The 57,113-nt window shown below is 68.8% G+C and carries 54 protein-coding genes and 1 tRNA gene (2 of these 55 only partly in view); 22 read left to right on the top strand and 33 right to left on the bottom strand.

Annotated elements, in window-relative coordinates:
* The 5 genes from argJ to G6N49_RS07855 form a co-directional block, all read right to left on the bottom strand.
* Window positions 1-892: the 5' portion of a bifunctional glutamate N-acetyltransferase/amino-acid acetyltransferase ArgJ gene (argJ, locus tag G6N49_RS07875; RefSeq protein ID WP_011855890.1), read on the bottom strand. Its footprint begins 314 nt before the window's first position; the window shows 892 of its 1,206 coding nt (coding positions 1-892); it begins with the start codon at window positions 890-892; its stop codon lies beyond the left edge, outside the window.
* The gene (argC, locus tag G6N49_RS07870) at window positions 889-1,923 is read right to left on the bottom strand and encodes an N-acetyl-gamma-glutamyl-phosphate reductase (protein WP_197913481.1); all 1,035 of its coding nucleotides are present in this window, start codon (window positions 1,921-1,923) and stop codon (window positions 889-891) included. Before argC ends, argJ begins: the two co-directional genes overlap by 4 nt.
* A gap of 65 nt (window positions 1,924-1,988) precedes the next feature.
* The gene (gene pheT, locus G6N49_RS07865; RefSeq protein WP_011855892.1) at window positions 1,989-4,487 is read right to left on the bottom strand and encodes a phenylalanine--tRNA ligase subunit beta; all 2,499 of its coding nucleotides are present in this window, start codon (window positions 4,485-4,487) and stop codon (window positions 1,989-1,991) included.
* On the bottom strand, window positions 4,487-5,521 hold the full coding sequence (pheS, locus tag G6N49_RS07860) for a phenylalanine--tRNA ligase subunit alpha (RefSeq protein ID WP_011855893.1): 1,035 nt from the start codon (window positions 5,519-5,521) through the stop codon (window positions 4,487-4,489). Before pheS ends, pheT begins: the two co-directional genes overlap by 1 nt.
* A 66-nt stretch (window positions 5,522-5,587) precedes the next feature.
* Window positions 5,588-6,475, bottom strand: coding sequence for an adenylate/guanylate cyclase domain-containing protein (locus G6N49_RS07855; RefSeq protein ID WP_041925315.1), 888 nt, complete (start codon window positions 6,473-6,475; stop codon window positions 5,588-5,590).
* A 178-nt stretch (window positions 6,476-6,653) separates the two neighbouring features.
* On the opposite strand from G6N49_RS07855, the gene G6N49_RS07850 reads away from it, so the two are divergent.
* On the top strand, window positions 6,654-7,709 hold the full coding sequence (locus tag G6N49_RS07850; protein ID WP_011855895.1) for an oxygenase MpaB family protein: 1,056 nt from the start codon (window positions 6,654-6,656) through the stop codon (window positions 7,707-7,709).
* A 4-nt stretch (window positions 7,710-7,713) separates the two neighbouring features.
* Window positions 7,714-8,961, top strand: coding sequence for an acyl-CoA dehydrogenase family protein (locus tag G6N49_RS07845; RefSeq protein WP_011855896.1), 1,248 nt, complete (start codon window positions 7,714-7,716; stop codon window positions 8,959-8,961).
* Window positions 8,962-9,055: 94 nt separating this feature from the next.
* Here the strand turns inward: G6N49_RS07845 and G6N49_RS07840 are convergent, their stop codons facing one another.
* From G6N49_RS07840 to infC, 4 genes are read right to left on the bottom strand one after another with little or no spacing between them, the layout of a single operon-like run.
* Window positions 9,056-9,802, bottom strand: a complete 747-nt coding sequence (locus tag G6N49_RS07840) for a TrmH family RNA methyltransferase (RefSeq protein WP_011855897.1) — start codon at window positions 9,800-9,802, stop codon at window positions 9,056-9,058.
* 26 nt (window positions 9,803-9,828) lie between these two features.
* Window positions 9,829-10,218 (bottom strand): 50S ribosomal protein L20, encoded by a 390-nt coding sequence (rplT, locus tag G6N49_RS07835; protein WP_011560372.1) that lies wholly within the window; start codon window positions 10,216-10,218, stop codon window positions 9,829-9,831.
* Window positions 10,219-10,263: 45 nt separating this feature from the next.
* Window positions 10,264-10,458 carry a 50S ribosomal protein L35 gene (gene rpmI / locus G6N49_RS07830; protein ID WP_011560373.1) on the bottom strand — a complete coding sequence of 65 codons (195 nt, stop codon included), beginning with the start codon at window positions 10,456-10,458 and terminating at the stop codon, window positions 10,264-10,266.
* A gap of 36 nt (window positions 10,459-10,494) precedes the next feature.
* On the bottom strand, window positions 10,495-11,127 hold the full coding sequence (gene infC, locus G6N49_RS07825) for a translation initiation factor IF-3 (RefSeq protein WP_085976297.1): 633 nt from the start codon (window positions 11,125-11,127) through the stop codon (window positions 10,495-10,497).
* A 206-nt stretch (window positions 11,128-11,333) separates the two neighbouring features.
* On the opposite strand from infC, the gene G6N49_RS07820 reads away from it, so the two are divergent.
* From G6N49_RS07820 to G6N49_RS07795, 6 genes are read left to right on the top strand one after another with little or no spacing between them, the layout of a single operon-like run.
* Entirely contained in the window at window positions 11,334-11,696 is a 363-nt protein-coding gene (locus G6N49_RS07820; RefSeq protein ID WP_011855899.1) for a DUF1844 domain-containing protein, read from the top strand.
* A 45-nt stretch (window positions 11,697-11,741) separates the two neighbouring features.
* Complete coding sequence (gene lysX, locus G6N49_RS07815) at window positions 11,742-15,077, top strand: bifunctional lysylphosphatidylglycerol synthetase/lysine--tRNA ligase LysX (protein WP_011855900.1); 3,336 nt, start codon at window positions 11,742-11,744, stop codon at window positions 15,075-15,077.
* A gap of 41 nt (window positions 15,078-15,118) precedes the next feature.
* Window positions 15,119-16,471, top strand: coding sequence for an alpha/beta hydrolase (locus G6N49_RS07810; protein ID WP_011855901.1), 1,353 nt, complete (start codon window positions 15,119-15,121; stop codon window positions 16,469-16,471).
* A gap of 34 nt (window positions 16,472-16,505) precedes the next feature.
* The gene (locus G6N49_RS07805) at window positions 16,506-16,781 is read left to right on the top strand and encodes a hypothetical protein (protein WP_011855902.1); all 276 of its coding nucleotides are present in this window, start codon (window positions 16,506-16,508) and stop codon (window positions 16,779-16,781) included.
* 3 nt (window positions 16,782-16,784) lie between these two features.
* The gene (locus G6N49_RS07800) at window positions 16,785-17,954 is read left to right on the top strand and encodes a winged helix DNA-binding domain-containing protein (protein WP_041925079.1); all 1,170 of its coding nucleotides are present in this window, start codon (window positions 16,785-16,787) and stop codon (window positions 17,952-17,954) included.
* Window positions 17,955-18,006: 52 nt separating this feature from the next.
* Window positions 18,007-19,488, top strand: coding sequence for a flavin-containing monooxygenase (locus tag G6N49_RS07795; RefSeq protein WP_011855904.1), 1,482 nt, complete (start codon window positions 18,007-18,009; stop codon window positions 19,486-19,488).
* Here the strand turns inward: G6N49_RS07795 and uvrA are convergent.
* Window positions 19,478-22,372, bottom strand: coding sequence for an excinuclease ABC subunit UvrA (uvrA, locus tag G6N49_RS07790; protein WP_041925316.1), 2,895 nt, complete (start codon window positions 22,370-22,372; stop codon window positions 19,478-19,480). The genes G6N49_RS07795 and uvrA overlap by 11 nt on opposite strands.
* Before the next feature lie 88 nt (window positions 22,373-22,460).
* Between uvrA and G6N49_RS07785 the strand changes: the two genes are divergently transcribed.
* Together G6N49_RS07785 and G6N49_RS07780 are read left to right on the top strand one after the other, a co-directional pair.
* On the top strand, window positions 22,461-23,138 hold the full coding sequence (locus G6N49_RS07785) for an MBL fold metallo-hydrolase (RefSeq protein ID WP_011855906.1): 678 nt from the start codon (window positions 22,461-22,463) through the stop codon (window positions 23,136-23,138).
* Entirely contained in the window at window positions 23,128-23,628 is a 501-nt protein-coding gene (locus G6N49_RS07780) for a DUF427 domain-containing protein (protein ID WP_011855907.1), read from the top strand. Before G6N49_RS07785 ends, G6N49_RS07780 begins: the two co-directional genes overlap by 11 nt.
* A gap of 3 nt (window positions 23,629-23,631) precedes the next feature.
* Here the strand turns inward: G6N49_RS07780 and G6N49_RS07775 are convergent, their stop codons facing one another.
* Window positions 23,632-24,933, bottom strand: coding sequence for a cytochrome P450 (locus G6N49_RS07775; RefSeq protein ID WP_083045270.1), 1,302 nt, complete (start codon window positions 24,931-24,933; stop codon window positions 23,632-23,634).
* A gap of 81 nt (window positions 24,934-25,014) precedes the next feature.
* Complete coding sequence (locus G6N49_RS07770) at window positions 25,015-25,461, bottom strand: universal stress protein (RefSeq protein ID WP_011560385.1); 447 nt, start codon at window positions 25,459-25,461, stop codon at window positions 25,015-25,017.
* Between the two features lie 302 nt (window positions 25,462-25,763).
* On the opposite strand from G6N49_RS07770, the gene G6N49_RS07765 reads away from it, so the two are divergent.
* On the top strand, window positions 25,764-26,453 hold the full coding sequence (locus G6N49_RS07765; protein WP_083045269.1) for a UdgX family uracil-DNA binding protein: 690 nt from the start codon (window positions 25,764-25,766) through the stop codon (window positions 26,451-26,453).
* On the opposite strand, the gene G6N49_RS07760 is transcribed toward G6N49_RS07765, so the two are convergent.
* Window positions 26,429-27,283 (bottom strand): acyl-CoA thioesterase, encoded by an 855-nt coding sequence (locus G6N49_RS07760; protein WP_011855910.1) that lies wholly within the window; start codon window positions 27,281-27,283, stop codon window positions 26,429-26,431. The genes G6N49_RS07765 and G6N49_RS07760 overlap by 25 nt on opposite strands.
* A gap of 151 nt (window positions 27,284-27,434) precedes the next feature.
* On the opposite strand from G6N49_RS07760, the gene G6N49_RS07755 reads away from it, so the two are divergent.
* Window positions 27,435-28,754, top strand: coding sequence for a sensor histidine kinase (locus G6N49_RS07755; RefSeq protein ID WP_179967739.1), 1,320 nt, complete (start codon window positions 27,435-27,437; stop codon window positions 28,752-28,754).
* Window positions 28,755-28,814: 60 nt separating this feature from the next.
* Here G6N49_RS07755 and G6N49_RS29435 read toward each other — a convergent pair whose 3' ends face one another.
* Both G6N49_RS29435 and G6N49_RS29430 read right to left on the bottom strand, forming a co-directional pair.
* A complete protein-coding gene (locus G6N49_RS29435; RefSeq protein WP_133056659.1) occupies window positions 28,815-29,174 on the bottom strand; it encodes a hypothetical protein in 360 nt (119 codons plus the stop codon).
* 101 nt (window positions 29,175-29,275) lie between these two features.
* Window positions 29,276-29,572, bottom strand: a complete 297-nt coding sequence (locus G6N49_RS29430; protein WP_235679499.1) for a hypothetical protein — start codon at window positions 29,570-29,572, stop codon at window positions 29,276-29,278.
* 15 nt (window positions 29,573-29,587) lie between these two features.
* On the opposite strand from G6N49_RS29430, the gene G6N49_RS29425 reads away from it, so the two are divergent.
* Together G6N49_RS29425 and G6N49_RS29420 are read left to right on the top strand one after the other, a co-directional pair.
* Window positions 29,588-30,247 (top strand): hypothetical protein, encoded by a 660-nt coding sequence (locus tag G6N49_RS29425; RefSeq protein ID WP_235679498.1) that lies wholly within the window; start codon window positions 29,588-29,590, stop codon window positions 30,245-30,247.
* A 965-nt stretch (window positions 30,248-31,212) separates the two neighbouring features.
* Entirely contained in the window at window positions 31,213-31,590 is a 378-nt protein-coding gene (locus tag G6N49_RS29420) for a hypothetical protein (RefSeq protein WP_041925080.1), read from the top strand.
* Window positions 31,591-31,916: 326 nt separating this feature from the next.
* Here the strand turns inward: G6N49_RS29420 and G6N49_RS07745 are convergent, their stop codons facing one another.
* On the bottom strand, window positions 31,917-32,744 hold the full coding sequence (locus G6N49_RS07745) for a bestrophin-like domain (RefSeq protein ID WP_041925081.1): 828 nt from the start codon (window positions 32,742-32,744) through the stop codon (window positions 31,917-31,919).
* A 127-nt stretch (window positions 32,745-32,871) separates the two neighbouring features.
* The gene (locus tag G6N49_RS07740; protein ID WP_011855914.1) at window positions 32,872-33,333 is read right to left on the bottom strand and encodes an ArsI/CadI family heavy metal resistance metalloenzyme; all 462 of its coding nucleotides are present in this window, start codon (window positions 33,331-33,333) and stop codon (window positions 32,872-32,874) included.
* Between the two features lie 99 nt (window positions 33,334-33,432).
* On the opposite strand from G6N49_RS07740, the gene G6N49_RS07735 reads away from it, so the two are divergent.
* The gene (locus G6N49_RS07735; protein WP_011855915.1) at window positions 33,433-33,792 is read left to right on the top strand and encodes an Rv2640c family ArsR-like transcriptional regulator; all 360 of its coding nucleotides are present in this window, start codon (window positions 33,433-33,435) and stop codon (window positions 33,790-33,792) included.
* Between the two features lie 16 nt (window positions 33,793-33,808).
* Here G6N49_RS07735 and G6N49_RS07730 read toward each other — a convergent pair.
* The 3 genes from G6N49_RS07730 to uvrB form a co-directional block, all read right to left on the bottom strand.
* Window positions 33,809-33,879 (bottom strand) — tRNA-Cys (locus G6N49_RS07730).
* A gap of 83 nt (window positions 33,880-33,962) precedes the next feature.
* Entirely contained in the window at window positions 33,963-35,360 is a 1,398-nt protein-coding gene (locus G6N49_RS07725; protein WP_083045266.1) for an MFS transporter, read from the bottom strand.
* A gap of 44 nt (window positions 35,361-35,404) precedes the next feature.
* On the bottom strand, window positions 35,405-37,564 hold the full coding sequence (gene uvrB / locus G6N49_RS07720) for an excinuclease ABC subunit UvrB (RefSeq protein WP_011855917.1): 2,160 nt from the start codon (window positions 37,562-37,564) through the stop codon (window positions 35,405-35,407).
* Window positions 37,565-37,621: 57 nt separating this feature from the next.
* Here uvrB and G6N49_RS07715 point away from each other — a divergent pair, with 57 nt between their 5' ends.
* Window positions 37,622-38,125: a ribonuclease FAU-1 family protein gene (locus tag G6N49_RS07715; RefSeq protein WP_179967827.1), complete on the top strand. Its 504-nt coding sequence runs from the start codon at window positions 37,622-37,624 to the stop codon at window positions 38,123-38,125.
* A 13-nt stretch (window positions 38,126-38,138) separates the two neighbouring features.
* The gene (locus tag G6N49_RS07710; protein WP_011855919.1) at window positions 38,139-38,684 is read left to right on the top strand and encodes a hypothetical protein; all 546 of its coding nucleotides are present in this window, start codon (window positions 38,139-38,141) and stop codon (window positions 38,682-38,684) included.
* A gap of 4 nt (window positions 38,685-38,688) precedes the next feature.
* Here the strand turns inward: G6N49_RS07710 and coaE are convergent, their stop codons facing one another.
* The 5 genes from coaE to G6N49_RS07685 all read right to left on the bottom strand — a co-directional run bounded on the left by coaE (window position 38,689) and on the right by G6N49_RS07685 (window position 43,363).
* Window positions 38,689-39,846: a dephospho-CoA kinase gene (coaE, locus tag G6N49_RS07705; RefSeq protein WP_011855920.1), complete on the bottom strand. Its 1,158-nt coding sequence runs from the start codon at window positions 39,844-39,846 to the stop codon at window positions 38,689-38,691.
* A 77-nt stretch (window positions 39,847-39,923) separates the two neighbouring features.
* On the bottom strand, window positions 39,924-41,363 hold the full coding sequence (gene rpsA, locus G6N49_RS07700) for a 30S ribosomal protein S1 (RefSeq protein WP_011560398.1): 1,440 nt from the start codon (window positions 41,361-41,363) through the stop codon (window positions 39,924-39,926).
* A 124-nt stretch (window positions 41,364-41,487) separates the two neighbouring features.
* Window positions 41,488-42,072, bottom strand: a complete 585-nt coding sequence (locus G6N49_RS07695; RefSeq protein ID WP_011855921.1) for a TetR/AcrR family transcriptional regulator — start codon at window positions 42,070-42,072, stop codon at window positions 41,488-41,490.
* The gene (locus G6N49_RS07690) at window positions 42,069-42,911 is read right to left on the bottom strand and encodes an NmrA family NAD(P)-binding protein (protein WP_011855922.1); all 843 of its coding nucleotides are present in this window, start codon (window positions 42,909-42,911) and stop codon (window positions 42,069-42,071) included. Before G6N49_RS07690 ends, G6N49_RS07695 begins: the two co-directional genes overlap by 4 nt.
* A complete protein-coding gene (locus G6N49_RS07685) occupies window positions 42,908-43,363 on the bottom strand; it encodes a nuclear transport factor 2 family protein (protein WP_011855923.1) in 456 nt (151 codons plus the stop codon). Before G6N49_RS07685 ends, G6N49_RS07690 begins: the two co-directional genes overlap by 4 nt.
* Window positions 43,364-43,451: 88 nt before the next feature.
* Here G6N49_RS07685 and G6N49_RS07680 point away from each other — a divergent pair, with 88 nt between their 5' ends.
* Both G6N49_RS07680 and G6N49_RS07675 read left to right on the top strand, forming a co-directional pair.
* Window positions 43,452-44,630: a PrsW family intramembrane metalloprotease gene (locus G6N49_RS07680; RefSeq protein ID WP_064873863.1), complete on the top strand. Its 1,179-nt coding sequence runs from the start codon at window positions 43,452-43,454 to the stop codon at window positions 44,628-44,630.
* 38 nt (window positions 44,631-44,668) lie between these two features.
* Window positions 44,669-45,304, top strand: coding sequence for a LysE family translocator (locus G6N49_RS07675; RefSeq protein WP_011855925.1), 636 nt, complete (start codon window positions 44,669-44,671; stop codon window positions 45,302-45,304).
* Between the two features lies 1 nt (window position 45,305).
* Here G6N49_RS07675 and polA read toward each other — a convergent pair whose 3' ends face one another.
* Window positions 45,306-47,993, bottom strand: a complete 2,688-nt coding sequence (gene polA, locus G6N49_RS07670; RefSeq protein WP_221222345.1) for a DNA polymerase I — start codon at window positions 47,991-47,993, stop codon at window positions 45,306-45,308.
* An 82-nt stretch (window positions 47,994-48,075) separates the two neighbouring features.
* Complete coding sequence (locus G6N49_RS07665; RefSeq protein WP_011855927.1) at window positions 48,076-48,966, bottom strand: LysR family transcriptional regulator; 891 nt, start codon at window positions 48,964-48,966, stop codon at window positions 48,076-48,078.
* Between the two features lie 70 nt (window positions 48,967-49,036).
* On the opposite strand from G6N49_RS07665, the gene G6N49_RS07660 reads away from it, so the two are divergent.
* The 3 genes from G6N49_RS07660 to G6N49_RS07650 are packed head-to-tail and all read left to right on the top strand — an operon-like array spanning window position 49,037 to window position 51,418.
* On the top strand, window positions 49,037-49,708 hold the full coding sequence (locus G6N49_RS07660; protein WP_011855928.1) for an alpha/beta fold hydrolase: 672 nt from the start codon (window positions 49,037-49,039) through the stop codon (window positions 49,706-49,708).
* A gap of 46 nt (window positions 49,709-49,754) precedes the next feature.
* On the top strand, window positions 49,755-50,222 hold the full coding sequence (locus tag G6N49_RS07655) for a Zn-ribbon domain-containing OB-fold protein (protein WP_083045265.1): 468 nt from the start codon (window positions 49,755-49,757) through the stop codon (window positions 50,220-50,222).
* Window positions 50,219-51,418 carry a lipid-transfer protein gene (locus G6N49_RS07650; RefSeq protein ID WP_011855930.1) on the top strand — a complete coding sequence of 400 codons (1,200 nt, stop codon included), beginning with the start codon at window positions 50,219-50,221 and terminating at the stop codon, window positions 51,416-51,418. Before G6N49_RS07655 ends, G6N49_RS07650 begins: the two co-directional genes overlap by 4 nt.
* 21 nt (window positions 51,419-51,439) lie before the next feature.
* Here the strand turns inward: G6N49_RS07650 and G6N49_RS07645 are convergent, their stop codons facing one another.
* The 6 genes from G6N49_RS07645 to G6N49_RS07620 all read right to left on the bottom strand — a co-directional run.
* Window positions 51,440-52,183: an ABC transporter ATP-binding protein gene (locus G6N49_RS07645; protein WP_011855931.1), complete on the bottom strand. Its 744-nt coding sequence runs from the start codon at window positions 52,181-52,183 to the stop codon at window positions 51,440-51,442.
* Window positions 52,167-52,994 (bottom strand): ABC transporter ATP-binding protein, encoded by an 828-nt coding sequence (locus G6N49_RS07640; RefSeq protein WP_011855932.1) that lies wholly within the window; start codon window positions 52,992-52,994, stop codon window positions 52,167-52,169. The genes G6N49_RS07645 and G6N49_RS07640 overlap by 17 nt, the downstream gene beginning before the upstream one ends.
* Entirely contained in the window at window positions 52,991-54,163 is a 1,173-nt protein-coding gene (locus tag G6N49_RS07635) for a branched-chain amino acid ABC transporter permease (RefSeq protein ID WP_011855933.1), read from the bottom strand. Before G6N49_RS07635 ends, G6N49_RS07640 begins: the two co-directional genes overlap by 4 nt.
* Window positions 54,164-54,267: 104 nt before the next feature.
* A complete protein-coding gene (locus G6N49_RS07630) occupies window positions 54,268-55,305 on the bottom strand; it encodes a branched-chain amino acid ABC transporter permease (protein WP_011855934.1) in 1,038 nt (345 codons plus the stop codon).
* A gap of 84 nt (window positions 55,306-55,389) precedes the next feature.
* Window positions 55,390-56,601: a branched-chain amino acid ABC transporter substrate-binding protein gene (locus G6N49_RS07625; RefSeq protein WP_011560413.1), complete on the bottom strand. Its 1,212-nt coding sequence runs from the start codon at window positions 56,599-56,601 to the stop codon at window positions 55,390-55,392.
* Window positions 56,602-56,735: 134 nt separating this feature from the next.
* On the bottom strand, window positions 56,736-57,113 hold the 3' portion of the coding sequence (locus tag G6N49_RS07620) for a two-component system response regulator PdtaR (RefSeq protein ID WP_041925083.1). The gene runs 246 nt beyond the window's last position; 378 of the gene's 624 nt are visible here — the last part of the coding sequence; its start codon lies off the right edge, out of view — the gene reads right to left on this strand; its stop codon occupies window positions 56,736-56,738.

Raw genomic sequence — 57,113 nt, 5'->3', positions numbered from 1 at the left:
CGAGCGCGTCGTCCTCGGTCGGCGCACCGGTGACGGTGATGGCGATGCGTTTGGTGACGCCTTCGGCGTCGGCCTGCAGCTGGGCGCACAGGTCGTCACACACCCGCAGAACCGCCTCGTCGAGCTCCTCCTGGCTGGGCGTGATCTCGCTGGCGCCGGAGGCGAGCAGCAGCACGGTGTCGTTCGTCGAGCAGCTGCCGTCGATGTCGAGACGGTCGAAGGTGCGTTTCGCCGCCCGGCGCAGCGCGGTGTCGAGGGCCTCGGAACCGGCGACGGCGTCGGTGGTCAGCACGCACAGCATCGTGGCCAGCGACGGCGCCATCATGCCCGCGCCCTTGGCCATCCCGCCGACGGTCCAGTTGCCGGGGTGGTGCAGCGCAACCTGTTTCGGCACGGTGTCGGTGGTCATGATGGCGCGGGCCGCTTCCTCGCCGCCGGACAGCCCGCCGGCCATCTCGTGGACCACCTCGGTGACCCCGGCGAGGACCTTGTCCATCGGCAGCCGGTCGCCGATCAGACCGGTCGAGCAGACCGCGACCTCGATGGCGCCGGTCTCCGAACCCCAGTCGGACAGCGCCGCGGCGACCGCCTCGGCGGTGGCGTGGGTGTCCTGGAACCCGAGCGGGCCGGTGCAGGCGTTGGCGCCGCCGGAATTGAGGACGACGGCACGCAGCCGTCCGGTGGTGAGCACCTGCCGGCTCCACAACACCGGCGCGGCCTGGACCTGGTTGCGGGTGAACACACCCGCCGCGGTGTGGTCGGGGCCTTCGTTGAGCACGAGGGCGAGGTCGAGCGCACCCGACGCCTTGATGCCGGCCGCGATTCCGGCGGCCCGGAAGCCGGCGGGGGCGGTGACGCCCTGGGTGCGGATCAGTGGTGCGGATCCGGTCACGGCGCGACCCCCACGATCGACAGGCCCTCGGTCTCCGGCCAACCCAGCGCCAGGTTCATCGACTGCACCGCCGCCCCACCGGTCCCCTTGGTCAAGTTGTCGATCGCCGCGATCGCGACGAACGTCTGCGCATCCTCGTCGAGCGCGACCGCGATCTGCGCGGCGTTGCTGCCGATCACCGAACCGGTCTTGGGCAGTTGCCCCTCGGGCAGCAGGTGAATGAAAGGTTCTGCGTCGTAAGCCTTCTCGTAGGCGGCCCGCAGCTGCGACAGCGACGCGGAAGTGCGGGCGGTGCAGGTGGCGAGGATGCCCCGCGAGGTGGGGATCAGCACCGGGGTGAACGACACCGTGACGTCCTTGTCCGTCACGGCCCGCAGGCCCTGCGCGATCTCCGGGGTGTGCCGGTGCTTGCCGCCGACGTTGTAGGCGCGCGCGGATCCGATCACCTCCGCGCCGAGCAGGTCGGGTTTGGCGGCCCGCCCGGCGCCGGAGGTACCGCTGACCGCCACGACGGTGACCGCCGGTTCGACGAGGTCTTCGGCCACGGCGGGCAGCAGCGCCAGCAGCGCCGCGGTGGGATAGCAGCCGGGCACGGCGATCCGCTTGGCTCCGGCGAGGCGCTCGCGGGCACCGGGCAGTTCGGGCAGGCCGTAGGGCCAGCTGCCGGCGTGCGCCGAACCGTAGAACCGTTCCCACGCGGCCGCGTCGGTGAGCCGGAAGTCGGCGCCGCAGTCGATGATCAGCGTGTCGTCGCCGAGTTGTTCGGCCAGCGCGGCGGAGTGGCCGTGCGGGAGGCCGAGGAAGACGACGTCGTGGCCGGACAGCGTCTCGGCGTCGGTGGCCTCGAGCACCCGGCCGGCCAGCGGCAGCAGATGGGGGTGGTGGTCACCGAGCATCGTGCCCGCACTGCCCGCAGCGGTCAGCGCGCCGATGGTGAGCCGGCCGTCGGAGTAGGCGGGATGCCCGAGCAGCAGGCGCAGGATCTCCCCGCCGGCGTATCCGCTGGCCCCGGCGACTGCGACAGAAGTCATGCATAGAGTTTGCATGTTTATGCAGTTAAATGCAAACTCATTTACCCGCTTCCCGGCGAGAGAGTTCAGCGGCGCTGCTGCGCACCGATCTGTTCAGCCGCGGCCTGCACCGCCGCCTCCCGGGCCGTGCTCGCCTCGTCCTCGGTCAGGGTCCGGTCGGCGGCGCGGAACCGCAACGCGAGGGCCAGCGATTTGCGCCCCTCCCCGATCTGCGGGCCGGTGTAGACGTCGAACAACCGCACGTCCTCGAGCAGCTCGCCGGCGCCCGACCGCACCGCCTCGACCACACTCTGCGCGGCGACGTCGTCGTCCACGATGAGGCTGACGTCCTGGAAGACGGCGGGGAACGGCGACACCCGCGGCGCGGGCAGCCGCTCGGTGATCGGCACCGCGTCGAGGTCGAGTTCGACCGCGCACGTGCCCTTGGGCAGGCCGGCCCGTTCCACCACCGCCGGATGCAGCTGTCCGGCATGGCCGACGACGGTGTCGCCGATCAGCACCTCGGCACACCGCCCCGGATGCCACGGCAGGCGCTGAGCGGAGCGCAGCGTGAACTCCACCTCGGCCGCCCGTCCCACGATCCGCACCATCTCGAACGCATCGGCCGCCTCGACCGGACGACCGCGGCCCCAGGGACCGGCGGGTTCACGCAGACCGGTCAGCACCGCACCGACGTGCTGGGGCTGACGCGGCAGGGACGCGTCAAGGGTGGCGATCTCGTCATCGGTCGGACGGCGGTCGTTGGGGATCCGCTCGACCGCGCGGGTGTCCTCGGTGGGCTCGACGACCTGGGCGATGGCGAACAGCGCCGCATCGGCCGCCCCGCGAGACACGTTGCGGGCCAACGCCTCCAGCAGGCCGGGCAGCAGCGTCGTGGCCAGGTGCGGGCGGTCGGCCTCCAACGGGTTGAGCACCTGGGTGGTCGCACGGCGGGGGTCGTCGTCGGCCAGACCCCAGACGTCGAAGACACCGGCGGGCAGGAACGGGGTGGGCAGGATCTCGACGTAACCGCTGAGCGCGAGCGATTTGCCGATGGCCCGGCGCCGCTTCTGCACGGCGGTCAGGCCGCGACCCGCCGGAGCGGCCGGCAGCACCGACGGGATCTGCTCGAGACCCTCGAGCCGCAGCACCTCCTCGACCAGGTCGGCCGGCTGCTTGATGTCGGGGCGCCAACTCGGCGGGACGGCCGTCACCCGGTCGCCGTCGACGCGCACGACGGCGCCGATCTGGGTGAGCCGCCGCTCGGTGGTGCCGGGCGGATAGTCGACGCCGGCGGTGCGGTCGGGGCGGTCGAGGGCCATCGACACCGGTGGCGGCGACCAGTCCTCGCGCGGCGGGTCGCCCCGCCAGTCGGTCAGCCGCGGTTCCACAGCGCCGCCGGCGATGTCGGCGAGCAGGGCGGCGCACCGGTCGAGCGCGGCGACCGAGATGGCCGGGTCGACGGTGCGCTCGTAGCGGCGGCCGGCCTCACTGGCCAGGCGCAGCCTGCGCTGGGTGCGCGAGACCGCGGCCGGATCCCACACCGCCGCCTCCAGCAGCACATCGGTGGTCGTCTCGCGGACCTCGGTCGTTCCCGCCCCCATCACGCCGCCGATCGCGGCGGTGGCCTCGTCGTCGACGATCAGCACGTCGGCCGGATCCAGTCGGCGTTCGATGTCGTCGAGGGTGACCACCGTCTCGCCGGGCTCGGCGAAACGCACCCGGAAGCCTCCGGTGATCAGGCTGCGGTCGTGGGCGTGCATCGGGTGACCGAACTCGAGCATCACGTAGTTGGTCACGTCGACCGCCGGGGATATCGCCCGGATGCCCGACAGCAGCAGGCGGCGCTGCATCCACCACGGCGACACGGCGGCGGGGTCGATCCCGGTGACCGGCCGCAACCCGAACCGCAACACCCCGGTGCCGGGGTCGATCGCCACCGGCAGCGCCTCACCCTCGACGGGCAGGGCGGGCACCCGCTCCGGATCGAACGCCGGGTCGACGTAGTCGAGGTCGTAGGCGCAGGCGATCTCGCGGGCCATCCCGCGCACCGACAGGCAGTAGCCGCGGTCCGGCGTGATCGCCAGGTCGAACACGGTGTCGTCGAGGCCGAGCACCTCGGCGGCCGGCGTACCGGGCGCGGCCGTGCCGGGCGGCAGCACGAGGATGCCGGAGTGGTCGGCGCCGAGGTTGAGTTCGGCGGTCGAGCAGATCATCCCGTCGGAGGTGCGGCCGTAGGTCTTGCGCGTGGCGATTGTGAAGTCCCCGGGCAGCGTGGCGCCCGGCAGCGCCACCACCACCAAATCACCGACGGCGAAATTGGTTGCCCCGCAGACGATGTCACGGTTCTCCGGCTCGCCGACGTCGACCTTGACGGCGCGGATCGGCTTCTTGAACTCCGTGAGCTCCTCGATCTCGGCGACGCGGCCGACGGTCAGGGGTCCCGTCACCGGGCCGACCGGCAGCACGTCCTCGACCTCGTGGCCGATGCGGATCAAGGTCTGCTCGAGCTCCTCGGCGGACACGTTCCAACCCGGCGCGCCGGCAGACACGACCTCGCGCAGCCAGCTGTACGGCAGCCGCATCAGGCGCCCACCCCGAAGGGCAGCGAGAACCGGACGTCACCCTCGACCATGTCGCGCATGTCGGGAATCCCGTTGCGGAACTGCAATGTTCGCTCCAAACCCATACCGAATGCGAAACCGGAGTACTCGTCGGGGTCGATCCCGCAGGCGCGCAGCACGTTCGGGTTGACCATGCCGCATCCGCCCCACTCCACCCAGCCGGGCCCGCCCTTCTTGCCGGGGAACCACACGTCGACCTCCGCCGACGGTTCGGTGAACGGGAAGAAGTGCGGCCGGAACCGGGTGCCGCCCTGCGGGCCGAACTGGGCGCGGGCGAACGCATCCAGGGTGCCGCGCAGGTGCGCCATGGTCAGGCCGCGGTCGACGGCGAGCCCTTCGACCTGGTGGAACACCGGTGTGTGGGTGGCGTCGAGTTCATCGGTGCGGAACGTGCGGCCGATCGAGATGATGTAGACCGGCAGATCGCGTTCGAGCAGAGCGCGGATCTGCACCGGCGAGGTGTGCGTTCGCAGCACCTGACGCGAACCGTCGGGCGCGACGTAGAACGTGTCCTGCTCGCTGCGGGCCGGATGGTCCGGCGGGAAGTTCAGCGCGTCGAAGTTGAACTGTTCGGTCTCGACCTCGGGCCCCTCGGCGAGTTCCCAGCCCATCGCGACGAAGGTGTCGGCGATGTTCTCGGCCAGGATCGTGATCGGGTGGCGCGCACCGACCGGTTGCCGCGTCGAGGGGAGCGTGACGTCGATGCGTTCGGCGACCAGGACCGCCGCGTCGCGCTCGGCACGCAGCTCCGCGAGGCGCTCGTCGTAGCTGCGCTGGGCGTCCGACCGCGCGACGTTGACGCGTTTACCGGCATCGGCGCGCTCCGTCTTGGGCAGGCTGCCCAGCGACTGACGCGCCACGGCGATCGGCGACCGGTCCCCGAGGTGTTCGGTCTTCGCCCGGGCGAGCGCGTCGAGGTCCGCGGCGGAATCGAACGCACGGCGAGCCGCGTCGACCGCTTCGGTCAACGCCTTTTCAGACAGGTTTCCGGCCATTCCGGGCTGCTCAGCCACCCGGCGATCATAGGTGATCGCCCGACCCGCCCTCGCGACCGTTTCCCGCTAGGACTCGTCGTCGGTGGGGTCCTCCCCCGACGGCCTGTTGCGGCGCACCCGGTACATGGCAAGTTCGGGTGGCACACCGTCGGGTTTGAGGCTGAACACCTGCCTGCGCTGACGCTTGACGGTGACGTTCAACGCCGCCAATTCCTCGGCGGGGATGCGGTCGAGGGTCGCCTGCGAGACGATCAGCCCGCCGCGGGTCGCCCGCTCCATCACCCGCGCGGCGATGTTGACGTCCACCCCGAGCCAATCCGAGCCGATCCGCTGCGGTCTGCCGGTGTGCACGCCGACCCGCATCCGGGGGCTGTATCCGTCGATCTCGACCGACCGGACCGCGGCCATCGCGTTGAGCACCGCGCGCACCGCCGTGCCGGGGTCGGTGAACACCGCCATGGACCCGTCGCCCATCCGTTTGACGATGCGGCCGCCTGCCTCGAGCAGCGGCGGTTCATATGCCTGGGCGACGCGGCGGAGCAACCGCAGGGTCGCGTCGTCACCGGCGGTCAGCGCCCACGACGAGAACCCGACCAGATCGCTGAACACCAGCGTGACCTCCGGATTGGCCGGCTTGCCGGACACCCTCTCGGTGACCGCCTGCCAGAGCTGCAGCGCGCCGAGGCTGACCTCGCGCGAGACGGCCTCACGGTCGAGCAGCCGGTCCGCGACACGTGCGGCGGCACGTGGCCCACCCACCCCGTCGGCCGACAAGGGATCCCCGAAATCCGGGTCGCCCGGCAGCGCCCGGCGGGCGCGGCGCAGGAACTCGACCACGCTGGGACTGTGGTTGGCGCTGTAGAACCAGCCGAGCGGTCCCGCCGATCCGCGCACCGGTGCACGCTCCTCGTCTTCGGTACCGCCGGATCGTTCATCGAAGGGCTTCACCTCCACGTCGCCAGCGTATGCGGCGGCCTCGGAGGCGGCCAACGAGCGGCCTCGATCACGGGACGAACGCACCCGCGTCTACGGGGCATAACACCACGGTGACGCGCCGCGCGCGTCATAGACAACGTTTGTTGTCACTACTATGGTGTGGATCACATCGAGCATCGACTCAGCGAGGAGACCGATGACCGCGAGGACGACCCCCAAGACAGCGCGGAGCGCCCTGCATTCGTGTGAGGCGCAACCGGATCCACTCGGACCGGACTCGCTGACCTGGAAGTACTTCGGGGATTTGCGCACCGGCATGCTCGGCGTGTGGATCGGCGCGATCCAGAACATGTATCCCGAGCTCGGCGCCGGCGTGGCGGACCATTCGGTCCTGCTGCGCGAACCGCTGCAGCGCGTCGCCCGTTCGGTGTACCCGATCATGGGCGTCGTCTACGACGGTGACCGCGCCGCGCAGACCGGTGAGCAGATCAAGAGCTATCACACGACGATCAAGGGCACCGACCCTGCGGGACGGCGCTATCACGCTCTCAACCCGGACACGTTCTACTGGGCGCACGCCACGTTCTTCATGTTGATCATCAAGACCGCGGAGTACTTCTGCGGCGGGCTCACCGAGGCCGAGAAGCGCCAGCTGTTCGACGAGCACGTGCAGTGGTACCGGATGTACGGGATGAGCATGCGACCGGTGCCCGAATCGTGGGAGGAGTTCTGCGAGTACTGGGACCGCAAGTGCCGCGAGGAACTCGAGATCAACCAGGCGACGCTGGACATCTTCTCGATCCGCATCCCGAAACCGTGGTTCGTGCTGATGCCGACACCGATGTGGGACCAGATGTTCCGACCGATGGTGGGTGCGCAGCGGTGGATCGCCGCCGGCCTGTTCGACCCGGCGGTGCGGGAACGCGCGGGGATGCGCTGGACTCCGGGTGACGAGGTGCTGTTGCGGCTGTTCGGCAAATTCGTCGAGTTGGCCTTCGTTGCGGTCCCCGACGAGATCCGCCTGCACCCGCGCGCGCTGGCCGCCTACCGTCGCGCCGAGGGCAAACTGCCGTCCGACGCCCCGCTGGTCGAGGCGCCCGCGTTCATGGGCCCGCCCGCCGACCGCCGCGGGCTGCCGATGCACTACGTCCCGCGCCGCAAGACGCTGCTCGACAAGGCGGGGTCGCTGGTGCACACGACGTTCTCTTTGGCGGGGCTGCGTCCGGCCCGCGGACGCCATAAGGCAGCCTGAAGGCATGCTCGAGTGGTCTGATGTCGATCTTGCCGTGCGCGATGCCGTCCGGGAGTTCGTCGACAAAGAAATCCGTCCGCATGTCGACGCTCTGGAGAGCGGCGAGATGGAGCCCTACCCCGTCATCCGAAAGCTGTTCAGCACCTTCGGAATCGACGCGATGGCCAAGGAGTCGCTGGAGAAGCGGTTCGCGCGGCTGCGCGAGGGCGGCTCGCCCTCCGGCGGCCGGAGCTCCGGCGGCATGTTCGGCGGGGACGGCGGAAGCGGGATGGGCTTCGTCGTGGTCAGCGAACTGTGCCGGGTGTGCATGGGTGTGGTCACCGGCATGGGCGTCAGCCTCGGACTCACCGTGCCGACGATCATGGGCCGCGGAACCCTCGCCCAGCAGGAGCGCTGGCTGCCCGGTCTGGTGACCTACGAGAAGGTGGGCGCGTGGGCGATCACCGAACCGGATTCGGGCTCCGATGCGTTCGGTGGCATGAAGTCCTATGTGGTTCGTGCCGCCGATGGATCAGGCGACTACATCCTCAACGGCCAGAAAACGTTCATCACCAACGGCCCCGACGCGGACGTGGTGGTGGTCTACGCCAAGCTCGACGAAGGTGACGGGGTCGACAAGCGGGACCGCAAGGTGCTGACGTTCGTGCTCGACCGCGGCATGGAGGGCTTCGTGCAGTCGAAGCCGTTCCGCAAGATGGGCATCCACTCCTCGCGCACGGGCGAACTGTTCTTCAACAACGTCCGGCTGGGTCGCGATCGGCTGCTCGGCGAGACCGAGGACAACGAGGCCGGCGACGGTCGCGAGAGCGCGCGGTCGAGCTTCTCCGCGGAGCGCATCGGTGTGGCCGCGATGGCGCTCGGGGTGATCGAGGAGTGCCTGAAGCTATCGGTCGACTACGCGAAGTCCCGCACCCTGTGGGGTAAGGAGATCGGCCAGTTCCAGCTCATCCAGCTCAAGCTCGCCTCGATGGAGGTGGCCCGGATGAACGTGCGCAACATGCTGTTCCGTGTCATCGAGGCGTCGCAGACCGGCACCCCGATCTCGCTCGCCGAGGCCTCGGCGATCAAGTGGTACTGCTCCCAGGCCGCCACCGACGTGGCCATGGAGGCGGTTCAGCTGTTCGGCGGCAACGGCTACATGACCGAGTACCGCGTCGAACAGCTGGCCCGCGACGCGAAGTCGCTGATGATCTACGCAGGCAGCAACGAGGTGCAGATCACGCACGTGGCGAAGGGTCTGCTGAGCGGGTAGCGGCTCGCGCGTCAGTTCCGCGAGACTGAGACCACGCAGCAAAAGTGCGGGTGGGCGCCTGCGTGGGTTCAGTCTCGCGGCGCGACCGACGACGTCAGCCCGACCGCAGCGCGCGGGCGCTCTGGTACAGGCAGATCGCGGCGGCGGCGGCGACGTTGAGGCTCTCGGCGCTGCCCGCCATCGGGATGGTCACCCGGGCATCGGCGAGCGCGGCGACCTCCGGGGCGAGTCCGTGGGCCTCGGCGCCGAACAGCCACGCCGTCGGGCCGGACAGCTCCGCATCGTCGAGGCTCACCTCACCGTCGAGCGTGGTGGCCAATACGGTCAGCCCGGCGCCGTGCAGCGCGGCGACCAGACCGGCGGTGTCGGGTGCCTCGACGACGGACACCCCGAAGATGCTGCCCGCCGAGGCACGCAGACACTTCCCGTTGTAGGGGTCCACGCTGTTGCCTGCCAGGATCACCGCGTCGGCGCCCATCGCATCCGCGAGCCGGATCAGCGTGCCGGCATTCCCGGGTTCGGACGTCTCGACCGCGACCGCCACGAGTCGTGGGGACGCACCGAGGATTTCGTCGAGCGACACCTCGGGCATCCGACACACGGCGACGAGGCCGACCGGGGTCACCGTGTCCGACAGTGCTTTCGCCGCACGCTCGGTGACGAGATGGACATCGGCGCCGACGAGCAGCGCCGCGAACCGCGCCGCGGCGTCCTCGGTGGCGAAGACCTCGGAGACGACACCGCGCCGCAACGCGGCCTCGACGAGGTTGGGCCCCTCGGCGAGGAAACGTGCGGCGCGGCGGCGACCGACGTGTCGGTGGAGTTTGACCGCTGCCACCACCCGGGCGGAGCGCTCACTGAGCAGGCTCAGGCGGCCTCTCCGGACGGCGCATTGACGTCCTCGGGCAGCGCGGCCTTGGCGACCTCCACCAGTGCGGTGAACGCGGCGGCATCGCTGACGGCGATCTCGGCGAGGTTCTTGCGGTCGACCTCGACGCCGGCGGCCTTCAGGCCCTGGATCAGCCGGTTGTAGGTGATGTCGTTCGCGCGGGCCGCGGCGTTGATCCGCGAGATCCACAGCTTGCGGAACTCACCCTTGCGCGCCCGCCGGTCACGGTAGGCGTAGGTGAGTGAATGCAGCTGCTGCTCTTTGGCCTTGCGGTACAGGCGGGACCGCTGACCGCGGTAGCCCTTGGAGGCCTTGAGAACTGTGCGGCGCTTCTTCTGAGCGTTGACTGCGCGCTTGACGCGTGCCATGGGTAGTTCCTATCTCGTACGGACTGGAAAGGTCGGGTTCGTCGCTCAGCCGTTGAGCATCTTGTTGATGCGCGGGGCGTCGTTGGCCGACACCTGGGTGCGACCGGCAAGGCGGCGGGTGCGCTTGGTGGGCTTGTGCTCCATCAGGTGGCGCCGATTGGCCTTCTGGCGCACGATCTTTCCGGTGCCGGTGCGCCGGAAGCGCTTGGACGCGCCGCTGTGGGTCTTGGCCTTGGGCATGGGTGTCCTCTTAATTCTGTTCGGTGTCGGGCAGTGCTACGTGGCGTCCGGGCCGGGGGCCGACTCGCGGGGACGTTCTGCTTGCTCCGCCGCTTTGGCGCGAGTCTTCGCGCCGCGATGCGGGGCCAGCACCATCGTCATGTTGCGTCCGTCCTGCTTCGCGGACGTCTCGACGAAGCCGTACTCGGCCACGTCGGCGCCCAGGCGCTGCAGGAGTCGGAAGCCCAGTTCGGGCCGCGACTGCTCACGTCCGCGGAACATGATCGTCACCTTGACCTTGGACCCGGCCTCGAGGAAGCGGATGACGTGACCCTTCTTGGTCTCGTAATCGTGCGGGTCGATCTTGGGACGGAGCTTCTGTTCCTTGACGACGGTCTGCTGCTGGTTCTTGCGAGACTCGCGCGCCTTCTGTGCCGTCTCGTACTTGAACTTTCCGTAGTCCATGATCTTGCAGACGGGCGGCTTGGCGTCCGGTGCAACTTCGACGAGATCGAGATCGGCATCCGCGGCGACGCGGAGTGCATCTTCGATGCGCACGATGCCTACCTGTTCACCGCCCGGTCCGATCAGGCGAACTTCAGGTACGCGGATGCGCTCGTTGACGCGGGTCTCAGTGCTGATGGGGCCTCCTATGTTGTGTTCTCCAGGGAGTCCACTGGCCCATTCCACACCTGCCCGCGAGAGCAGGAAGGCCCTGCACTGCAGGGCCCGATGCCGACCGATCACGGCTTCCGCCGCCCGTGCCAACAGCACAGAACCGGCATACTGGATGCCGGTGACCGGACCGCTGTGCCTGGTTGGCCAGCGGTGGGAGTGGGACTCCACTTACTGTCCTGACGTCAGCCAGGACGGTCGCGCATGCAAGTCTAGCAGGCGTGACGGATCAACAAGCACAGCCTGAACCGACGGCTCCGCCGTCAGCGCGCGAACTCGCCGATATTCCCGCCGTCGAGGTGATCACCCGTTCGGCGGTGATGCTGATGAGCGCGGCAGCCGAGAAGTTGGGGCTCTCCCACGACGACCCCGACGAGAGCCCGCACCGCGACCTGGACGAAGCCCGTCGGCTGATCACCGCCCTGGCCGGTCTGGTCACCGCATCCGCCGAGTACCTGGGCCCGCACGCCGGACCCGTCCGCGACGGTCTCAAGACCCTGCAGCTGGCGTTCCGGGAAGCCAGCGCCGCCCCCGATGAGCCCGGCAAGGGTCCCGGCGAGAAATACACCGGTCCGGTCTGGTGATCACGTCCCCACATTCGGGGCCCTGAGCGAATATTGTCCCCGCCTATGACGCTCACCAGTCCGCCGAGGACGCGCGCCGACTCCCGCCACTCCTGGGTTCCCGCGGCCGCCGGGTGGACCGTCGGCGTCATCGCCACCCTCTCGCTCATCGCGAGCGTCTCACCGCTGGTCCGGTGGATCATCCGGGTGCCGCGAGAGTTCGTCAACGACTACATCTTCAACTTCCCCGACACCAGCTTCGCCTGGGCGTTCGTGCTGGCGCTGCTGGCGGGCGCGCTGGCCGCCCGCAAACGCATCGCCTGGTGGATTCTGCTGCTGTACATGGTCGCCGCGGTCGGCTGGAACGTCGCCGATCTGCTGACCGGTGACGAATCGGTCGTCGAGGAGATGGGCGAGGTCATCGGCCTCGCCTTCCACCTTGCGGCCGTGGCCTTCCTGCTGTTGGCCCGCCCGCTGTTCTGGGCCCGCGTGCGGCGCGGCGCCCTGTTCAAGGCGGCCGGTGTGCTGGCCGCCGGAATGGCGGTCGGCGTGCTCGTCGGCTGGGGTCTGCTCGAACTGTTCCCCGGCGACCTCGAACGCGACTACCGCTTGGCATACGCGGCGAACCGGGTGTTCGCGTTCGCCGGCGTCGACCCCGACGCGTTCGACGGACAACACCCACACGTGGTCGTCAACGCCCTGCTCGGGTTGTTCGGCGCGCTGGCGTTGATGGCCGCGGCGATCGTGCTGTTCCAGTCGCAGCGCTCCGAGAACGCGCTCACCGGCGAAGACGAATCGGCCATCCGCGGTCTGCTCGAGCTCTACGGCAAGAACGACTCGCTGGGGTATTTCGCCACCCGGCGGGACAAGTCCGTGGTGTTCGCACCGAACGGACGCGCCGCGATCACCTACCGGGTCGAGGTGGGGGTCTGCCTGGCCAGCGGTGACCCGGTCGGCGACCCGAAAGCCTGGCCGCAGGCGATCGACGCGTGGCTGGCGCTGTGCGGGACGTACGGCTGGGCACCGGGTGTCATGGGTGCCAGCGTGGGCGGGGCCGAGGCGTTCCGGGCCGCCGGACTCAGCGCGATCCAACTGGGCGACGAGGCCATCCTGCATCCGGACAGCTTCCGGCTCTCCGGGCCGGACATGCGGGCGGTGCGCCAGGCCGTCACGCGGGCCCGCCGCGCCGGGGTGACCGTGCGGATCCGCAGACACCGGGAGCTCTCACCCGAACAGATGGCCGAGGTGATCGCCCACGCCGACGCCTGGCGCGACACCGAGACAGAACGCGGCTTCTCGATGGCGCTCGGCCGCCTCGGCGATCCCGCCGACAGCGACTGCCTGCTGGTGGAGGCCGTCCAGGGCGAGACCGGGGGCGAGCGAAGCGACCCGGGGAGTGGCACCGTCGTGGCCATGTTGTCGCTGGTGCCGTGGGGCAGCAACGGCGCCTCCCTCGACGTGATGCGGCGTTCCCCGCAGTCACCCAACGGCACCATCGAGTTGATGGTCAGCGAGCTGTGCATGCAGGCCGAGGACATCGGCGTCACCCGCATCTCCCTGAACTTCGCGATGTTCCGGTCGGCGTTCGAGCAGGGCGCGCAACTCGGCGCCGGACCCGTGGCCCGGCTGTGGCGCTGGCTGCTGGTCTTCTTCTCCCGGTGGTGGCAGCTGGAGACGCTGTACCGCTCGAACATGAAATACCAACCGCAGTGGGTGCCGCGCTACGCCTGCTACGAGGACGCGCGCCTCATCCCCCGCGTCGGGGTGGCATCGGTGATCGCCGAGGGCTTCCTGGTGCTGCCGTTCTCGCGGCGCAACAAACAACACACCGGCCACCACACGTCCGCACCGCAGGACCTGGTCGCCAGCGGCGTGCTCCACCACGACGGCACCGCACCCGACATGTCCGGGTTGCGCACCGACACCGCCGACGACGAACCGCCCCGGCTGCCCGAGCAGGTGCGGGTCCGGATGGCGAAACTCAAGGCGCTGCAGGCCGACGGCGTCGACGCCTATCCGGTCGGCCGGCCACCCAGCCACACCGCGGCGGCTGCCGTCGACTCCCCCGACGACGTCGAACTCGATGTCGCCGGCCGGGTGCTGCGCATCCGCGACTACGGCGGTGTGCTGTTCGCCCAGTTACGGGACTGGTCGGGTGAAGTGCAACTGCTGCTGGACAATTCGACACTCGAGCAGGGCAGCACCGCCGACTTCACCGCGGCCATCGACCTCGGCGACCTCATCGAGGCGACCGGCACCATGGGCTACAGCAAGAACGGGACCCGCTCGCTGCTGGTGCGGCACTGGCGGCTCACCGGTAAATGCCTGCGTCCCCTGCCGGACAAGTGGAAGGGCCTGACCGATCAGGAGGCCCGCGTCCGGGCCCGCTACGTCGACCTGGCGGTCAACACCGAGGCGCGGGATCTGATCCGGGCCCGCAGCGGCGTGCTGCACGCGATCCGGGACACGCTGTACCACAAGGGTTTCCTCGAGGTCGAGACCCCGATCCTGCAGCAGATCCACGGCGGCGCCAACGCACGGCCGTTCCTGACCCACATCAACGCCTACGACCTGGACCTGTATCTGCGCATCGCGCCCGAGCTGTATCTCAAGCGGCTCTGCGTCGGTGGGGTGGAGCGGGTCTTCGAACTCGGCCGCGCGTTCCGCAACGAAGGCGTCGACTTCTCCCACAACCCCGAATTCACACTGCTGGAGGCGTATCAGGCGCACGCCGACTACCACGTGTGGATCGACGGGTGCCGTGAACTCATCCAGAACGCCGCGATGGCCGCCAACGGTGAGCACGTGTTCCTCCGTCCGCGTGACGACGGCGTCCTCGAACCCGTCGACATCTCCGGACCGTGGACGGTCAAGACGGTGCACGATGCGGTGTCCGAGGCGCTCGGCGAACACATCGACGCCGCCACGGAACTGCCGACGCTGCGCAAGCTGGCCGACGCGGCGGGCATCCCCTATCTGACCCACTGGGACGAGGGGGCGGTGGTGCTCGAGATGTACGAGCACCTGGTCGAGGACCGCACCGAGAAGCCGACGTTCTACAAGGACTTCCCGACGTCCGTATCCCCCTTGACGCGCCCGCATCGCAGCATTGCCGGCGTCGCCGAACGGTGGGACCTCGTCGCCTGGGGTGTCGAATTGGGCACCGCCTACAGCGAACTCACCGATCCGGTGGAGCAGCGTCGTCGACTGCAGGCGCAGTCGCTGCTCGCCGCGGGCGGTGATCCGGAGGCGATGGAACTCGACGAGGACTTCCTGCAGGCCATGGAGTACGCGATGCCGCCCACCGGTGGGCTGGGCATGGGTGTCGATCGGGTGGTCATGCTGATCACCGGCCGCAGCATCCGGGAGACGCTTCCGTTCCCGTTGGCCAGACCACGTTGACAGCGGTCTGACAGCCGCCGCCAAGCTTCACGGCCCACCATGTGGTGGTGGGCCCGGCACACACTCTGCACCACCATGTCTCGCTGATGCACGGCTGGTTACCTGTCGTCGTCCAGGCTGCGGCTGTCGTGGCGCTGGTGACCGCGATCGGGTGGCGCACCCGGCGCTGGCGCCTGTTGTGGATCCCGTGGGCGGTGGTGGTTGGTGGCGCGTTCGCCGTCACCGCATACGAGTTCGTGGCATCGGAGGGCTGGGCGGAAGATCCGGCACCGCGCTCGCTGTGGGTGTGGATCGGGGTGTTCGGCGTCGCGGTGGTGGTCCTGATGGTCGGATGGCGCGGCGCGGGCTGGTGGCGGCGGGCGGTGTCGATCGCGACCGTCCCCATGTGCCTGCTGTCGGTGCTGTTGGTGGTGAATCTGTGGACCGGCTACTTCCCGACCGTGCAGACCGCGTGGGACCAACTCACCTCCGGACCGCTGCCCGACCAGATCACCCTCGCTACGCTGAGCTCCCTGCAGCGGCGCCACGCGATTCCGGAGAAGGGCACGGTCGTCCCCGTTGAAACAGGCGACGCCGCATCGGGTTTCCGGCACCGCAACGAACTCGTCTACCTGCCGCCGGCCTGGTATGCCACCAACCCCCCACCGCGGCTGCCTGCGGTGCTGATGATCGGCGGTGAGTTCAACACCCCCGCCGACTGGGTCCGCGCGGGCAACGCCGTGACGACCGCCGACGCGTTCGCCGCCGCACACCACGGCTACGCGCCGGTACTGGTGTTCGTCGACGCCGGTGGAACGTTCCGCAACGACACCGAATGCGTCGACGGCAGCCGTGGGAACAGCGCCCGGCACCTCACTGAAGACGTTCGGCCCTACGTGATATCGCACTTCGGGGTGAGCGCCGACCGCTCGGGGTGGGGCGTCGTCGGATGGTCGATGGGCGGCACGTGCGCGGTCGACCTCAGCGTCATGCACCCCGAACTGTTCAGCACCTTCGAGGACATCGCCGGTGACCTGACACCGAACGCCGGTACGAAGGAGCAGACGATCGCGCGGCTGTACGGCGGCAACACGGCGGCCTGGGCGGCCTACGACCCAACCACGGTGATGACCCGCCACGGCCGCTACCGCGACGTGGAGGGCTGGTTCGACTCCAACACCGCCGGCCCCGAACAGACGGCGGCCGCATCCACCCTGTGCGCGCTCGGCGCCGCCAACGGAATCGACTGCACCGTCGCCGTTCAGCCGGGGATGCACGACTGGCCGTTCGCCGAACAGGCCTTCGCCACCGCGCTGCCGTGGCTGGCCGGACGACTCCGCACCCCCGAGGTCGTCGCGACACCGCTCCCCCGACCGCAGGTCGCGGCGCCGGTCGTGCAGGTCGCCGCGAAGTAGGTCCGGTGTCGTCGCCCGCGAGTACGGTGACGGCATGGCCGACGAACCGCAGCCTGCTCCCGAACCCACCCCCGCGCCGCCACCGCCGCCCGCCGAAGCGCTCGACACCGGTTACACGCCGGGTGGTGTGCCGACCTTCGAGTCGGTGCGCGAGAAGATCGAGGGCCGGTACGGCTCCGCGATCGGCGCCGCCGAACTGGCCGCCGAGACCCCGGAGGGCCGCACCGCCGACGAACAGTACGAGGAACGGCAACGCGCGGCCGCCGAACGGCTGGCCCAGATCCGCGCCCAGATGCACGAAAAGGACTGAGCGCTGCGGTCTTTCACGCCCACCGAGCGGCGGGCCAGGCTCGCGCGCCGCCACTTCCTCGCCGGTGACCAGCGGGCCGCTTCGCCCGACGAGGTGGTCACGCGGATGGTCGGGCTGCACGCCACCGATCCGGCCACCCCGTACCTGACGCTGTGGGCCCGTGTTGCGGGGTTCGATCTCACCCATCTCGACACCGCGCTCTACGAGTGCAGAACCGTCGCCAAACACCTCGCGATGCGGCGCACCCTGTGGGTGGTCGGCAGCGGCGACCTGCCGGTGATCCAGAGCGTGGCCAGCGACCGGGTCGCCGCCAACGAGCGCCGGCGACTGATCGCCGACGCCGAGAAATCCGGGGTGGCCGACGACGGCGCCGAGTGGCTCGACACCGCCTGCGCGGCGGTCCTCGATCATCTGCGCCGGAACGGACCGACCAGCGCGCGGGAGTTGCGCGCGGCGCTTCCCGAACTGGCGGGCAGCCACGACCCCGCCCCCGGCAAACAGTGGGGCGGGGCCACTCCGCTGGCGCCCCGGGTGCTGACCGTGTTGGGCGTGCGCGGCGACATCGTCCGCGGCCCGAACGACGGCGGCTGGACGGTCAGCCGCCCGCGGTGGACCCTCCGCGACGACTGGCTCGGCGCCGGTGACGATGCCCGGGCACCCGCCGACGAGGCCGCGATCAAGGCGGTGGGGCGCTGGCTGCGCACGTTCGGTCCCGCCACCGTGACCGACGTGAAGTGGTGGTTCGGCCACACCCTCACGTGGGCGCGGCGGACCCTGCAGGCACTCGGGGCCGTCGACGTCGACCTGCACGGGACGCCGGGGGTCGCCCTCCCCGACGATCTCGACGTCGAACCGGAGCCTGAACCCTGGGCTGCGCTGCTGCCGGGCCTCGACGTGACCACGATGGGCTGGTTCGACCGCGAGTGGTACCTCGGTGGACATCGCGCACAGGTCTTCGACCGCAACGGCAACGGTGGCCCGACGGCGTGGTGGAACGGCCGGATCGTCGGCGGCTGGGGCCAGGACGCCGACGGGCGGGTCGTGCTGCGGCTGCTCGAGGACGTCGGCCGCGACGGCGAGAAGGCGCTGCAGCAACGCGCCCACGATTTGAGCGCGTGGCTGGCCGGGGCGCGGGTGAGCCCGCGATTCCCGTCGCCGGTGATGAAAGCGTGATTGGAACCGGGAGCCGTTGGCTAACCTACGCCCACCGACGGAAGGGGTTGCGGTGAAGATCGCGATCATCGGCAGCGGGTTCTCCGGCCTCGGCGCCGCGATCCGGCTGCAGGAGGCAGGCCACCGCGACTTCGTCGTCTTCGAACGCGGCCCCGACGTCGGCGGTACCTGGCGCGACAACACCTACCCGGGCGCGGCGTGTGACGTGCCGTCACATCTGTACTCGTATTCCTTTGCGCTGAACCCGGATTGGACACGCTCCTTCTCCACCCAACCCGAGATCGAGGACTATCTGCGCAAGGTCGCGCGACAGTACGGCGTCCTCGACCGGCACCGGTTCGGGTGCACCGTGAGCCGCGCCGCCTGGAACCCCACCGAGTCCCGATGGGAGTTGTCCACCGACTCCGGACCGGCCACCGCCGATGTCCTGATCACCGCGTTCGGGTCACTGGCCGAACCGTCACTGCCGGGAATCCCGGGCATCGAATCGTTCACTGCGGCCGGAGGCGAGATGTTCCACTCCGCGCGGTGGAACCACGACGCGGACCTGACGGGGAAACGGGTCGCCGTCATCGGCACCGGCGCATCGGCCATCCAGATCGTGCCCGAGATCGCCGATCGGGTCGCCCACCTCGATGTGTACCAGCGCACCGCGCCCTGGCTGCTGCCGCGGTTCGACCGGCCGTTCACCCGCGCCGAGAAGTGGGCGTTCCGCAACGTGCAGGGCTTTCTCCGCCTGGCGCGCGCGGGCATCTACACCAGCCGCGAAGTCCAGGTCGTCGGCCTCGCGAAGAACCCGAATTTGATGAAGGGGTTCGAGTTGCTCTCGCGGGCGAAGATCCGCACCGAGATCAAAGACCCCGAGTTGCGGCGCAAGGTGACGCCGAACTTCCGGATCGGCTGCAAGCGGATGCTGATCTCCAACGACTGGTATCCGACGCTGGACCGCGGCCACGTCGACCTCATCACCGACGGCATCCACGAGATCGACGGCAACCGCATCATCGCGACCGACGGCACCGCGCGCGAGGTCGACGCCCTCGTCGTCGCGACGGGATTCCACGTCACCGACTCGCCGATGTTCGACACGGTGTGCGGCGCCGACGGGGCCAGCCTGACCCAGCGGTTCGCCGACAAGGGCATGCGGGCTTACAAAGGCACCACGATCGCCGGGTACCCGAACATGTTCGTGCTCGTCGGACCGAACACCGGGCTGGGCCACAGTTCGATGGTGTACATGATCGAGTCGCAGCTCAACTACGTCGTCGACGCGGTCTCGACGATGCGCGAGGAGGGTCTGCGCACGGTCGAGGTGAAACAGGACGCGCTCGACGCGTACAACGAACGGCTGCAGCAGGCGCTGAGCGGTTCGGTGTGGATGACCGGCAAGTGTGCGAGCTGGTACCTCGACGCGCACGGCAACAACACCACCCTGTGGCCGGACTTCACGTTCCGGTTCCGCAATCAGACGCGGCGCTTCGACCTCGACGCCTACGAGGTGACGCGCGCCGAGGAGTCGGCGCTCACGCGCTGACCTTGCGCCGCTTCGGGGTCGGCGCGGGTACGTCGAGCATCTCGGCGAGGAAGTGGCCGGTGTAGCTGTCGGTGTTGGCCGCGACGTCCTCGGGGGTGCCCTGCGCGACCACGGTGCCGCCGCCGGCGCCGCCTTCGGGACCCATGTCGATGATCCAGTCGGAGGTCTTGATCACGTCGAGGTTGTGCTCGATGACGATCACCGTGTTGCCCTTGTCGACCAGACCGTTGATGACCTTGAGCAGCTTGCGGATGTCCTCGAAGTGCAGGCCGGTGGTCGGCTCGTCGAGGATGTAGACCGTGCGGCCGGTCGACCGCTTCTGCAGCTCGGCGGCCAGTTTCACGCGCTGGGCCTCACCCCCGGACAGCGTCGGTGCGGGCTGGCCCAGCCGCACGTAGCCCAGGCCGACGTCGACCAGCGTCTTGAGGTAGCGGTGGATCGAGCTGATCGGTTCGAAGAACTCCGCAGCGTCCTCGATCGACAGGTCGAGCACCTCGGCGATGGTCTTGCCCTTGTAGTGCACCTCGAGCGTCTCGCGGTTGTAGCGGGCACCGTGGCACACCTCGCACGGGACGTACACGTCCGGCAGGAAGTTCATCTCGATCTTGATGGTGCCGTCGCCCGAACAGGCCTCGCAGCGGCCGCCCTTGACGTTGAACGAGAAACGTCCCGGCTGGTATCCGCGGACCTTGGCCTCCGTCGTCGCCGCGAACAGCGACCGGATCTTGTCGAATACACCGGTGTAGGTCGCGGGGTTCGACCGTGGGGTCCGCCCGATCGGCGACTGGTCCACCCGCACGAGCTTGTCGAGTTGGTCGAGGCCGTTGATGCGGGTGTGGCGGCCGGGCACCTGCCGGGCGCCGTTGAGTTTGTTGGCCAGCACGGACGCCAGGATGTCGTTGACCAGCGTCGACTTACCCGAGCCCGACACCCCGGTGACCGACGTGAGCACCCCGAGGGGGAATGCGACGTCGACGTCCTTGAGGTTGTGCTCACGCGCGCCGATGACGGTGAGTTGTCGTTTGCGGTCGACGGGACGCCGGATCGCAGGCACCTCGATGCTCTCGCGACCGGAGAGGTACGCGCCGGTCAGCGACTCCGGATTGCGCAGCAGATCCTGGTAGGTGCCGCTGTGCACGATCCGCCCGCCGTGCTCACCGGCGGCCGGGCCGATGTCGACCACCCAGTCGGCGTGGGCGATGGTGTCGAGGTCGTGTTCGACCACGATGAGCGTGTTGCCCAGTTCCCGCAGCCGGACCAGGGTGTCGATCAGGCGGCGGTTGTCGCGCTGGTGCAGACCGATAGACGGCTCGTCGAGGACGTAGAGCACGCCCACCAGACCCGAACCGATCTGCGTGGCGAGCCGGATCCGCTGCGCCTCGCCGCCGGACAGCGTGGCCGCAGCGCGCGAGAGCGACAGGTAGTCCAGCCCGACGTCGAGCAGGAAGCCCAGCCGGGACTGGATCTCCTTGAGGACCTGACCGGCGATGGCCTGTTCGCGCGCGCCGAGGGTGAGCGCGTTGAGGAAGTCGGCGCAGTCGGCGATCGACAGCTCCGCGACCTCGGCGATCGACTTCGCGCCGTGGTCGCCCGCGGCCAGCGTGACCGCGAGGATCTCGGGCTTGAGGCGGGTGCCGTCGCACTCCGGGCACGGCACGTCGCGCATGAAGCCCTCGTAGCGCTCCTTCATCTGCTCGGAGTCGGTCTGCTCCATGCGGCGCTGCAGGAACGCCATGACGCCCTCGAAGTCGGCGTAGTACGAGCGGGTGCGGCCGTACCGATTGCGGTACTTGACGTGCACCTGCTCGTCGCAGCCCTCGAGGATCGCGCGACGCACCTTGGCGGGCAGCTTCTTCCACGGTGTGTCGACGTCGAAGCCCATCGACTCACCCAGGCCGGTCAGCATGCGGGTGAAGTACTCCGCGGTCTGGCCCATCGACCACGGGGCGATGGCGCCCTCGGCCAGCGTCAGATCCGGGTCGGGGATGACGAGTTCGGGGTCGACCTCCTTGCGGACGCCGAGCCCGGCGCACTCCGGACAGGCGCCGTAGGGCGAGTTGAACGAGAAGGACCGCGGTTCGAGATCGTCGACGGCCAGGGGGTGGCCGTTGGGACACGCCAGTTTCTCGGAGAACCGCTGCTCACGGTGCGGATGGTCGTCCTCACGGTCGACGAACTCGAGCACCACGATGCCGTCGGCCAGCGTCAGAGCCGTCTCCACCGAATCGGTCAGCCGCTGTTTGGCGGTGGCCTTCACCGTGAGCCGGTCGACCACCACCTCGATGTCGTGCTTCTCCTGCTTCTTGAGCTTGGGCGGTTCGGTCAGCGGATAGACCACCCCGTCGACGCGCACGCGGCTGTAACCCTGGGAGTTGAGCTTCTCGAACAGGTCGACGAACTCACCCTTGCGGGTGCGGACGACCGGTGCGAGCACCTGGAAACGCAGCCCTTCGTCCATGGCCAGGACCTGGTCGACGATCTGCTGAGGGGTCTGCCGTGCGATCCGCTCACCACACACCGGGCAGTGCGGCATGCCGGCCCGCGCGTACAGAAGGCGCAGGTAGTCGTAGACCTCGGTGATGGTGCCGACCGTCGACCGCGGGTTGCGGTTGGTCGACTTCTGGTCGATGGACACCGCGGGCGACAGACCCTCGATGAAGTCGACGTCGGGTTTGTCCATCTGCCCGAGGAACTGCCGGGCGTACGCCGAGAGCGATTCGACGTAGCGGCGCTGCCCCTCGGCGAAGATCGTGTCGAACGCGAGCGACGACTTGCCCGAACCGGACAGGCCGGTGAACACGATCAAGGCGTCACGCGGTAGGTCAAGGTCGACGCTTCGCAGGTTGTGCTCGCGCGCACCCTTGACGATCAGGCGGTCAGCCAACTCGGTCCTCTCCCAGGCTTCAGACATGCTCCACGCACTTTGATCCATGCTAGGTGTCGCCACCGACAAGCCCGTTACCGTGGCTCTCATGACAGTCGTCGACGACAACTACACCGGCCATGTCGAACCCCGGACCGCGGCCAGGCGCACTCTTCCCGGAGCGACGATCGTCAAGGTCTCCGTGGGCCCCATGGACAACAACGCGTACCTGGTGACCTGTTCCCGAACCGGCGAGACCCTACTCATCGACGCGGCCAACGATGCGGACGTCCTGCTCGACCTCGTCCGGGAACTGGCGCCGACGGTGACACTGATCCTCACCAGCCACCAGCACTTCGACCACTGGCAGGCGCTGGAGGCCCTGGCCGAGGCAACCGGGGCACCCACGGCCGCCCACGAACTCGACGCCGAACCGCTGCCGGTCACCCCGGACCGCTACCTCGCCGGTGGGGACACGCTCCGGATCGGCGAGCTCACCTTCGACGTCATCCACCTCCGCGGGCACACCCCGGGTTCGATCGCGTTGGCGCTGCACGGCCCGGCCGCCGGCGACGCGGTGCACCTGTTCACCGGCGACTGCCTGTTCCCCGGCGGAGTGGGCAAGACGTGGCAGGAGGGTGATTTCGAGAAACTGCTGACCGACGTCACCACCCGGGTGTTCGACGTGTATCCCGACTCGACCGTCGTCTACCCGGGACACGGCGACGACACCACACTGGGCGCGGAACGGCCGCACCTCGGCGAGTGGCGCGACCGTGGCTGGTAGGCCGGTTCCGGTCACACCCGGTCCGGGTCAGGAGTCGGTGTGGGACTACCCGCGCCCACCCCGGTTCGAGGCGTTCCGCGGATCGATCACCGTGGACTTCGGCGGGCGCACCGTCGCATCGACGACCACCGCGTGGCGGGTGCTGGAGACGAGCCACCCCCCGACCTACTACCTCCCCGTGGACAGTTTCACGCCTGGCGCGCTGCGCCCCGCGGCGGGCAGTTCGTGGTGCGAGTGGAAGGGGCAGGCCGCCTACTACGACGTCGTTGTCGGCGACCGCGTCGCACCGGGCGCGGCTTGGACCTACCCGCACCCCACGCCGGGATTCGAGGCGATCGCCGGCGCCGTCGCGGTCATGGCCGCACCGATGGACCGCTGCACCGTCAACGGCGAGCAGGTGGTGCCGCAGCCCGGCGGGTTCTACGGCGGCTGGGTCACCAGCTGGATCGTCGGCCCGTTCAAGGGTGTGCCGGGCTCCATGGGGTGGTGAGGTTCACCCCGTCCAGGCCACGGGCAGCCGTTTGATGCCGTGCACGAACGCCGACCGCAGGATCGCCGGCTCCTCGACGGCCACGATGTCGGGCACCTGACGGCGCAACTCCGAGTAGAGCACCCTGATCTCCCGCCGGGCGAGGTTCGCGCCGAGGCAGAAGTGCGCGCCACCCGCGCCGAATCCGATCTGCGGGTTGGGATCCCGCGTCACGTCGAACAGCCAGGGGTTGTCGAACCTGCGCTCGTCACGGTTGGCGGAGTTGTACCACATCGACACCTTGTCCCCCGCTTTCATCCGCACACCCCTCATCTCGATGTCCTCGGTGAGGTTGCGGCGCATGAAGATGATCGGCGACGCCCACCGCACGATCTCCTCCACGGCGGTCGGGGCGACGGTGTCGAAGTCGTCCCACCAGCGTTGGCGCTGTTCCGGATAGCGGCTCAGCGCGACGAGGCCGTGGCTGATCGCGTTGCGCGTCGTCTCGTTGCCCGCGGCTGACAGCAGGATGAAGAACGAGCCGATCTCCGCGGACGTGAGCCGTTCCCCGTCGACCTCGGCGCGCACCAGGTTGGTGGTCACATCGTCGGTCGGATGGGCCCGGCGGTCCTCCGCGAGTGCCAGACCGTACTCACCGAGTCCGAGCACCGCACCGACGATCGTCTCGTGGTCGGGCGCGACCTCCTCGTCGGCGCCGCCCAGGATGATCGAGGTCCAGTGGAAGACCTTCTCCTCGTCCTCTTCGGGAATCCCCATCATGTCGCAGATGATCTGCAGCGGGAACGGTCCGGCCACCGCCTGCACGAAGTCGGCGTGTCCGTCGGGGTGGTCGGCCACCAGACCGGTGACCAACCGGCGTGCCCGGTCGCGCACGCTCTGCTCGATCCGTGTCAGCATCTTCGGAGTGAAGGCGCGGTTGACGATCGACCGCAGCCGGAGATGACGAGGGTCGTCGAGCGAGATCATGGATCCGACGTATTCGGCGATCTCGGCGGGCACATCGTTGAGGGCGGTGCTGGTCGGGATCGAGCTGAAGACCTCCGGATGTCTGCTGGCGTGGTGGACGTCGTCGTATCTGGTCAGCGCCCAATGGCCACGCCCGCCGGCGAACCCGGCGTACTCCGGCACCTCGAAGAAGGTGATCGGCGATTCCCTGCGCAGGGTCGCGAACGCCCCGTCTCGACGGTCGTCGTCCCATTCCCAGAAGTCGAGGGTGCCCAGATCGATGTCGCCGAGCGGTACGTGCGGAGGCGGCGTTCCGTTCTCACGCGGCGCGATACCGGTCGGATGCAGTGTTGTCGTCATACCTGACCTCCCACGTCAACTCCGAGTGTGGCACTCGGAATCGCCGCCGGGTCAGAAATGAACGACGTCAGCCGATCGGGATCAGGGTGTGGTGTGCACGATGAGGACGTCGGTCTTCGAACGCCGCGCGACGTTGGCGGGCACCGATCCGAGCAGCCGACCGGCGATGGTGCTGAGGCCGACGTTGCCGACCACGAGCAGATCCGCCTTGACTTCCTCGGCCAGTTCGACCAGGGCGTCGACCGGCGCACCGACGACGGCCTTCTCCTCGATGTTCTCGGCGCCGGCGGCCTTGGCGCGGTCGCGGGCCTCGCGCAGGATGGCGTAGATCGGGGCGTTGCCCGACATCTTGTAGCCCTCGTCCTTGAGGACGTCGGCGGCGCGCTGATCCTCGCTCTGCGGGAAGTAGGCGGTGGTGACGATGAGCTTGGCACCCGATCCTGCAGCGATCTGGCCCGCGCGGTCGACTGCCCGCAGCGACGAATCCGATCCGTCGGTGCCGACCACCACGGTGCGATAGGCGCTCATCCATACCCTCCCAGAGTCATTTGCAAGGCCAACCGAGACAGTAACGCGTTGCTCGACGAACAAGGGTGCTAATCGCGACACCCGGCGAGCCTGCTTGGTACGGCCAACGGCGTTCTACCGGCACTGATGTTAGCGCTCGGCAAAGGCGTGACGGTCGGCACGGTGACCGAGTCGTCGCGAAGCAAGCCCGTCGCCCGGGATCGCACCGGGCTCTCGGCGTGACCCAGATCAACCCGGGCGCAGCGATATCCGCGCGTGATCGTCTGCGCATGACGGGCCGCGCGCGCGGGTAATCCACGACCATGCCGACCAAGGTGCCCGGCGCAGAGGACTTCGTTCCCGACACCCGCGACGTGTCGATCCTCGCCGATGCGGTGCAGGCGTGCCGCGGGTGCGAACTCTATCGCGATGCGACGCAGGGCGTCTTCGGGCAGGGCAGTGCGGACGCGACCGTCATGTTCGTCGGCGAGCAACCCGGTGATCGGGAGGACCGCGCCGGGGAACCGTTCGTCGGCCCGGCGGGCAGACTCCTCGACAAAGCGCTCGTGTCCGCGGGTATCGACCGGGACGGGGTCTACGTCACCAACGCCGTCAAACACTTCAAATTCACACTGCCCGAACGCGGCAAGCGCCGTATCCACAAGACCCCCAGCCGTACCGAGGTCGTGGCGTGCCGGCCGTGGTTGCTCGCCGAATTGGACGCCGTGCGGCCGGAAGTCGTGGTGCTGCTCGGCGCGACAGCAGCGAAAGCTCTGCTGGGCAACGACTTTCGGTTGACCGCGCACCGCGGGGAAGTGCTGGCCCTGCCGCCTGTCACCGAGCCGGCCGATCTGGACGTCGACCCGGCAGTGGTGGCGACGGCGCATCCGTCATCGGTGCTGCGGGGACCGGCCGAGAATCGACAGCAGGCGTTCGACGCACTCGTCGAGGATCTACGCGTCGTCGCCCGGTTGATGCGCGGCGACCGTCAGCGGCGGTCGCGGCCGAAGTAGATCTCCTGGGTGGCGGTGCAGACGAGCGCGCCGGTGCGGTTGTACATCGTGGCGGTGGCCAGGGCGCGACCGTGGACACCGCTGGGAGCGACGGCATCCGAGAGCACCCAGTCCGAGAAGTCGGCCGGCCGATGGAACCACACCGCGTGGTCGATCAGTGCCGAGAAGGACGTCAGCGGCGTCGTCCGGCGCACCACCATCGCCGTCTCCAGCAGCGCGGTGCCCGAGACGTACGTCAACAGGCAGCTGTTGAGGATGGGGTCGTCGGGCATCGGTTCGGCGGGACGCCACCACAGCCTGATGCGCGGCGACGGGTCGGGCCGATCGAGTGCCAGGCGTGCCGGCGGGTCGACGTATCGCAGATCCAGCGGCTGCGGGCGCACCCAGTGCCCGCCGTGCTCATCCGCGTACGGGCTCAACTGTTCCTGCACCGACGGCAGCGACTCCGGGCCCGGGACGTCGGGGATCGGCTGCTGGTGTTCGAAGCTGTCCAGCGGTGCGGTGAACGATACGAGCGCTTCGAGCAGCACCTGGTCGTCCTGGCGCGCCAGCACCCGCCGCGAGGACAGCACGCCGCCGTCGCGCAGACGGGTGATCTCGAAATGCACCGGTCGGCGCGCGTCGCCGGCCCGCAACAGATAGACGTGCATGCTGTGCGGGGTGCGGTCGGCGGGGACGGTCCGGCTCGCCGACATGAGCGCCTGAGCAGCGATGTGCCCGCCGACGATGTGGTGCGCCGCGTTGTCCATCTGCGTCGCGAGGAACTCATCATCCGCGATCTGTTCGACGTCCAGGGTCGTCAGGATGTCCGAGAGTGTCCGCGCTACCACCGGGGCATCATGCCGGACGCCGCGGCGTCCCGCCGGACCGGTCAGGCAAGATGAGCGTCGTGGACAGCGCTGCGACATCTCCGCGCCCGCCGGGCGTCGTGCGGCCAGCCCGATAGTGCGCGTCGACGAGCGGCTACGGCGCGTCATGCCGATGCCGATCGTGTCTCTGCGCACGATCGTGATCGTGGCTGCGCTGTCGGTCGTCGTGCTGGTACTCACACTCGGCACCTGGGTGTGGATCGGCGTGACGAACGAGCAGTACAGCCAATTGGACCGGCAACTCGACTCGGTGACCAGCCTCGGGGATTTCGGGACCTTGTTGAACGCGGCGAGCACCGGTGACGATCCGGCTGATCCGCCCGCCGACCGGACGTTGGTGCGGACGGCACGCATCGGCGGTGTGACCGTGTCGGTGCCCAAGGACATCGTGCTGCCGCAATTGGACATCGGGTACGCCAACACCACGATCGACGGAGTCGAGTACCGGGTGCGCACCTTCGCCGCGGGGCCCGCCACCATCGCGCTGGGCTCACCGCTGTCCGAGACGCAGCGCCGGATCGATCAGTTGCATCTGCGGGTCGTGCTGATCTGCGGCGGCGTCATCGCGGGCACCGTGGTCGTGGGTTGGGTGATGTGGCTGATCATGATCAACCCGTTCCGGTTGTTGGCCCAGCAGGCCCGCGCCATCAACGCACAGTCCAAACCCGAAGAGGTGCAGGTCGGCGGCGTCTGGGAGGCGGCCGAGATCGCCGAGGCGGTCGAGGGCATGCTGGCGCGCATCGGCGAGGAGCAACAGCGGACCAAGGCGGCGCTGGAGTCGGCCCGCGACTTCGCCGCGGTGGCATCCCACGAGCTGCGGACACCGTTGACGGCGATGCGCACCAACCTCGAGGTGTTGTCGACGCTCGACATGACCGACGAGCAGCGCAAAGAGGTCATCAACGACGTGGTGCGCACGCAGACCCGGATCGAGGCGACGCTGACCGCGCTCGAACGGTTGGCGCAGGGGGAACTGACCACCGCCGAGGACCACGTCCCGGTCGACATCACCGAACTGTTGGACCGTGCCGCGCACGATGCGCTGCGGAGCTACCCCGGCCTGGACGTGTCCCTGGTGCCCTCGGCGCCGGTGCGCATCCTCGGCCTGCCCGCCGGACTACGCCTGGTCATCGACAACGCCATCGCGAATGCGGTCAAGCACGGCGATGCCACGCAGATCCGATTGAGCGCGATCCGGTCCGGTGAGGACGTCGAGATAGCAGTCGACGACAACGGCAGCGGTGTGCCCGAGCAGGAGCGCAAGCTGGTCTTCGAGCGTTTCTCCCGCGGGTCGACCGCATCGCGCTCCGGTTCGGGGCTGGGTCTGGCCCTTGTCGCGCAACAGGCCGAATTGCACGGTGGGACAGCATCTTTGGAGACCAGTCCGATGGGCGGAGCGCGGCTGTTGTTGCGGCTTCCCGCGACACGTTGAACGCGTCGGGCCCGGCGTGAGCACGCCGGGCCCGATCACTGCGTTCTCCCTAGGGCAGAGTCACCAATCGCGACGGTCCGACACCGGGCTGGCCGGCGCCGTGGCCGGCGTGGCCCCGGGAGCGGCGCTTGCCGACCACAGCCCACCGGTTCCGGCGCAGATGCCGTCACTGGGCGGCCCGATCTCCGTGGGCAGCGGAACCGGCAGACCCGGGATCTGCGGAACCTGGATCGTCGGGATGAAGTCCCACGGACCGTTGGCCGCGGCACCCGGCGCACCGGGCGTCGGAGCCCCCGGCAGCAGCCGGTCGAACACCGCTGCTGCACCCTCGAGCGGCGGGAACACCCCGGGAGGCGTAACGCCCGAACCACTGGCCGACGCACCGGGCGCGGCGGGGTACGGAGGCGTCGGGATGTTCACCGCAGTCGAACCACCTGCCGGCGGTGCCGGAGGGGCCGGCGGCGTGCCCACGTTCACCGTGGCCGAACCACCGCCAGGAGGCGCGGGCGGAGCGGGCGGCGTCACGGCGGGCACCGAACTGGCTGCCGGGACACCCGGAGCCGGAGGCGCCGGCGGGGCGACGGCGGCAGCCGGTTCCACCACCGCGGCTGGCGGTGCAGGCGGCGCAGGCGGCGCAACAGCGGCAGCAGGCTGAACCACGGCAGCCGGCGGGGCCGGAGGTGCAGGCGGAGCGACCCCGGCGGCGGGTTGCACCACCGCAGCAGGCGGCGCAGGCGGAGCCGGAGGCACTGCAGCGGCGGCGGGCTGGACCGCGGCGGCCGGTGGCGCGGGCGGTGCAGGCGGGGCGCCCGCTCCACCGGAGCCACCACCCGGTGCGCCGGGACCAGCCGGAGCGGCAGGCGCAGCACCTGCAGCAGGCTCAACCACACCCGCCGGAGGACCAGCCGGAGCCGGAGGCACAGCACCCGCAGCAGGCTCAACCACACCCGCCGGAGGACCAGCCGGAGCCGGAGGCACAGCACCCGCAGCAGGCTCCACCACCGCAGCAGGCGGCGCAGGAGGAGCCGGAGGCGTCACCGCACCAGCAGGCTCCACCACCGCAGCAGGCGGCGCAGGAGGAGCCGGAGGCGTCACCGCACCAGCAGGCTCCACCACCGCAGCAGGCGGCGCAGGAGGCGCCGGAGGCGTCACCGCACCAGCAGGCTCCACCACCGCAGCAGGCGGCGCAGGAGGCGCCGGAGGCGTCACCGCACCAGCAGGCTCCACCACCGCAGCAGGCGGCGCAGGAGGCGCCGGAGGCGTCACCGCGCCAGCAGGTTCCACCACCGCAGCAGGCGGCGCGGGAGGCGCCGGAGGCGTCACGGCCTCAACAGAATTGGCAGCCGGTACGGCTGGTGCAGGCGGGGCCGGCGGCGAGAACCGCTCCACCGTGCTTGACGAACCACCACCCGGAGCCGGCGGAGCCGGCGGCGACACGTTCTCCACCGAACTCACGGACGGACCACCCGGGGCCGGAGGAGCCGGAGGCGTAACGGCCTCAACGGAATTGGCAGCCGGTACAGCTGGTGCAGGCGGGGCCGGCGGCGAGAACCGCTCCACCGTGCTCGACGAACCACCACCCGGAGCCGGCGGAGCCGGCGGCGACACGTTCTCCACCGAACTCACGGACGGACCACCCGGAGCCGGAGGCGCAGGCGGCGTCGCACCACTCGCGGAATCCACGATGGCCGCAGGCGGAGCCGGCGGACCCGGAGGCGACACGTTCTCCACCGAACTCACGGACGGACCACCCGGAGCCGGAGGCGCAGGCGGAGTCACTCCCGAAGCCGGCTCAACCACCGCCGCAGGCGGGGCCGGCGGACCCGGAGGCGTCGCACCGGCGGCCGGCTCAACCACCGCCGCAGGCGGAGCCGGCGGACCCGGAGGCGTCACCGCACCACCCGAACCACCCGCCGGACCACCCGGCGCCGGAGGCGCAGGCGGAGTCACTCCCGAAGCCGGCTCAACCACTGCCGCAGGCGGGGCCGGCGGAGCAGGCGGCGTCGCACCGGCGGCCGGCTCGACCACCGCCGCGGGCGGGGCCGGAGGAGCAGGCGGCGTCGCACCGGCGGCGGGCTCAACCACAGCCGCAGGCGGAGCCGGAGGCGCAGCAGGAGCTCCCGCTCCGCCCGAACCACCAGCCGGGGCACCCACCGCGCGCGGCGCGGGCGGTACCGCACCGGCCGCAGGCTGAACGACGCCGGCCGGCGGGGCTGCGGGCGCAGGCGGCGTCACACCGCTCGACGAGTCGACGACACCGGCAGGCACGGCAGGCGGAGCGGCCGGTGCGCCGACTCCACCCGAAGCGCCCACCGGCGCACCCGGCGCAGCAGGGGCCGGAGGAACCGCGCCGCCACCGGCGCCCGCCGCGGGCACGCCCGGCGCGCCGGGTGCCGGCGGTGTCGCGCCGCTGGCCGTGTCGACACGGGCGGTCGGCGGAAGCGGGCCGGAGGGCGGAGTGACGCTCTGCGAGGACGACGTCACGGGCGCACTGGGAACGGGCGGCCGAGGAGGGGTCGCGGCGGCGGTGCCGTTGAGCGAGCCGGCGGGGGGGATGGCCACCGACGGCGGGGTCGCAGAGGCGGTGCCGTTGAGCGAGCCGGCCGGTGGAATTCCCACCGACGGCGGTGTCGCAGAGGCGATTCCGTTGGTCGACCCGGCCGGCGGGATCGGACCCGACGGCGGCGCGGTGTTGGTCAGAGCGGAGTTCGCTCCCGGCAGCGTCTGGGGCAGCCGCCCCGGAACGGTGAGCAGCTGCTGCATGATGTTCACGCACGGAACGCCGGGGCTCACTGCCCCGGGGTCAGCGATCGCAGTCGCAGGGTTGAACAGCTGAACGATCCAGCAGGCCCCTGCGGTAGCGAGGGCGGTGAAGCCCAATCGGTTCGTGGTCCGCGACATGTTCCCTCAGTTCTCTGTGCGCTTCCTACTGACGCTTGCGTCGGGGGGAACGTATGCCGGTTCCGCGAATTGGCCGTTGCGACAATTCTGGCGTTTATAGAACTGTTGCGAATGAGAAGTGCTTCGGTTACCGGACGCGGCTCAGCGCAGTTGACCAGGGCATCTTCTTCGCAAAAGCAACGAGGCGCGCCGACTCGACACACAGATGGCCGAATGCACACCCACATGCGGTGATGCGCCCGACACGCGGGCCACAGCTATCTAGCCGGGATTGGACTGAAGGACGCGGACCACCTGTTTCAGCGGCTCGGAGGACGTCGCGACCTCGCCGACGAATGGATGCGACAGCTCCAACACCAAGAACAACTGCGCCCCGACGAGCACACCCAAAATGGCAACCATCGTGTAGTGCGAGGCCGCACTCTCGACGCCGTAGATGATCGCGCAGCCCAGGAGCAGACTGCTCGTGAGCAAGATGACGGCCCACAGCGACCACGGCGGACCGGTGTCGGTGCGGGCTTGGAGCACACGCTCGGAGCGAGCCTTGTTCATGTCGCTGAGGTTGGAGAATGAGGCGGACAGCAGCGCCTTCTGCGCATCGGTGCGCGCCTCGACCTGCTCGTATGCGAGATAGACGCGGTTGAGCGCATCGTCGGCCGCGGGCAACGACCTGCCCTCGGTGGCTTCGTTCCACTCGGTTATCGCGGCCTGATGGTAGGCCAACAGGCTCTGCCGGATCCGGTCTCGGTCAGGCTCGTCGAACACCTGGAGGTCTCTGGCGAGCTGAGCGCCTGCCGCCCCTTCGGCGCGCGCCCTGCCGTCGGCGCTGTTGATCTGACCCCAGGTCGCCGACACCACGAATCCGATGAAGAAGGCGAAGACGAAGCCGATGACCCCGAAGGCGAACTTCGTCACGTCGTTGTGCTCGTCGCTTCTGAGGTGAGTTGCGAACCGGCGGCGGACAATCGCCTGGACGGCAACCGCCGTGCCACTCGTGACCGTTATCAGCACGAGCAACAGAAGCCACGACGGCAGGTGGCTGACCAACCACAAACTCACAGGACAGCCCCATTCGTCGGGCCCGATCATTTCGCTGACACGGGCTTTCCGACTCTAGGTGCGCGACTCGGCGCCCGAGGGCGAACGCCGCTTTTCGTGCGCCGAATCCCCTGGAGTCAGCGGGTTGACCGCTTCAGTTGCTCAGCCACCTACGGCGTCACGAAGCCGTACTGCTGGCGGTACCGGCGTTGTTGCTGCAACAGACGACGGCTTCACCGTCCTCGGCGAGCGCCGGCGAGTTGCTACCGAACGTCTCCGAATCGGACAGCACCGTGTACACCTCCCACTTCTCCCCCGCCGGCCCCGTCACCCAAACCTTGTCCTGTGTGGCGAAACAACAGGTGGTGCCGATCTCCTCTTCGGTGAACAGCCCCTCGCCGGCGAGGCGGGCGATCTCGGCGTGGACCGTCTGACTGTCCTCGACCTCGACGCCGAGGTGATTCAGGGTGCCTCCGCGCCCGGGGTTCTCGATCAGGACCAGCTTCAGCGGCGGGTTGGCGACCGCGAAGTTCGCGTAGCCCGGCTTCACCTTCGCCGGCGCGGTGTCGAACAGTTTCGAGTAGAAGGCGACGGCCTCGTCGAGGTCATCGACGTTGAGAGCGAGTTGTGCGCGGGACATGGCGACCTCCAGAACCTATGTGACTTATGTCGAACATCTGACGCCTCCAGAATCACCCGCTTTTCGATGTATGTCAACAAGGTGTGGCAGAATGTGTGCATGCCGAAGACCTTGCCCGTCGTGGACATCTCCGCACCGGTCTGCTGCTCGCCGGTCGCGGCCGGCCCCATCGGCGACGAAGCGGCCCTCGAGATCGCCTTGAGGCTCAAGGCGCTGGCCGATCCCGTGCGGGTGAAGCTGGTGTCGCTGTTGTTCAGCTCCTCCGACGGCGAGGAATGCAGCCGTGACCTCGCGACAGCCGTTGACCTTGCGGAATCGACTGTCAGCCATCATCTTTCGCAATTGCGCCGAGCCGGGCTGATCCAGTCGGAACGCCGCGGTATGAATGTCTACCACCGACCTCGGCGGGAGTCACTACTCGCGCTGTGCGCAGTCCTCGACCCGAACTGCTGCCGGTAGTCCGGCCGGGAACCAGAGCGGATGACGGGATTCGAACCCGTGTAAACGGCTTTGCAGGCCGGTGCCTAGCCACTCAGCCACACCCGCGTCGCCACTGACGATGCCCCACGACCGTCATCGCGCCCACCTTTTCGCTCAGCGTGATTCCGACCGCCGTGACGACCTGTGGCTCAACGGGTTCGGCAGCTCCGGGTGGACGCGAGGACGCCGACGGCGACGAATCCCGCGAACGCGGCGAACAGCCAACGCGCCGCGGTCGCGTTGCCGGCGTCGGTGAGGTTGACGACGACACCCGCCAGACCGGCGCCGAAGGCTCCGCAGATGAGTTGGACCGTGTTGATCGCCGCGGCGGCCGCGGGCCCCTCGGCCGGATCGTCGACGCGACTCATCGCCCATGCGGACAGGTGGGGCCAGGCGATCCCGATGCCGGTACCGGTGACGAGCAGCCCGACCGCCCACAGCGCAGCCCAGCCCGGCGACATCTCGTCGCGCAGCGCGAACATGCCGAGAGTCAGCCCGGCGGCCATGACGAGCGGGGCAGACGCGACCGTGCGCACGATCACCCGCGCGCGGCTCAGCGAGGCACTCGTGATCTCGCCGCCCGTCCAGCCGACGGAGAGCACCGCGCCGAAGAACCCTGCGACGACAGGCGCCATACCGGCGAGACGCTGCCCGAACAACGGAACGTACATGTCGACCATCGTCGCGGCCATCAGCAGGCCCAGCGTCGCGTAGATCCACTTCAGGGGGCCACGGCCGAAAGCGCTGGGCGGCAACACCGCAACGGTGGCGCGACGGTCCACGACCACGAACACCACCACGATGGCGACGCCGGCGAGGAGCAGTCCGGCCGTGGCCCGCACATCGTGCGGGATTCCGGCCATGCTGACCATCAACGCCGCCGCACCCAGCAACAGCAGCGACCACAGCGGGATTCGCAGGCGGGGCCGCTCGGCATCGGTGCCATCGACCCGGTCCGGAAGCGCGAACGGCACCAGCACCCCCATCGCGACGGTGAGCCCGACCAACACGCCGAACGCCCACCGCCAACTGCCGACCTGGGCGAACAGCCCACCCGCGGCGGGGCCGACGAGTGTCCCGACTCCCCACATGGCGGACACCAACGCCGATGCGCGCGTCCACAACCGGCTCGGCAGCGCGGTGTTGATCACGGCGTACCCGAGTCCGGCGAGCAGGCCACCGGCCGCACCCTGCACCGTCCGGCCGACGAGGAGCCACTCCATCGTCGGGGCGAGTGCACAGCCCAGGCTGCCGGCCGCGAACACGCTCAGACCCGACCAGTACGCCCGCCGCGGCCCCAGGCGCATCAGGAGCGGGTGCACGGTCGTCGCGGCGATCACCGAGGCGACCAGGTACACCGTCGTCACCCAGGCGTAGAACCGCTGACCGCCGATGTCGGCGACGGCGCTCGGCATCAGGCTGATGGTGAGGAACTCGTTGGTCGCATACAGCGCGACACCGCCCGCCAGCACCGTCGACGCACCGAGGTGAGCCGGGCCCAGCAGGTCGCGCCAGGTGCCCACCGAGACGCGCGAGGTGTCAGTCACACCGCCACGCTATGAGCTCAACAGCGGTTGAGGTCAACCACGTGTCACTTCAGGCCCGCGGCGTCCATACCGCGCAGTTCCTTCTTGAGGTCCTGGATCTCGTCGCGGATGCGGGCGGCCAGTTCGAACTGCAGGTCGCGGGCGGCGGTCATCATCTGCTCGGTCAGATCCTTGATCAGATCCGCCAGTTCGGCACGCGGCATGTTAGCGGTGTCGCGTCCCTCGACGATGCCTGCGCTGACCGCGCGGCCCGGCTCACCCTGGGCGCGCCGGCCGCGGGACGCGTTGCGGCCCGAACCGCCCACTTCGACGGTCTCGGTGTCGTCGGCCTCGCGGTAGACCTGGTCGAGGATGTCGGCGATCTTCTTGCGCAGGGGTTTGGGGTCGATGCCCCGCTCCTCGTTGTAGGCGATCTGCTTGGCGCGGCGGCGTTCGGTCTCGTCGATCGCCTCACGCATCGAGTCGGTGATCTTGTCCGCGTACATGTGGACCTCACCGGACACGTTGCGGGCGGCACGGCCGATGGTCTGGATGAGGCTGCGCGTCGACCGCAGGAACCCCTCCTTGTCGGCGTCGAGGATCGCCACCAGCGACACCTCCGGCAGGTCCAGACCTTCGCGCAGCAGGTTGATACCCACCAGCACGTCGTACTCGCCGAGCCGGAGCTGGCGCAGCAACTCGACGCGGCGCAGGGTGTCGACTTCGGAGTGCAGGTAGCGCACCCTGATGCCCAATTCGAGCAGATAGTCGGTGAGATCCTCGGCCATCTTCTTGGTCAACGTGGTGACCAGCACCCGCTCGTCGAGTTCGGTGCGCTTGCGGATCTCCCCGATCAGATCGTCGATCTGCCCCTTGGTGGGTTTGACGATCACCTGCGGATCGACCAGCCCCGTCGGGCGGATGACCTGTTCGACGAACTCGCCGCCGGACTGGCTCATCTCGTATGGGCCCGGCGTCGCCGACAGGTACACGGTCTGCCCGATCCGTGACGCGAACTCCTCCCACGTCAGCGGGCGGTTGTCGACTGCCGACGGCAACCGGAAACCGAAGTCGACCAGATTGCGCTTCCTCGACATGTCCCCTTCGTACATACCGCCGATCTGCGGCACGGTCACGTGGGACTCGTCGATGACCAGCAGGAAGTCCTCCGGGAAGTAGTCGATGAGCGTCGCGGGCGCGGTGCCGGGACCGCGTCCGTCGATGTGACGTGAATAGTTCTCGATGCCGGAGCAGAACCCGACCTGCCGCATCATCTCGATGTCGTAATTGGTGCGCATCCGCAGCCGCTGCGCCTCCAGCAGCTTGCCCTGGCCTTCGAGCTCGGCCAACCGCTCCTCGAGTTCCTTCTCGATGCTGGAGATCGCCTGCGCCATCCGCTCCGGCCCGGCGACGTAATGCGTCGCGGGGAAGACCCGCAGAGAGTCGACCCGGCGGACGACATCACCGGTCAACGGGTGCATGTAGTACAGCGCCTCGACCTCGTCGCCGAAGTACTCGATGCGCACCGCGAGTTCCTCGTACGAGGGGATGATCTCGACGGTGTCACCGCGTACGCGGAACGTCCCGCGGGTGAACGCCATGTCGTTGCGGGCGTACTGCACGTCTACCAGCAGTCGCAGCAGTGCGTCGCGGGGCACCTCGTCGCCCACCTTCAGCTCCACCGACCGGTCCATGTAGGACTGCGGCGTGCCCAGACCGTAGATGCACGACACCGACGCCACCACGACCACGTCACGCCGCGAGAGCAGACTCGACGTCGCGGAGTGCCGTAACCGCTCCACATCGTCGTTGATGGAGCTGTCCTTTTCGATGTAGGTGTCCGTCTGGGCGATGTACGCCTCGGGCTGGTAGTAGTCGTAGTACGACACGAAGTACTCGACGGCGTTGTGCGGCAACATCTCTCGCAGCTCGTTCGCGAGCTGGGCGGCGAGCGTCTTGTTCGGCGCCATCAGCAACGTCGGCCGTTGGAGCCGTTCGATCAGCCATGCGGTGGTCGCCGACTTGCCGGTGCCGGTCGCGCCGAGGAGCACGACGTCACGCTCCCCCGCCCTGATGCGCCGCTCCAGCTCGTCGATCGCCGCGGGCTGATCACCGGCGGGCTGGTAGGGGCTGACCACCTCGAACCGGTTGCCGGTCCGCACCATCGCCTCGACAGGGCGGTACTCGGAGTGTGCGAGCACTGGGTGTTCGGTCGCGAAAGCCATTTCACCAGGGTAGAACCAGCCACCGACAGGTTCTTGTTCCCGGTTCTATGCTGAGGTATCCACCCACCCAAACACGAGACGTTCGACCTGCTCGCCTGCACGAACACCGACCCCAAGGGCATCGTGCGGGCCGTCGACGTCTATTCGGTGGAGCCCTGGGGGCTCTACATGGCGCGACCGACGCCCGGTCGCGCCCAGTTCCACTATCTCGAGTCGTGGCTGCTGCCGTCGCTGAACCTGAGGGCGTCGGTGTTCCACTTCAACCCGGGTTTCGAGCGGGAGCAGGACTTCTACCTCGATATCGGCAGCTACACCCCGGGCCCTCACCGGTGGACGGCCGAGGATCACTATCTCGACCTGGTGGTGCGCTCCGGGATCGGGGCCGAACTGTGCGATGTTGACGAACTGCTCACCGCGGTCCGGCACAACCTGCTCACCCCGGAGGTCGGCGAAGAGGCCGTGCAGACGGCCGTGAGCACCGTCGATGGCCTCGCCCGCCACGGCTACGACCTCCACCGCTGGCTGGCCGGCAACGGCATGGTTCTGACCTGGCAAACATAGTAAGGTCCGCTACATGAACTCCGTCATGCGCGGACTGACCGCAGGCGCAGTGGTGATGACCGTCGTAGGTGGCTACCAGTTGAGTCCCGCCGTCGCACTCGCCGAACCGGACGTTCAGCCGCAACCTGCCGCCCAGGAGAGCCCGCAGGTGCTGCGCAACATCGTCTACCGGGCCCGCATCGACGGGGTGTCCCGCGGCGCCACCATCACCTACAGCGCCGAAGGCGACCAGACGCAGACGGCCAACCCGACCATGGTGCCGGGGCGTGTGTTCGAGGTGAACACCGTGCTGCCCGAGTCGGACGTGGCCATGATGAAGGTGTCGGTGCAGTGGCCATATTCGGCGAACCTGCACTGCGAGATCCTCATCGACGACCAGATCGTCGCGCAGGCCGACGATTTCGTCGCGCCGCGGTTCCTGCCGCAGGACCCCGACTACGCCGCCCTGACATGTGAGGCGCCGGTCGCCACCCCGGCGGCCGCACCCGCCCAACCGCCGGTTCCGGCGGATCCCGCCGCACCACCGGCGGACGCTGTACCGGCTCCGCCGGGGGTCTGACGGCTCAGGGGCGCCAGTCGCGGGCCTCGGCCCACGCCAACGCCTTCGGGTAGACCTCGGCAAACCACGGTTCCTTGGCCTCGGCGTAGTCCGGCGCGCTCAACGCCGCGCGCTTGACCTGCAGGTATTCATCGCGCACCTCCGGATGGGCGGCCAACCACGCCAGGAACAGCAGGGCGAACCGTTGGTTCGGCCAGCCGTCGACCCGCAGATGGATGTTGGCGGGACGGCCTGGATCGGCGGCGCCGTGCAGGCGTTTACCCCACCGTCCGGAGTCGTCGTGCGCCACGTCGGAGTCGACACCCTGGATCCGCGGATAGCCCACGGCCGCCAGCCCGCCGGCGATCTCGTCGGCGTCCTCCAGCGAGGCCACCGTCACCTGGATGTCGACGACATCCTTGGCGTCCAGGCCGTCGACCGACGTGGATCCGACATGGTCGACCCGCAGCGCCTTGCCCCCTGCGGCGGCCTTGATGCGGTTGACGATCCGCTGTGCGTCCGCGGCCCACGCCGGGTTGTGCGGCATCAACCGGGGCGCAACCCGCACCACCTCACCGGTGCGGATGTTCTCGGCGAGGGGCAGAATCCGGTCGAACCAGAGTTGTCGCGCCTTCTCGACGAGTTCCTCCCGGGTGCCCGAATTGTCCAGCAGCACATCGGCGATGGCGCGCCGCTGCTCGTCGGACGCCTGCGCCTTCATTCGCGCGCGGGCGTCATGCTCGGGCAGTCCGCGTTCGATGAGGCGGGTCACCCGGGTCTCTTCGTCGGCCCACACCACCACGACGAGCGGGAAGAAGGGTGCCATACCGGTTTCCACCAGCAGCGGGATGTCCTCGACCACGACGGTGCCCTCGGCAACCGAGTCGATGATCTCCTGCCGGCGCTTGCCGACCAGCGGGTGCACGATGCCGTTCAACTTGGCGCGTTGTTCGTCGTCTTGAAATGCCTTGGCGGCCAAGGCGGGCCGGTTCAGCGCACCGTCGGGAAGCAGGATGTCATCACCGAAGGCCTCGACGAGTGCGGCGAGGCCCTCGGTGCCCGGTTCGACGACCTCACGGGCGATCACGTCACCGTCGACGACGACCCCGCCGCAGTCGGCGAATGTCGCGGACACCGTCGACTTGCCCGCCCCGATGCCGCCGGTCAATCCAATTCTCAGCACCGCACCAGTCTGTCAGGACCCGGATACGGCGAACGGCCCCGGCTCGCGGTGAGCCGGGGCGTTCGTCGAGACAACTGCTAGGCGTTACCGGCCAGCTTCTCCCGCAGCGCGGCGAGCTGGGCGTCGCTGGCGAGCGTTCCGCCGGTCGACTCCTCCGAGCGAGACGAGCCGTTCGACACCGGACGCGCAGCCTCCTCGGCCTCGGCGGCGGCGAACTTCTCCATCTGCGCGGTGTGCATCTTGTGCCGGCGCTCCGCCTCGGCGTAGCGGGACTCCCACTCCTCACGCTGCTTCTCGAATCCTTCGAGCCATTCGTTGGTCTCGGAGTCGAAGCCCTCGGGGAAGATGTAGTTGCCCTGCTCGTCGTAGCTGTCGGCCATACCGTACTTCGAGGGGTCGAACTCCTCGGTGTAGTCCTCGTTGGCCTGCTTGAGCGACAGCGAGATCCGGCGACGCTCGAGGTCGATGTCGATGACCTTGACCATCGCGTCGTCGCCGACCTGGACCACCTGGTCCGGGACCTCGACGTGGCGCTCGGACAGCTCCGAGATGTGCACCAGGCCTTCGATGCCCTCTTCGACGCGGACGAACGCACCGAACGGCACCAGCTTGGTGACCTTGCCCGGCACGATCTGGCCGATCGCGTGGGTGCGGGCGAAGTGGCGCCACGGATCTTCCTGGGTCGCCTTGAGCGACAGCGAAACCCGCTCGCGGTCCATGTCGACGTCGAGCACCTCGACGGTGACCTCGTCGCCCACGGTGACGACCTCGGACGGATGGTCGATGTGCTTCCAGGACAGCTCGGAGACGTGCACCAGGCCGTCGACGCCGCCGAGATCGACGAACGCGCCGAAGTTGACGATCGAGGACACGACACCCTTGCGGATGGCGCCCTTCTGCAGCTGGTTGAGGAACTCGCTGCGCACCTCGGACTGCGTCTGCTCCAGCCACGCGCGGCGCGAGAGCACCACGTTGTTGCGGTTCTTGTCGAGCTCGATGATCTTGGCCTCGATCTCCTTGCCGATGTACGGCTGCAGATCGCGGACGCGACGCATCTCGACCAGCGATGCGGGCAGGAAGCCACGCAGGCCGATGTCGAGGATCAGGCCGCCCTTGACGACCTCGATGACGGTGCCCTTGACGGCCTCGTCCTTTTCCTTGAGCTCTTCGATGGTGCCCCAGGCGCGCTCGTACTGAGCCCGCTTCTTGGACAGGATCAGGCGGCCTTCTTTGTCCTCTTTGGTGAGAACGAGGGCTTCGACCTCATCGCCGACGGACACAACCTCATTGGGGTCGACGTCGTGCTTGATGGAAAGTTCGCGGGAAGGAATGACACCTTCGGTCTTGTAGCCGATGTCGAGCAAGACTTCGTCGCGGTCGACCTTGACGATGGTCCCTTCGACGATGTCGCCATCGTTGAAGTATTTGATGGTCTTGTCGATGGCGGCGAGAAAATCCTCAGCCGAGCCGATGTCGTTGACGGCTACTTGCGGCGAGGTGGCGACGGGACTTGGCATATTGTTGGGTTGCTCCGGACAGTTTTACTCGTAGGGACAGATTGATTGTTGGGTGATCTGTTATCGCGCACACAGATACCTGACGAGCCTACTCGACTCGGTCCACGCAGGACAAACCCGGTTCTCACCGCCACTCGGTCCCGCTCGCCATCGCGCAGATGGCCGCGGCCACCCGGTCCAGGTGCCGGGCGGACACCGGCTTCCCCAACGCGATCAGCCGCCAGAACACCAGCGCGCCCAGTGCGTCGACGATAACCTCCTGATCAGCCTCGACGGCGAGTTCACCCCGTTCGACGGCGCGGTCGAGCACCTCGACGGCCCGGGCGCGCCTGGGCAGGCCGACGTAGGCCATCAGGGCGTCACCGAGCGCCGGGGTGCGCTGGGCCTCGGCGATCAGATCGGGATACACGCGGCGCACCCGATCGTCGGTCAGCCAGGTGAGGACGTTCTCCAGCAGAGCCCGCACATCACCGGCGAGCGACCCCGTATCGGGCGCGGGATCGGTGGTGACGCTCAACGCCCGCATCAGGTCGGCCGTCATCTCGACTTTCGACGGCCACCGGCGGTAGAGCGCACTCTTGCCGACCCGCGCCCGGCGGGCGACCGCGTCCATCGTCAGACCGCCGAACCCCTTGTCCGCGAGTTCGGCGAACACCGCGTCGAGGATCGCCTCGGTGACCCGCGCGTCGCGGGGACGTCCGGCGGTCATTCGGACCAGGCCGCGCGCAGATAGTCCGCGAAGCCGCGCGGGCGGGCCCCGGTGATCCGCTCGACGGTGTCGCTGACGGCGGACTGGGTGCCGTCACGAACCAGCACGTCGAGTGCGGCGAGCACCGCGGCGAAGGTGGTGTCGTATCCGGAGGCGACGAGATAGTCGGCGAAATCGTCGGGTTCGACGGCCCGATGGCGCACGGTGCGGCCGGTCACCTCCGCCATGATCGCGGCGGCTTCGTCGTAGGTCAGCGCCTCGGGACCCGTCAGCAGATGTTCGCCGCACCGCGCGTCGGTCGCCGACAAGAGGTGGGCTGCCGTACGGCCGATGTCGCGGGCGTCGATGAACGGTAACCGGCCGGTGCCGGTGGCGGTCATGAATTCGCCTGTGCCGCGGATGCTCTCGGCCACCGGGTGGGCGCCGGTGAAGTTCTGCATGAACCACGACGGGCGCAGGATCTCCCACTCCGGGAACATGTCGCGCACGGCCGCGGCCATCTCACCCAGGCCCGGGTCGCCCAGGGCGACGGCCGACGAGCTGAGCGTCACCACCCGTCGTACCCCTGCTTCGACGGCGCGGTCGAGAAACGGGGCGACCACGGTCATCGGCGCTGGGTGCCCGATCGGAGCGACCAGGTACATCCGCTCGACTCCGTCGAGGACGTCGTCCCAGGTCGCGGGGTCAGCCCAGTCGAAGCGGCGGTGGTCGTGGCCGGTGGGTGCGGCCGGGTTCCGCGTCGCCGTGCGGACCGGGCGGCCCGGAAAGCGCCGCAGCGCCTCGACGACGGCGCTGCCGGTGTTACCCGTGGCCCCGAACACGAGGACGGCGCCGCTCACGGCTGGGCCTGCGCGTCGAAGGCGGTGAACAGTTCGTCGATGCCGCCGAGCGCGGAGGCGACGGCGAGCGGATTCCAGTAGTCGCGGTAGGTGACGATGCCGTCGGGGCCGACGGTGATGACCGCGACATAGTCGATGTCGTAGGGCTTGCCGGTCTTGACGGCGACGCCGCTGACCGCCCATTCGAGAATGACGGTGTCCGGGTCGGCGGTGTCGTGTCGCACCATGCGGGTGACGGCGCGGACGTCGACCGTGTCGGTGTAGTTCGCGAGGTACTCGCGGACCGCGTCACGGCCGGCGAGTTCGGGCCATCCGGGCGGCGCGAACGGGAAACTCATGGTGCCGTCTGGCGCCCACTGGTCGGCGAATGCCGACATGTCGTGGGCGAGCAACGCCTGCTGCAGCCGGTCGATTGCCTGGTGGGCGCGGTCGCGCCGGTCGGATTCGTTCATCGATAACCCCTTCCAATTACGGGACAGTACCGTCTCGTAATGGGGTCAACCGCTCGGATGGCCGTGCTATTCCGGCTAACCTGCTCACGTGTCCCGCGTCGGCACTCCGCCCCCTCCGCATCTGCCCGTTTCACCGTGGGCCCGGCAGGTCCGCAAGGTCGGCGCCCCGCTGGGCCTGCTGATCGCGCTCGGGACTCTGGCGGGCCTCCTCGTCATCCTGCTGACCGCGGTCAATCCGGTCGGGACGGCAGTCGGGTTCGTCCTGTCCAGCATCGCGATGGCCGTCGTCGTGCTGGCTTACCTGTGGCTGGACCGATGGGAACCCGAACCGCCGCGGCTGCTCGTGTTCGCGTTCATCTGGGGCACCTCGGCGGCCGTCGTCATCTCCGCGGTACTGCAGCTGTTCCTCGAGGTGTGGCTGAACCCGGCCGTCGGCACCGCCGATACCGGTACCAGCCCGGTGACGCTGGTCCTGGGCGCCCCGCTGACGGAGGAGGCCGCCAAAGGCCTGTTCCTGCTGATCATGATGACCGGCGCACGCCGCAACGAGATGAACTCGCTGACCGACTGCCTGGTGTACGCCGGGCTGGTCGGTGCGGGGTTCGCGTGGCTGGAGGACATCCTCTACATCGCCAACGGGGAGTCGCTGGCCGATTCGCTGCTGACCGCCGCGTTGCGGCTGATCATGGCGCCGTTCGCGCACTCGCTGTTCACCACGGTGTTCGCGATCGGGGTCTGGTTCGCCCTGCACCGCCGCGACACCGCCGCCCGCGCCGGGTTCCTGCTGCTCGGCTACGCCGGGGCGGTGCTGCTGCACGCCATGTGGAACGGTTCGTCACTGCTCGGGGTGGGAGCGTACTTCGGGCTCTACGTGTTCTGGATGATGCCGATCTTCGGGCTCGCGATCGTGCTGGCCGTGCGGAGTCGTCGCCGTGAACAGCACATCGTCGCGGCGAAGCTGCCGGGGATGGTGGCCGCGGGAGTGCTCACTCCCGCCGAGGCGGCGTGGCTCGGATCCCTCCGCACCCGCAATCTGGCCATCGCGGAGGCGAGACGGTTCGGCGGTAAGCAGGCCGGCGATGCGGTGAAGAAGTTCGCCCACCAGGTCGTCGAGTTGGCCTTCGTCCGCGACCGCATCGACCGCGGATTCGGCGACCCGCGAGTCGTCGGACTGCTGCACGAGGAGACCTACGCGCTGTATGCCGCCAGGGCGGCGTCGCCGGCGCTGCACCGTTTGGGCGAATACCGCGCACCGCGGCCGCTGTGAGTCGGTAACCGACTTGCCAGGGGCGAGATACTGCTGCCATGGTCGCCCACCTGCTCGATGTACTACCGGCGTTTCTTCTGGCGGCGGCGATCCTGGCGATACTGCCGGGCCCCGCGACGGCGCTGTTCGTCCACCGCGCGATCCGCGACGGCCGCGCCGCCGGTCTGGCCGCCGTCGTCGGCAACGAGATCGGCATCTTCGGGTGGACGATGGCCGGCGGCGCCGGCCTGTCGGTGCTCCTGCTGGCCAACCGGGCACTGTCGATCGCCCTGCACATCGTCGGCGCGGCGGTGCTGGTCTGGCTGGGTGTGAGCGCATGGCGGAGCGCCAAGCGCCCGGCGATGATCGCCGTTCCGGCCGAGCCGAGAGCCGGCACGCCGGTCGCGGCGTTCCGCGCGGCGCTGCTGTCCATCGCGGCGAACCCGAAGGCCGCGGCGTTCGGCATCGTGGTGGTCCCGCAGTTCCTGCCGTCGAGCGGTCCGGTGCTGCTCACCCTCCTGGTGCTCGCGCTGATCCAACTGGTGATCGACACCGCCTGGTGTGCGGGCGTGGTGTGGGGCGCTGCACGGGCCCGTGAACTGTTGAGCCGCGCTCACATCCGACGGCGAATCGACCGTGTGATGGGCGCGATCCTGGTGGCGCTGGGACTCGGACTTGCCGCCGAGATGCGCTGAGTCAGTGCGCCGCCGCGTCCCAGCTCCGGCCGTACCCGACACTGACCTCGAGCGGCACGTCGAGGGCGTACGCGCTGCCCATCTTGTCGCGGACCAGCTTCTCGAGCGTGTCGCGCTCGCCGTCGGCGACCTCGAACAGCAACTCGTCGTGCACCTGCAGCAGCATCCGTGACGAGAGGCCGGCGTCCTTGATCGCCTGATCGACGTCGATCATCGCGACCTTGATGATGTCCGCGGCGCTGCCCTGGATCGGGGCGTTGAGCGCGGCCCGCTCCGCGGCCTCGCGGACGTTGCGGTTGCTGCTGTCGAGTTCGGGCAGGTACCGCCGGCGACCGAACACCGTCGAGGTGTAGCCGTCCTTGCGGGCCTGGTCGACGACGTCGCGCAGGTAGTCGCGGATACCGCCGAAACGGGCGAAGTACTGGTCCATCTGGACCTTGGCCTCTTCGGTGGAGATCTTGAGCTGCGCGGCCAATCCGTACGCGCTCAGCCCGTAGGCCAACCCGTAGGACATCGCCTTGACCCGGCGGCGCAGGTCCGGGGTCACCTCGTCGATCGGCACGTCGAACGCGCGCGAGGCGACGAACGAGTGCAGGTCCTCTCCGGTGTTGAACGCCTCGATCAGACCGGCGTCCTGTGACAGGTGTGCCATGATGCGCATCTCGATCTGGCTGTAGTCGGCGGTCATGAGTTCGGTGAAGACCGCGCCGCCGCCGGAGCCCGGAGGGCGACTTTCCACCACGAAGGCGTCGCGGATACGCCGGCCCGCCTCGGTGCGGATCGGGATGTTCTGCAGATTCGGTTCGGTCGACGACAGCCGACCGGTCGCGGCGATCGTCTGGTTGAACGTCGTGTGGATGCGGCCGTCGGAGGCGACGGAGTTCAGGAGGCCGTCGACGGTCACCTTGAGCCGGGTGGCGTCGCGATGGGCCAGCAGATGCTGCAGGAAAGGATGACCGGTCTTGTCGAACAACGACTGCAGCGCATCGGCGTCCGTGGTGTATCCGGTCTTGGTCCGCTTCGTCTTGGGCATCGCGAGTTCGTCGAACAGCACCGCCTGCAGCTGTTTGGGCGAGCCGAGGTTGATCTGCTTGCCGATCACCGCGTAGGCCGCCTCGGCGGCGTCGCGGATCAGGTCGGCGAACTCGCTCTGCAACTGCCGCAGTTGATCGATGTCGACGGCGATACCGGTGTGCTCCATCTCGGCGAGCACCCGCTGCACCGGCAACTCCATCCGGCCCAGTAGCGACGACGAGTCGATGCGGGCGAGTTCCTCGTCGAGGGCGTCGGCGAGGTCGAGTACCGCCACGGCCCGCAGGATCAGCGTCTGGACGGCCTGGTCGTCGCCGCCGTCACTGTCGTCGAGCAGTGAGAGTTGTTGTTGCGCAGGGTTGTCCGCGCGCAGTTCCCGACGCAGGTAGCGCAACGACAGATCGTCGAGGCTGAAGCTGCGCTGCCCGGGCCGCACCAGGTAGGCGGCCAGCGCCGTGTCGGAGGTGACCCCGGCGAGCTTCCAGCCGCGGCCGGCGAGGTCGTGCATGGCGAGCTTGGCTTCGTGCAGCGCCTTCGGCGGGCCCGGGTCGGCCAGCCACGACGCCAGCGCCGCCTCGTCGTCCGGGTCGAGCGAGGTCGTGTCGATGTAGCGACCGTCGCCGTCGGCAGCGACGATGGCCAGCGCGGTGGCGTCGGCGTCGTAGGCGAGATGGGTGCCGACGACCGCGAGCCCGAACCGGTTGCCGAGGCTGTGTTCGGACAGCCAGGCCGCGAGTTCACCCCGTTCGAGCGCCTTGCCCCGCACGTCGAAGCCGTGTTCGACCTCGGGTTCGACGGCCGCCAGAGTCTCGAACAGGCGGTCGCGCAGCACCCGGAACTCGAGGTCGTCGAACAGCCGGTGGATCTGATCGCGGTCCCACGGCTGCACCCGCAGAGTGTCGGGAGTGTGCGGAAGCGGGACGTCCTTGACGAGGTCGGTGAGTTCGCGATTGAGCACCACGTGAGACAGGTTGGCCCGCAGAGCATCGCCGACCTTGCCCTTGACCTGGTCGACGTTGTCGACCAGGGCCTGCAGCGAACCGTACTCGGCGATCCACTTGGTCGCCGTCTTCTCCCCCACGCCCGGGATGCCGGGCAGGTTGTCGCTCGGATCGCCCCGCAGCGCGGCGAAGTCCGGGTACTGCTGCGGCGTCAGCCCGTACTTCTCCTGCACCGCGTCGGGCGTGAAGCGGGTCAGGTCGCTGACGCCCTTACGGGGATAGAGCACGGTCACGTCGTCGCTGACGAGCTGGAGCGCGTCGCGGTCACCGGTCACGACGAGCACCCGGTAACCCTCACCCTCGGCCTGGGTGGCGAGCGTGGCGATGATGTCGTCGGCCTCGAAGCCGGGTTCGGCCAGCACGGCGATGCCCAGCGCGACGAGCACCTCCTTGGCGATGTCGATCTGCCCGCGGAACTCGTCCGGAGTCGACGAGCGGCCGGCCTTGTACTCGGGGTACTTGTCGACGCGGAACGTCTGCCGGGAGACGTCGAACGCGGCGGCCACATGGGAGGGCTGCTCGTCGCGGAGGAGGTTGATCAGCATCGCGGTGAATCCGTAGACCGCGTTGGTGGTCAGGCCGCCCTGGGTCTTGAAGTTCTCGGCGGGGAGTGCGTAGAAGGCGCGGTACGCCAGCGAGTTGCCGTCCAGCAGCATCAGTGTCGGCTTGTCGTCCGCCTTCTGGCTGGTGGCCGTCTTCTTGTCGGTCGAGGTGCTGGCTGGGCTCACGGGCTCAACTCTATGCACCCCCGCCGACACGCAGGTGCTCCCGGGCCATGCCGATGAGCACCCGCGCCGCCGGGCTCACCGGCCCGCTCGCTCGCCACGCCAGCACGAGTCGTCCGCGCAGCTGCGGAGTGATCGACACCGCGTGCAGGTCGGCCCGGTTGCGGGCCAGCGACTGCGGGACGACGGCGACCCCGAGTCCGCGCGCGGCGAGGTCGGCCAGCTCCTGCGGGGTGCTGGCCTCGAACGCGATCCGTGGCGTGAGACCGGCCGCGGTGAACGCCTCCTCGAGCCGCCTGCGGATACCCGTCCCGACCGGTAGGGCGATCAGCGTGCGCTCGGCGAGCGCGGCCAGCGGCACCGACCGCCGTCTCCGCCACGGATCTGCGAGGTGGACGGCCGCGTCGATCGCCTCGTCGGTGGTCACCTCGACCGCGAGACCGTCGGGCACTTCACCGGAGCCGACGGAGGCGATGGCCAGATCGAGGCGGCCGGTCCGCACACCGTCCACCAGCGATTCGGAGTCGGCGGTGCTCAGCGTGATCTCGACCGCGGGGTGGGCGCGGTGGAATGCGGCCAGCATCGCCGGCATGTCGACGTTGTGCGCGGTGACGGTGCCGATCGACACCGCTCCTCGGACGAGGTCCGTCAAGTCGTCGACGGCCGTGCGCACATCCGTGACCGCGGCGAGCGCCGCCCGTGCGTGCGGCAGGACGGCCTCACCCGCCCCCGTCAGTCGCACCTGCCGGTGCGACCGGTCCAGCAGCGGTTGGCCCAGTTCGCGCTCCAGGCGGGCGATCTGAGCGCTGACCGCCGGTTGCGCGACATGAACCCGCCGCGCCGCCCGGGTGAAGTTGGCCTCCTCGGCGACGGCGACGAAGTACTCGAGCTGCCGCAGTTCCATAAGCGATCACAATAGTTTGTGTTCGGACATGTATTGGACTTATGAATCTCACGCGGGCAGCGTGAAATCCATGGCCACCTTCGTTCTCATTCCCGGCGCCTGCCACGGCGCGTGGTGTTTCGACGATCTCGTCGGTGCGCTGCGCAACCGCGGACACCGCGCCGACGCCCACACCCTCACCGGCGTCGCCGAGCGAGCGCACCTCGCTCATGCGGGGGTGAATCTCGACACCCACATCACCGACATGTGCGAGGCTGTGGCCGCCATGCCCGACGACGATCTGGTGCTCGTCGGACACAGCTACGGCGGCATGGTCATCACCGCCGTCGCCGACCGGATGCCCGACCGGGTCGACGCGCTGGTGTACCTGGACGCCCTGGTCCCCCGAGACGGCGAATCCTGTTGGGACCTGGTCAATGACGCCGAGCGGCAGTGGTATCTCGGTGTCGACGACACCGGCTACGGCGTCCCGCCGCTGCCGTTCTTCGACGACCGTGCGTCATCGCATCCGCTGGCCTCGCTGCTGCAGCCGATCCGCCTCGCCGGCGGTGCGGACGGCGTCCGCCGGCGCGACTACGCCTACGCGCTCAACTGGCCCGGCCAATCACCCATGCGGCGGTCGTATGAGCGCGTGCGCGACGATCCCGCGTGGACCGTGCACGAACTCGACGGCAAACACAATCTGATGCGCGACAACCCTGACGATCTGCTGCGCATACTGCTCGCCGCCGCCGCCCACTGACTGGAACACGTTTCAGTTTTGCCGGTCCACTGGGTACGCTGACCGCGTGTCAGCAGCTTCCACGCAACCGGCGATCGACGGCTGGTTCGCCACCGATGGGTCCGGTGAGGCCTATCTGATCGGCGGCAGGTGCCATCAGTGCGGAACCTATGTCTTCCCTCCGCGGGCGAACAACTGCCCCAACCCCGCCTGCGACGGCGACGACCTCGCGCAGGTCCCGCTGTCCCGGCGCGGAAAGTTGTGGAGCTACACCGAGAATCGGTACGCACCGCCGCCGCCGTACCCGTCACCGGATCCGTTCGAGCCCTTCGCCGTCGCCGCGGTCGAACTGGCCGACGAGGGTCTGATCGTGCTCGGGAAAGTGGTCGAGGGGACACTCGCCGCCGATCTGAAGGTCGGCATGGAGATGGAGCTGACCACGATGCCGCTCTACACCGACGACGACGGCGTCGACCGGATCGTCTACGCGTGGCGGATCGCGGACGCGAGGAGCGGGGAGGGTCGAGCCCGATGAGCCCCGAACCCGTCTACATCCTCGGAGCGGGTATGCACCCCTGGGGCAAATGGGGCCGTGACTTCACCGAGTACGGCGTGGTGGCCGCCCGCGCCGCGCTGGCCGAGGCCGGCCTGGACTGGCGCCAGATCCAGCTGGTGGCCGGCGCCGACACCATCCGCAACGGATACCCCGGCTTCGTCGCCGGGTCGACGTTCGCCCAGAAGCTGGGCTGGAACGGCGTGCCCGTCACCTCGAGCTACGCCGCGTGCGCCAGCGGATCGCAGGCCCTGCAGAGCGCCCGCGCACAGATCCTCGCCGGATTCTGCGATGTCGCGCTGGTGATCGGCGCGGACACGACCCCGAAGGGGTTCTTCGCCCCCGTCGGCGGCGAACGCAAGAACGACCCCGACTGGCAGCGCTTCCACCTCATCGGCGCGACCAACACCGTCTACTTCGCGATGCTCGCGCGCCGGCGGATGGACCTGTACGGCGCGACCCTCGAGGATTTCGCCCAGGTGAAGGTCAAGAACGCCCGCCACGGCCTGGACAACCCGAACGCCCGCTACCGCAAGGAATCCTCCGTCGAGGACGTCCTGGCCAGCCCGGTGGTGTCGGATCCGCTCCGACTGCTGGACATCTGCGCGACGTCGGACGGCGCGGCGGCGCTGATCGTGGCCAGCAGGTCGTTCGCCGAGAAGCACCTCGGATCGGTCGAGGGTGTGCCCTCGGTGCGTGCGGTGAGCCTGCAGACTCCGCAGTACCCGCAGCACCTGCCCGAATTGCCCGATATCGCAACCGATTCCACGGCGGTGGTGCCGGCACCCGAGCGGGTGTTCAAGGACCAGATCCTCGACGCGGCCTACGCCGAAGCCGGGATCGGGCCGGAGGATCTGAGCGTCGCCGAGGTCTACGACCTGTCCACCGCCCTGGAACTCGACTGGTACGAACACCTGGGCCTGTGCCCGAAAGGCGAAGCCGAGGCCCTGCTGCGCAGCGGGGCGACGACGATCGGCGGCCGGATCCCGGTCAACCCGTCCGGCGGGCTGGCGTGTTTCGGTGAGGCCATTCCCGCCCAGGCGATCGCCCAGGTCTGCGAATTGACCTGGCAGCTCAAGGGTCAGGCCACCGGCCGGCAGGTCGAGGGCGCCAAGGTCGGCGTCACCGCCAACCAGGGTCTGTTCGGCCACGGCTCGTCGGTGGTCGTCGCCCGTTAGCGAGTCTCGGCGGACAACGGGTCAGGCGACACCCAGGTAGGCCGCGCGAACGCTGTCGTCGTGCAGCAGTTCCCGCGCGTTTCCGGTGCGGGTGACCTCCCCGGTCTCGAGGATGTACGCCCGATCGGAGCGTGACAGTGCCTGCTGCGCGTTCTGCTCCACCAGCAGCACCGTCGTGCCCCGGGAGTTGATGTCGGCGATGATCTTGAAAATCTGCGAGATCACCATCGGGGCAAGGCCCATCGACGGTTCGTCGAGCAGCAGTACCTTCGGCCGCGCCATCAACGCCCGCCCGATCGCCAGCATCTGCTGTTCGCCGCCCGACAGCGTCCCTCCCACCTGGGAACGCCGCTCCGCCAGCCGCGGGAACGTCTCGAACACCCAGTCCAACTGCTCACGATGCTCGGCCTTGGTGTCGAATTTCCGCGCGTAGCAGCCCATCTCGAGATTCTCGGTGACCGTCATACCGGGGAAGACACCGCGGCCCTCCGGCGCCTGGATCAGCCCGTCGGTCACCCGGCGGTGCGCCTTCACACGAGAGATGTCCCTGCCGTCGAACCACACCGATCCCGACGTGAGCGGACGCAGCCCCGAGATCGCCCGCATCATCGTGGTCTTACCCGCACCGTTGGACCCCAGCAGCGTGACCAGTTCGCCTTCGTGCACCTTCAGCGACACCCCGTGCAGCGCCCGGATCCGGCCGTAGTGCACGACGATGTCGCGGACCTCGAGCAGGACCTTGCGGTCCTCAACCGATTTCGTCATCAGGCACTCCCAGGTAGGCGGCGATGACCTTGGGGTCCTCGCGGATCTCGGCAGGCAGTCCGTCGGCGATCTTGCGCCCGAACTCCAGGACGACGATCCGGTCGGTCACACCCATCACCAGCCGCATGTCGTGTTCGATGAGCAGCACGGTGTATCCGTCGTCGCGGATCTTGCGGATCAGGTCGATCAGCGCCGCCTTCTCCGCGGGGTTGAAGCCGGCCGCGGGTTCGTCGAGGCACAGCAGCTTGGGTTCGGTGGCGAGCGCGCGGGCGATCTCGAGCCGCCGCTGATCGCCGTAGGGAAGGTTCTTCGCCTTCTCCTCACCGCGGTGTGCGATGCCGACGAAATGGAGCAGCGCCGCCGACCGCTCGATCGCCGACTTCTCCTCCCGGCGATGGCGCGGCGTGCGGACCAGCGCGCCGGGCACCGAGGTCAGGTGCCGGGCGTCGGTGCCGACCATGACGTTCTCCAGCGCCGTCATCTCGCCGAACAGCCGGATGTTCTGGAACGTCCGGGCGATGCCGCGGCGGGTGATCTGGTGGCGTTTGATGCGGCCGAGCGGTTTACCGTCGAAGGTCACCGAACCCGAACTGGGCCGGTAGACACCGGTGATGGCGTTGAAGCAGGTGGTCTTGCCCGCGCCGTTCGGTCCGATCAGCCCGAGGATCTCCCCGCGCCTGATGCCGAAGGTCACCGAATCCAGCGCGGTCAACCCGCCGAACTTCACGGTGAGGTCGTGGGTCTGCAGCAGCGTCTCGCCCTCGGCCGCCGCGATCTCCCGGTGCACACCGGCGAGGTCCTCGATCGTCATCGCATCGCCCCCTCGTTCTCGCCGGGCGCGCGGCGCAACATGTCACGTGCGGCCCTGCCGTAGGCGAGCAGTTGCTGACGCGCCGGGAACAGCCCCTGCGGGCGGAAGATCATCAACACCACCAGGGCCAGGCCGAAGAACAGATACTTCAGGTCGCCGAGGTTGATGCCCAGGAAGTGAACGCCGAGAAGGCGATTCGGCAGGTAGACGATGATGAATGCACCGAAGATCACGCCCAGCTTGTTGCCCTGCCCGCCGAGGACGACCGCACACAGGAACAGCATCGAGTTGATGATGTTGAACGTCGGTGGCGCCACGTACTGGACCTGGCCGGCGTACAGCGCCCCGGACAGTCCGCCGATCGCGGCGCCGATCACGAACGCCCAGAGTTTGAAGCGGAAGGTGTTGACCCCCATGACCTCCGCGGCGTCCTCGTCCTCGCGCACCGCCACCCACGCCCGGCCGACCCTGCTGCGTTCGAGGTTGCCGACCAGCAGCAGGATCCCGACGATGAGCAGCAGGCCCAGCCAGAACCACCAGGTGCCGTAGTTCGCCTCCCCCGTCGAGTTGGCCCGGGAGAACACGCCTTCGGGGAGCCGCTCACTCTCCCCCACCCGGGGGTACTCGACCTCGTTGAGGCCGCGAGGCCCGTTGGTGACATCGGAGAGGTTGTCGGCGAGCAGGCGGATGATCTCCCCGAATCCGAGGGTGACGATCGCCAGGTAGTCACCGCGCAACCGCAGTGTCGGCGTGCCCAGGATGAGTCCGGCGAGCGCCGTCACGGCCATCGCCAGCGGCACACACGCCAGCCACGCCCAGTCGGTGGTGAACCAGCCGCCGGGACCGGCCTGGTTCCACGGGCTGCTGGGACTGGTCAGCAGAGCGACGGTGTAGGCGCCGACCGCGTAGAAGCCGACATAGCCGAGATCGAGTAGGCCGGCCTGTCCCACAACGACATTGAGGCCGATCGCGATGATCGCGACCATAGCGAACTGAGCCATGGTGCCGCCGAAGCTGATACCGGGGGTGTCCAGCCATGACGGCGTGAAGATGGGCAGCAGCCCGATCGCCAGGAAGACGACGGCGCCGACCACCCACTTCTGGACCCGGGTCAGGTTCGCCCACCACTCGCGCAGGCGGTCACGGGTGCGAAGGACCCGCCTCCACACCGGACGCAACCGTTCCCACACCGGTCGCGTGCGCTCGACGAGGACCGCCCACACGGCCCGCACGCGCATGACGAGCGCCTGCCACACGTTCGCCCGTTGACCGCTCATACCCGCGCCTTCCCGAGGCTCTCACCGAGTATGCCGGTGGGGCGGAAGAGCAGGACCAGAACCAGCAGGACGAAGGCGACGACGTCACGCCACTGGGTACCGAACACCGCCTGCCCGTAGTTCTCCATGACACCCAGGATGAGCCCGCCGAGCAGCGCACCGCGCAGGTTGCCGATGCCGCCGAGCACCGCGGCGGAGAACGCCTTGATACCGAGCAGAAAACCGCCGGAGTAGATGATGCCCTGCGGCACCTTGAGGGTGTAGAGCAGCGCCGCGGCCCCGGCCAGCAGACCGCCGATCATGAACGTCAGCATGATCACCCGTTCCCGGGACACCCCCATCAGGGTCGCGGTGTTCGGATCCTGCGCCACCGCGCGGATGCCGCGTCCGAACTTGGTGCGGTTGATGGCGATGTCGGTCAGCAGCGCGAAGAGCAGGGCCGCCCCGATGATGACCAGCGTGATGTTGGAGACCGACGCGCCGAAGATCTCGAACTGGGTCTTGGGTTGCACCAGCGTGATCGGCTGCTGGGCGTTGCTGCCGCCGTAACCCTTGATGATCTTCGGCAGGATGAAGTGGACGAATTCCTGCAGCACGAACGACATGCCGATGGCGGTGATGAGGAATGTCAGCGGCCGCGCCCCGCGTCTTCGCAGCGGCCGGTAGGCCACCGCCTCGAGACCGACGGCCGCCGATCCGGACACCAGCATCGCGAACAGCATCGCGATCACCAGGTACAGCACCGTCAGCGCGATGCCCTTGTTGTAGGCATTGCCGGACGGGGTGAATCCCAGGATGAAGTCGAGGCAGAAGTACGCGCCGAACATCCCCAGCATGAAGATCTCGGAGTGCGCGAAGTTGATCAGCCGCAGCACGCCGAACACCAGCGTGTAACCGACCGCCACCAGGGCGTAGATGGCGCCCCAGGACAATCCGTCGATCGTCAACTGCCAGAAGCCGTTTCGCAGGCCCTCCAGGTTGAAGCTGATATTCGCCGCCAGACAGGCGTACTGGTCGACGCACTCGGCGATCATCGGTGCGGTGGGCTCCTCGCGCGGTGGGAGTGCTAAACGAAACGCGTCCGAGCCAACTGGTTCGGACGCGTCTCGCCTAGTCGATCACTGGACCTTGTACATCCAGATCAGGGTGGTGGTGAGCTCACCCTGCGGTGTCCACTGATAGTTGCGCGCCACACCCTGGCCGTTGTAGTTGCGCACGTAGTCCAGCAGCGCCTGGCGGGTGATGGCCCCGGAATCGATGCCCTTGACCAGGATGGTGCCCAGGTCGTAGCCCTCGGTGCTGTAGGTGCCGGGCTCCTGGCCGAACTTCTGGTTGTACTCGTCGGCGAAGCCGCCGGTGGCCGGGCCGCACGGGCACGACAGCAACGCGTCCTTGGACGCCTCACCGGCCTGCTTGACGAACTCCGGATCCTTGGTGCCGTCGGCGCTGACGAACGTGCCCTCGAAACCGCCGTCCTTGAGCTGCTGGACGAACGGCGCCGCCTCGGCGTAGTAGCCGCTGAAGAACACCGACTGCGGGCTCGCTCCCTTGACCTGGGTGACGGCGGCGGAGAAGTCCTTGTCGCCCTTCTTCACCGAGATGTTGCACGCCGGATCGGCGACGGGCCCGAGGGTTTCGCGGACCGCCTGAGCCAGGCCCAGGCCGTAGTCGGTGCTGTCGTCGACGACGCACACCTTCTGGTGACCGAGCGTGTTCTTCAGATAGTTGGCGACCGACGGGCCCTGCACACCGTCGTTGGCCAGGCCGCGGAAGAACGTCCGCCACCCCTTCTCCGACAGCGTGACGTTGGTGGCCGAGGCGGTGGCCGCGACCAGGCCGGCCTGGTTGAACACGTCGCCGGTGGCGTTGGTCTCACCCGAGAAGGCCGGGCCGACAAGGCCGATCGTGTACTGGTCGTCGACGATCTGCGGGGCGATCGCGCTGGCCTTCTGCGGGTCACCCTCGGTGTCGAACGTCTTGAGCTGGACCTGGCAGCCGGGGTTGGCCGCGTTGTGCTTGTCGACGGCGAGCTGCACACCGTTCTTGATGTTGATGCCCAGGGCCGCGTCCGGGCCGTTGAGCGCCCCGGCCATCGCGATCGACAGCGGTGGGCAGGTCGCCTTGCCGTCACCGGCGGGATCCGCCGGGGCGGCTCCTTCGGCGGCCTTGACCTCCGCGCCGTTCTCGTCGATCTGGACCTGCTCGACGATCTTCAGATTCGTCTGCGCCGCTTCCTCTTCGGGTGTCGATTGACTGCAGGCGCCGAGCGCGAGCGCCAAAAGTCCCGCACTTCCGAAAGCGAATGCGTTCCGTGCCACGCGACCGCGCACGTTTCACCTCCTGGTCGATGTTGTCATCGGCATCGACTCCCGCGACCGGATCGGCCGCAGGGCGCTGACGCTTCCGGTAGAACATAGCCAACACCTGGCCATATCGCGTGTTGTTGGAAAAGGCGTGGCGCGCCCTACCCGGCGGACGGCTCGCTTTTCGGGGCGTCCAGCGTCTCGAGCACCACCTCGGCCACCCGCTTCATGGTGGTCCTGCGGTCCATCGCTGCGCGCTGGATCCACTTGAAGGCTTCCGGCTCCGTCATGCCCTGGTTGGCCTGCAACAGCCCCTTCGCCCGCTCGACGAGCTTGCGCGTCTCCAGCCGGTCCGAGAGCGTCGCGACCTCCTGCTCGAGTGCGTGGATCTCGCTGAAGCGGCTGACCGCCACCTCGATGGCGGGGATCAGATCGTTGACGTTGAACGGTTTGACCAGATACGCCATCGCCCCGGCGTCGCGTGCCCGCTCGACGAGATCGCGCTGGCTGAAGGCGGTGAGGATGACGATCGGGGCGAT

The organism is Mycolicibacterium monacense, from assembly GCF_010731575.1.
GTDB lineage: Bacteria > Actinomycetota > Actinomycetes > Mycobacteriales > Mycobacteriaceae > Mycobacterium > Mycobacterium monacense.
This window is presented reverse-complemented; position numbering and strand designations above follow the sequence as displayed.

Bases quoted from the DNA above. Each gene is read 5' to 3' on its own strand.
- argC (WP_197913481.1), bottom strand. From the start codon at position 1,923: ATGACTTCTGTCGCAGTCGCCGGGGCCAGCGGATACGCCGGCGGGGAG.
- pheT (WP_011855892.1), bottom strand. From the start codon at position 4,487: ATGCGGCTGCCGTACAGCTGGCTGCGCGAGGTCGTGTCTGCCGGCGCG.
- pheS (WP_011855893.1), bottom strand. From the start codon at position 5,521: ATGGCCGGAAACCTGTCTGAAAAGGCGTTGACCGAAGCGGTCGACGCG.
- G6N49_RS07850 (WP_011855895.1), top strand. From the start codon at position 6,654: ATGACCGCGAGGACGACCCCCAAGACAGCGCGGAGCGCCCTGCATTCG.
- G6N49_RS07845 (WP_011855896.1), top strand. From the start codon at position 7,714: ATGCTCGAGTGGTCTGATGTCGATCTTGCCGTGCGCGATGCCGTCCGG.
- rplT (WP_011560372.1), bottom strand. From the start codon at position 10,218: ATGGCACGCGTCAAGCGCGCAGTCAACGCTCAGAAGAAGCGCCGCACA.
- rpmI (WP_011560373.1), bottom strand. From the start codon at position 10,458: ATGCCCAAGGCCAAGACCCACAGCGGCGCGTCCAAGCGCTTCCGGCGC.
- lysX (WP_011855900.1), top strand. From the start codon at position 11,742: ATGACGCTCACCAGTCCGCCGAGGACGCGCGCCGACTCCCGCCACTCC.
- G6N49_RS07805 (WP_011855902.1), top strand. From the start codon at position 16,506: ATGGCCGACGAACCGCAGCCTGCTCCCGAACCCACCCCCGCGCCGCCA.
- G6N49_RS07785 (WP_011855906.1), top strand. From the start codon at position 22,461: ATGACAGTCGTCGACGACAACTACACCGGCCATGTCGAACCCCGGACC.
- G6N49_RS07775 (WP_083045270.1), bottom strand. From the start codon at position 24,933: ATGACGACAACACTGCATCCGACCGGTATCGCGCCGCGTGAGAACGGA.
- G6N49_RS07770 (WP_011560385.1), bottom strand. From the start codon at position 25,461: ATGAGCGCCTATCGCACCGTGGTGGTCGGCACCGACGGATCGGATTCG.
- G6N49_RS07765 (WP_083045269.1), top strand. From the start codon at position 25,764: ATGCCGACCAAGGTGCCCGGCGCAGAGGACTTCGTTCCCGACACCCGC.
- G6N49_RS07755 (WP_179967739.1), top strand. From the start codon at position 27,435: ATGCCGATCGTGTCTCTGCGCACGATCGTGATCGTGGCTGCGCTGTCG.
- G6N49_RS07745 (WP_041925081.1), bottom strand. From the start codon at position 32,744: ATGATCGGGCCCGACGAATGGGGCTGTCCTGTGAGTTTGTGGTTGGTC.
- G6N49_RS07740 (WP_011855914.1), bottom strand. From the start codon at position 33,333: ATGTCCCGCGCACAACTCGCTCTCAACGTCGATGACCTCGACGAGGCC.
- G6N49_RS07735 (WP_011855915.1), top strand. From the start codon at position 33,433: ATGCCGAAGACCTTGCCCGTCGTGGACATCTCCGCACCGGTCTGCTGC.
- uvrB (WP_011855917.1), bottom strand. From the start codon at position 37,564: ATGGCTTTCGCGACCGAACACCCAGTGCTCGCACACTCCGAGTACCGC.
- G6N49_RS07710 (WP_011855919.1), top strand. From the start codon at position 38,139: ATGAACTCCGTCATGCGCGGACTGACCGCAGGCGCAGTGGTGATGACC.
- rpsA (WP_011560398.1), bottom strand. From the start codon at position 41,363: ATGCCAAGTCCCGTCGCCACCTCGCCGCAAGTAGCCGTCAACGACATC.
- G6N49_RS07695 (WP_011855921.1), bottom strand. From the start codon at position 42,072: ATGACCGCCGGACGTCCCCGCGACGCGCGGGTCACCGAGGCGATCCTC.
- G6N49_RS07685 (WP_011855923.1), bottom strand. From the start codon at position 43,363: ATGAACGAATCCGACCGGCGCGACCGCGCCCACCAGGCAATCGACCGG.
- G6N49_RS07675 (WP_011855925.1), top strand. From the start codon at position 44,669: ATGGTCGCCCACCTGCTCGATGTACTACCGGCGTTTCTTCTGGCGGCG.
- polA (WP_221222345.1), bottom strand. From the start codon at position 47,993: ATGCTGCTGGACGGCAACTCGCTGGCGTACCGCGCCTTCTACGCACTC.
- G6N49_RS07665 (WP_011855927.1), bottom strand. From the start codon at position 48,966: ATGGAACTGCGGCAGCTCGAGTACTTCGTCGCCGTCGCCGAGGAGGCC.
- G6N49_RS07660 (WP_011855928.1), top strand. From the start codon at position 49,037: ATGGCCACCTTCGTTCTCATTCCCGGCGCCTGCCACGGCGCGTGGTGT.
- G6N49_RS07650 (WP_011855930.1), top strand. From the start codon at position 50,219: ATGAGCCCCGAACCCGTCTACATCCTCGGAGCGGGTATGCACCCCTGG.
- G6N49_RS07645 (WP_011855931.1), bottom strand. From the start codon at position 52,183: ATGACGAAATCGGTTGAGGACCGCAAGGTCCTGCTCGAGGTCCGCGAC.
- G6N49_RS07640 (WP_011855932.1), bottom strand. From the start codon at position 52,994: ATGACGATCGAGGACCTCGCCGGTGTGCACCGGGAGATCGCGGCGGCC.
- G6N49_RS07630 (WP_011855934.1), bottom strand. From the start codon at position 55,305: ATGATCGCCGAGTGCGTCGACCAGTACGCCTGTCTGGCGGCGAATATC.